Raw genomic sequence first — 56,571 nt, forward strand, 5'->3', positions numbered from 1 at the left:
CTGAATCGCCCCTGGTTTCGTAGACACCTCCAAGCCTCATAATGAGGCCCAAATAGGAGGTGTCATGAGTCGTCAGCGTTACCCCGAAGAATTCAAAATCGAAGCGGTCAAGCAAGTGACCGAGAAAGGCAAGACTGTCGCCGATGTTGCCCAGCGCCTGGGCATGTCTGTTCACAGCCTCTACGCCTGGATCAAGCTCTACAGCAAACCCCAAGAGCAGCGTCAGCAAGACGATGAGCAGCAAGCCGAACTGCGCAAGCTTCGCGCAGAACTCAAGCGCGTGACTGAAGAGCGAGACATCTTAAAAAAGGCCGCCGCGTACTTTGCCAAGGAGTGCAACTGAAGTACGCCTTCATCAAGAAGCACTCGACGGATCACCCGGTGCGGCGCCTATGCCAAACCCTAAAGGTGCATCCCAGCGGCTACTACGCCTGGCTGACCGAGCCTCAATCTGCCCGAGCAAAAGAAGATCATCGTCTGCTTGGCTTGATCAAACATGCTTGGCTCGAAAGCGGAGGTGTGTACGGCTACCGCAAAATTCATGATGACCTGCGTGAGCTGGGAGAGACATGCGGGCGCAATCGAGTCGGACGCTTGATGCAGGCAGAGGGGTTGCGTTCGCAAACGGGCTATCGGCGGCGTCCAGGGTTTTACGGTGGAAAGCCAACAGTGGCCTCTCCCAACCATCTCGCGCGGCAGTTCAAAGTCAGTGAGCCGAATAAGGTCTGGGTAACCGATATCACTTACATCCGCACCTATGAAGGATGGCTGTACCTAGCGGTAGTCCTGGATCTGTTTTCCCGCCAAGTGATTGGCTGGTCAATGAAGCCCCGCATGTGCAGCGACCTGGCGCTTGACGCGATGTTGATGGCCGTGTGGCGCCGCAAACCACGGCAGCAAGTGATGATCCATTCAGACCAAGGCAGTCAATTCAGTAGCTCAGACTGGCAAAGCTTCTTGAAGGCCAACAATATAATCAGCAGCATGAGTCGGCGGGGAAATTGCCACGACAATGCCGTAGCCGAAAGCTTTTTCCAGCTTTTGAAGCGGGAGCGAATCCGACGAAAAATCTACGCAACACGTGACGAAGCCCGAAGTGATATTTTCGATTACATTGAAATGTTTTATAACCCAAGGCGCAGACACAGCAGTGCTATGCAGCTGTCGCCAGTAGAGTATGAGAAACGCTATTTTCTGAGCTTGGAGAGTGTCTAGGAAACCAGGGGCGATTCACACAGAGCACATTGCCAAGCCATTCCAGCAAAAAAAAAGGCTGCCATTCGGCAGCCTTCTCGATGCTCAGCCCGGACGATCAGTCCCAGCTCAGTGCACCACCAGTCTGATACTCGATCACGCGCGTCTCAAAGAAGTTCTTCTCCTTCTTCAAGTCCATGATTTCGCTCATCCAAGGGAACGGGTTGGTAGTCCCTGGGTACTCTTCTTTCAAACCAATCTGAGTCAGACGGCGGTTGGCGATGAACTTGAGGTAATCCTCCATCATCGCCGCGTTCATGCCCAGCACGCCGCGTGGCATGGTGTCACGGGCGTATTCGATTTCCAGCTGGGTCCCTTGCAGGATCATCTGGGTCGCTTCTTCCTTCATCGCCGCGTCCCACAGGTGCGGGTTTTCGATCTTGATCTGGTTGATCACGTCGATACCGAAGTTCAGGTGCATCGACTCGTCACGCAGGATGTACTGGAACTGCTCGGCCACGCCGGTCATCTTGTTGCGGCGGCCCATGGACAGGATCTGGGTGAAGCCGCAGTAGAAGAAGATGCCTTCCAGCACGCAGTAGTAGGCGATCAGGTTGCGCAGCAGCTCTTTGTCGGTTTCGACGGTGCCGGTGTTGAATTCCGGGTCGGAGATGGCGCGGGTGTACTTCAGGCCCCAGGCGGCTTTTTTCGCGACCGACGGGATCTCGTGGTACATGTTGAAGATCTCGCCTTCATCCATGCCCAGCGATTCGATGCAGTACTGGTAGGCGTGGGTGTGGATCGCCTCTTCGAAGGCCTGGCGCAGGATGTACTGGCGGCACTCGGGGTTGGTGATCAGGCGGTACACCGCCAGGGCCAGGTTGTTGGCAACCAGCGAGTCGGCGGTGGAGAAGAAGCCCAGGTTGCGCATGACGATGCGGCGCTCGTCTTCGGTCAGGCCGTCCTGGCTCTTCCACAGGGCGATGTCGGCGGTCATGTTGACCTCTTGCGGCATCCAGTGGTTGGCGCAGCCGTCCAGGTACTTCTGCCAGGCCCAGTCGTACTTGAACGGTACCAGCTGGTTGAGGTCGGCGCGGCAGTTGATCATGCGTTTTTCGTCAACTGCAACACGGGCCGAGGAACCCTCCAGCTCGGCCAGGCCTTCGGCAACGTCGAGGGCATCCAGGGCAGCCTTGGCACGTTTGACGGCTTCGGAGTCAGAAGCGGTGGCCGCACGGGCTTCCAGGGCGGCGGCACCACCGGCGCTGTCGAGCTTGTCGAGAGTGGCGGCGGCAGCGGCCTGCGCAGGGGTATTGCCTTTGGCGGCTACTTCGCCGTCTTCTTTGTCGAATTCGTCCCAGCTCAGCATGGTTTGGCTCCTGCTTGAGGGTCGCCCTGGGGCAACCGGTTGGATTTTAAGAATGTGATGCCTGACGCAAGGCCGTAACGGCGAATGGACAGCTCGAGAGGCTGACTCTCGTTTACATCTGAATGTGTTCTGGCTTGTACCTGGCCAGGCCTCTGGGAGGGGCCAGGACAATTGAAAGGTGCTCTTTTCAGAGGGGGCGAAGTATATAGGATTTCGCCTTCGATCGGGGCGCGTCTCTTGCGGGCGAGCGTAACTATTTCGACCGGAATTGCGTGCGTCCGTTCACCTGGTTCGTGTCGTTTGCTACGGGGAGGGAGTGTAGCGGCAAAATGCGAATGACACTACATATTGTGCCATTTTATTTTTTTCACACATTATGTGGTGTTGGCGCGATCTTTGTAAGCTCGGCTTTGTGTCGCGATAGGGCCGCAAAGCGGCCCCGGTGATCATGCGGCGCTGCTGCAATCCTGGGGGCGCTTCACACCCCCATGCGACACGAGGCCGCTGCCACGGGTGTGCAGCGTTTCGACAATGTGTGTCTTGGGGTTGTTGCGTGCTTCTGCGACCGTGGTGAAACGCCCGGTTTCAGCATTGCGACCAATCTTGCGAGTTGTCTTTTTTTTCCGCGCCATGGGCTAATGTCCTGTTCGAGGGGTCTTGTTCTTTTACCGAGCCGCGCGAGCGGTGGGCAAAGGGCAAGATTTCTCTGATGCGCGGATACAAAAATGCCGCGCGGGGCACCCGTAGGCACCCCGCGCGGCATTCAGGCCTTACTGGCAGGCTTCGCAGTCAGGCTCGTCGATCGCGCAGGCCTTTGGCACTGGCGCAGGGCCGGCTGCCTGAACCGGGGCGCTGTCGCCACCGCTGGAAACGGCGTTGAGCTTGCCGGTGTTGATGGTCGACTTCTCGGTGCTGGTCGCGGCCAGGGCACGGAGGTAGTAGGTGGTTTTCAGACCACGGTACCAGGCCATGCGGTAGGTCACGTCCAGCTTCTTGCCCGAGGCGCCGGCGATGTACAGGTTCAGCGACTGAGCCTGGTCGATCCACTTCTGGCGACGGGAAGCTGCGTCGACAATCCACTTAGTCTCGACTTCGAACGCGGTGGCGTACAGGTCTTTCAGCTCTTGCGGGATACGTTCGATCTGCTGCACCGAGCCGTCGTAGTACTTCAGGTCGTTGATCATGACCGAGTCCCACAGGCCGCGGGCCTTCAGGTCGCGGACCAGGTACGGGTTGATCACGGTGAACTCGCCCGACAGGTTCGATTTCACGTACAGGTTCTGGTAGGTCGGCTCGATCGACTGCGACACGCCGGTGATGTTGGCGATGGTCGCGGTTGGCGCGATGGCCATGATGTTCGAGTTACGAATACCTTTCTGTACGCGGGCACGTACCGGCGCCCAGTCCAGGGTTTCGTTCAGGTCGACGTCGATGTACTTCTGGCCACGGGCTTCGATCAGGATCTGTTGCGAATCCAGCGGCAGGATGCCCTTGGACCACAGCGAACCCTGGAAGGTCTCGTAGGCGCCACGCTCGTCGGCCAGGTCGCAGGACGCCTGGATCGCGTAGTAGCTGACCGCTTCCATCGACTTGTCGGCGAACTCGACGGCAGCGTCGGAGCCGTAGGCGATGTGCTGCAGGTACAGTGCGTCCTGGAAGCCCATGATGCCCAGGCCGACCGGGCGGTGCTTGAGGTTCGAGTTACGCGCCTGCGGCACCGAGTAGTAGTTGATGTCGATCACGTTGTCGAGCATGCGCACAGCGGTGTTGACGGTGCGTTGCAGCTTGGCGGTGTCCAGCTTGCCATCGACGATGTGGTTCGGCAGGTTGATCGAGCCCAGGTTGCAGACCGCGATCTCATCCTTGTTGGTGTTCAAGGTGATCTCGGTGCACAGGTTGGAGCTGTGGACCACGCCCACATGCTGCTGCGGCGAACGCAGGTTGCACGGGTCCTTGAAGGTCAGCCATGGGTGGCCGGTCTCGAACAGCATCGACAGCATCTTGCGCCACAGGTCTTTGGCCTGGATGGTCTTGAACACCTTGATCTTGTTGTACTCGGTCAGGGCTTCGTAGTACTCGTAGCGCTCTTCGAAGGCCTTGCCGGTCAGGTCGTGCAGGTCTGGCACTTCCGAAGGCGAGAACAGGGTCCACTTGCCGTCATCGAAGACACGCTTCATGAACAGGTCGGGGATCCAGTTGGCGGTGTTCATGTCGTGGGTACGACGACGGTCATCACCGGTGTTCTTGCGCAGCTCGATGAACTCTTCGATGTCCAGGTGCCAGGTTTCCAGGTAGGCACACACGGCGCCCTTGCGCTTGCCACCCTGGTTGACGGCAACGGCGGTGTCGTTGACCACTTTCAGGAACGGTACGACGCCCTGGGATTTACCGTTGGTACCCTTGATGTAGGAGCCCAGTGCGCGCACAGGGGTCCAGTCGTTGCCCAGGCCACCGGCGAATTTCGACAGCATGGCGTTGTCGTGAATCGCGTGGTAGATGCCCGACAGATCGTCCGGCACGGTGGTCAGGTAGCAGCTGGACAGCTGCGGGCGCAGGGTGCCGGCGTTGAACAGGGTCGGGGTCGAGGCCATGTAGTCGAACGACGACAACAGGTTGTAGAACTCGATCGCACGGGCTTCCTTGTCTTTCTCCTCCAGCGCCAGGCCCATGGCCACACGCATGAAGAACACCTGCGGCAGCTCGAAGCGCACGCCATCCTTGTGGATGAAGTAGCGGTCGTACAGGGTCTGCAGGCCCAGGTAGGTGAACTGCTGGTCGCGTTCGTGGTTGATCGCCTTGCCCAGTTTTTCCAGGTCGAAGTCGGCCAGCGCCGGGTTCAGCAGTTCGAACTCGATACCTTTGGCGACGTAGGCTGGCAGGGCCTTGGCGTACAGGTCGGCCATTTCGTGGTGGGTAGCGCTGTCGGCTACGTTGAGGAAGCCCAGGCCTTCGGCGCGCAGGGTGTCCATCAGCAGGCGTGCGGTAACGAACGAGTAGTTGGGCTCGCGCTCTACCAGGGTACGGGCGGTCATCACCAGGGCGGTGTTGACGTCCTTGATGGCCACGCCGTCGTACAGGTTCTTCAGGGTTTCGCGCTGGATCAGGTCGCCATCGACTTCGGCCAGGCCTTCGCAGGCTTCGCTGATGATGGTGTTCAGGCGGGCCATATCGAGCGGAGCCAGGCTGCCGTCGGCCAGGGTGATGCGGATGCTTGGGTGCGGCTCGACCACGGCGTCGGTGTTGGCGCGGGTGGCACGCTCCTTGGCACGCTGGTCGCGGTAGATCACGTAGTCGCGGGCAACTTTCTGCTCGCCGGCGCGCATCAGGGCCAGTTCGACCTGGTCCTGGATTTCTTCGATGTGGATGGTGCCACCCGATGGCATGCGACGCTTGAACGTGGCGGTAACCTGCTCGGTCAGACGCGCGACGGTGTCGTGGATGCGCGACGAAGCGGCGGCGGTGCCGCCTTCAACTGCGAGGAACGCCTTGGTGATGGCCACGGTGATCTTGTCGTCGGTGTAAGGGACGACAGTGCCGTTACGCTTGATCACGCGCAGTTGGCCGGGGGCGGTGGCGGCCAGATCCTGGTTGGAATCGGCGGCCTGCGGCACCTTGGCCTGCGGGTTCTCGCGAGTTGTGTCGGTTTGCATGGGTGGGTGTCTCCACAGTTTCTATATTGTTCAGGCGCCTTTTGGGCGCCCACCGTTCCGTCCACTTGCTCGATGGCCTGGCGGGGATGCGCAATGCATGCGCATCCGCCCGCGCGGGCGTACCGACTTCGGGACAGACTCAGGAATAAGGGGCAATGGCTTGCCGCTCCCTGGCCGAAGTCAAAGGTTCTGGGCAGGGCCCAAAAACTGTTGCTGATGGATGCCAGGCCTGGCCTGCAACACCCATACCCGAACAAGGCCCTGGAAGGGCTTGCCTCGGTCGCCTCCGCAGGAGCGGTTCGGCTGCTGAAATCACCTGAAGTTCCACCCGGAAAATCGCTTGATCTTGCGGGTTGACTTTTGTGTGTGATTTTGCACGAACCCCTATATCTAGTGGTTCGCTGCGATCGGGATACAAGATAATGCGGTATTGGGGGCTTTGCAAGGCGAGCGCCTGTGGATAACGTGTGTGTACTTTGTGAGTGAATGGTGGGTATTCGCTGTAGGCCTTGTGCCAAGTGGTTTGCAGTATTTTTCTGCGCCTTGATGCCCCGGGGCAGTTTTTTTCGGGCGCGAACCCTATCACAAAAAACGGTTCAGTCGAGGGGCTGTGGGTGGGTTGGCAGTGCCGGGGGCGGGACGTAGTATCCGGCTGTGATATTGCTTTTAGGTTAAAGGGGCAGTGCGCAGGTTTCGAAAGCGGCGCGGTCCCTGTGGGAGCGGCTTTAGCTGCGAAACGGCCCGCACTGGCAACAGAAAAACAACAATTAAAGGCAGAGGCCATGGACCACCCCACCCCACGCATCCTCATTGTCGAAGACGACCAGCGTCTGGCCGACCTCACTGCCGAGTACCTGCAGGCCAACGGCTACGAGGTCAGTGTCGAGGGTGATGGGGCCCGCGCCGCGCGGCGCATCGTCGACAGCCAGCCCGACCTGGTCATTCTCGACCTCATGCTCCCCGGCGAGGACGGTCTGAGCATCTGCCGCCGTGTGCGTAGCCAGTACCTTGGCCCGATCTTGATGCTCACCGCCCGCAGCGACGAACTGGACCAGGTCCAGGGCCTGGACCTGGGGGCTGACGACTATGTCTGCAAACCGGTGCGCCCACGCCTGCTGCTGGCGCGCATTCAGGCCCTGCTGCGCCGTAGCGAGACCGTGGACAGCAAACGTCAAGACCTGGCTTTCGGTGCGCTGCACATCGACAACCGCTTGCGCGAGGCGCGCCTGGGCGAACAGTTGATCGAGCTGACCGGCGCCGAATTCGACCTGCTCTGGCTGCTGGCCAGCAATGCCGGCCGGGTGCTGACGCGCGAGCAGATTTTCACCGCGCTGCGGGGCGTGGGCTACGACGGCCAGGACCGCTCCATCGATATACGCATCTCTAAAATCCGCCCCAAGATCGGCGATGACCCACTGCAGCCACGGTTGATCAAGACCCTGCGCAGCAAGGGCTATCTGTTTGTCGGCGAGGCGCCATGAACAATTCGATCTTCCTGCGCGTCTACGGCGGCATGCTGGCCGTGTTGGTGCTGGTGGCCTTGCTTGGCGTGCTCAGCCTGCACCTGGTCAATGAAGTACGCGCCGCACAGCACCGCGAGGGCTTGGCCCAGGGAACCTTCAGCCTGATGGCTGACAACCTGGCGACGCAGAATGAAACCGAACGCAAGCGCTCGCTGCTGATCTGGGAGCGCCTGCTTGGTGTGCCTTTGACGTTGCAGCCAATGACCGCGCGCAGCCTTGACGGTGGCCAGCGGGCGCGCCTGTACCGTGGCCTGGTGGTAGTCGAGAAGACGGGGCCACATGCGGCGCAAGTACTGCGCAAGGTCGGCCAGGAAGACCTGATGCTGGTCGCGCAGATCAAACAGATCAGCGAGCAGCTGGCGCGCGCCACACTCTATCTATTGGCTGACGAACTGGTGCGCTACCCGGTAACCGAACAGCAGCAGCGCCTGGCCCAGATCAAGCTGGAAAAGGGCTTTGGCTTTGGTGTCGCCCTGCAGCGTATCGAGCGGGTCAGCCTGGACGATGACCAGCGGCGCCGGGTCGAGGAGGGCGACACGGTGATGGCGCTGGGCAAGGATGGCGACTCGATCCGTGTATTCGCCGGGCTGACGGGCTCTCCCTGGGTGCTGGAAATCGGCCCGTTGTATCAGCTCAACCCGTACCCGCCGCAGTTGCTGATCCTGATTGCCTTCCTAGGCCTGTGCTTGATCGGCCTGGTGGTATACCTGCTGGTGCGTCAGCTGGAGCGCCGGGTGTCAGGGCTGGAGATTGCGGCCACGCGCATTGCCCAAGGCAGCCTGGATACCCGCGTACCGGCTGGCGATGCCGACTCGGTAGGGCGCCTGGCCGCTGCCTTCAATGGCATGGCCGAACACCTGCAGCGCTCGCTGACCATGCAGCGCGAGTTGGTACGGGCGGTGTCCCATGAGCTGCGCACGCCAGTGGCACGCCTGCGCTTTGGCCTGGAAATGATCGAAAGTGCCACGACTGAGCAGGCCCGGGCCAAACACCTGGCCGGCATGGACGGCGACATTCAGGACCTCGACAAGCTGGTGGACGAGATGCTGACCTACGCCCGTCTGGAGCAGGGCGCGCCAGCCTTGAAGTTCCAGCGGGTCGACCTGGATGCCTTGCTCGATCGGGTGATCGGAGAGCTGGCGCCGTTGCGTGCCGAGGTGCGGGTGGTGCGCGGTGACTGCCAGGGCGCGGATGCCGAGGGCGCCTGGGTCGAAGCCGAGCCGCGTTACCTGCACCGGGCCCTGCAGAACCTGGTCGGCAATGCCATGCGCCATGCCGAGTCTGAAGTGCGTCTGAGCTACCAGTTGGGGCAGCAACGCTGCCGTATCGACGTGGAAGATGACGGCCCTGGGATCCCCGAGGGTGTCTGGGACCGCATCTTCACGCCATTTACCCGCCTTGATGACAGCCGTACCCGTGCCTCGGGCGGGCATGGCCTGGGCTTGTCGATCGTACGGCGGATCATCTACTGGCACGCGGGCAGGGCTTCGGTTGGGCGCAGTGCCGCGTTGGGTGGCGCCTGCTTCAGCCTCAACTGGCCCCGGCAGCAGGCACCGTTGTAAAGGTCAGACGCTGACCAGGCTCAGCAAGTGGCCGTCCTGCAGGCAGAACTGGCCCTGAAGCTCAGCGCCGTGCCGCCATTGCGGCGACAGGTCGGTGAGCAGGCGCAGGCGCGCCAGGCCTTCGGCGGACCAGTCGAGTACTTCGGCGTGCTCGAAGTAGAAGCGCTGGAGGGTCAGCGGGTAGAGGGTCTTGAACAGGCTTTCCTTCAACGAGAAGGTCAGGGTTACCGTCAGGCCGAGCTGGTGGCTGTCCAGGCGCTCCAGCTCGGCGGCGGTGAGAATTTCGCCCATCAGTCGCTCGGCACGCTCGTCATCGAGCAGGGCTTCCTGATCCAGCCCAAGGCCTTGGCAACTGCCTTCGGCGGCGACCACTGCGGCGGCCCAGCCCTGGCCATGGGTGATCGAACCGTGAATGCCGGCTGGCCAGATGGGCGAGCGGTCCTCATGGGTAGCCGGTACGTAGTCGCGGCCGTCCAGGCGCTGCAGCGCGGCGCGGGCACATACGCGACCGGCCAGGTACTCGGCCTGGCGCTTGGCCACCGAGCGTTGCAGGCTGGCACTTGGCACGATGCCGGCACGCTGGAAATCGTCGGGTGCCAGGCGGGTAGGGTCGAACGTGCAACTGACCAGCACCGCGCCGGGCAGCGGGCGGGGCAAGGGCCAGTGGTGCTGGAGTGGGGCGCAGCAGGCTGGGAGAGTGTTCATGGCGCTATTGTGCCAGCCGCAGCGGCGGTGTGGGAGGTGGGATTGCTGGGGCCGCAAGCGGCCCGCGACAATCTTTATTTGAATACCTTCTTGAAGAACGCCTGCATATCCGCCCAGGAGCTTTCGTCCGCCGCCTTGTTATAGCCAATGTCGGGCCCACCATGGTCGCCATGGCTCAGCCGGTCAGCATCGGGGTTGGTAAACCCGTGCTTGGCGCCTTCAATGCTGACGAACTGGTAGTTGGCCTTCGCAGCATCCATCTCGGCCTTGAACGCCTCAACCTGCTGCGGCGTGACCATGCTGTCCGCCGCACCATGCTCGACCAGGATATCGGCCCGCACCACGCCAGGTTTTGCCGGGGTCTGGGTGGCCAGGGCGCCATGAAAGCTCACCACACCGTCCAGTTTTTCGCCGCGCCGCGCGGCATCGAGGACCACCTTGCCACCGAAGCAATAGCCGACAGCACCCAGCTCATGCTTGTTGGTGTTCGGTTGCAGCTTCAAAAGCTCGAGGCCGGCGTCGAAGCGCCTGGCTGCCGCTGCCGGGTCTTTCATCGCTTCGGCCATGAACGCCTGGGCGTCCTGCGGGTGCTCGGTGTGTTTGCCGTCGCCATACATATCGATGGCCAGCGCGTTGTAGCCCAGTGCTGCCAGGTCGCGGGCACGGCGCTTGGCGTAGTCGTTCAGCCCCCACCACTCATGCACCACGACGATGCCGGGGCGCTTGCCCTCGACGGCATCATCGTAGGCGTAATAGCCGACCAGGCGGTTGCCGTCGGCATCCTGGTAGGGGATTTCGCGGGTTTGTACCGCCGCTTGGGCGAGGACGGCGCTGCACATCAGGGTCAAGGCCAGCAGGGCACGCATGGGTCACTACTCCTTGTTCTGCAATCGGTTCGTTCAGCCGGGGTTCAGCCAGGGTTCAGTCGCGGTTCAGGGTGCCCTGCTTACTCTAGCTTCCAGACCGAAACAGCGCACCCAACTGGAGTATCCGGCCATGAAAACCTTCAATACCCTGCTTGCCGCCATGGCCGTCTGCGCCGCTGGCATCACCTCCGCCCAGGCCGCAGACGATAACTTCGCCAGCCTGACCTACGGCCAGACCAGCGACAAAGTTCGCAAATCCGGCCTGCTGCAGCGCAACACCGACCACCTCAACGCCGACGGTATCATTGGCAAGGACAACACCTGGGGTGTGCGTGTGGGCAAGATCAACGACCAAGGCCGCTACTACATGACCTATGACAATGTCTCGGGCGACCACAGCGGCCTGAAATTGCGCCAGGAAAACCTGCTGGGCAGCTATGACCTGTTCCTGCCGGTGGGCGATACCACCAAACTGTTCGGCGGTGGCAGCCTGGGCATGACCAAGCTCAGCCAGGAGTCGCCAGGCGCCAGCCGCGATACCGACTACGGTTATGCCTACGGCCTGCAGGCCGGCGTGATTCAGGACATCACCGACAAGGCCTCGGTCGAACTGGGCTACCGTTACCTGCGCACCAATGCTGCAACCGAAGTGGGTGCGCATGGCGGGCCGAAGGACGGCACTCTGCGCCTGACCAGCAGCGCGCAGACCTATCTGGCAGCAAGCTACAAGTTCTGATCGGCGAGCCGCGTTATCCTGTACCGGCCCGTTCGCAGCACAAGGCTGCTCCTGCAGGGGTGATGTTTCTGCAGGAGCAGCCTTGTGCTGCGAAGAGGCCGGTATAGGCAATACACACAAGGAGCTGCACATGAAACTGCTGGTGGTCGAGGACGAAGCCCTGCTTCGCCATCACCTCTACACCCGCCTGGGCGAAAGTGGCCATGTGGTCGAAGCCGTTGCCGACGCCGAGGAGGCGCTGTACCAGGCTGGGCAATACCACTTCGACCTGGCCATCGTCGACCTGGGTCTGCCTGGTATCAGTGGACTGGAGCTGATCACGCGCCTGCGCAGCCAGGACAAGACCTTCCCCATTCTTATCCTTACCGCTCGAGGCAACTGGCAGGACAAGGTCGAAGGCCTGGCCGCCGGTGCCGACGACTACCTGGTCAAGCCGTTTCAGTTCGAAGAGCTCGAAGCGCGGCTCAATGCCCTGTTGCGCCGCTCCAGTGGCTTTACCCAGTCAACCATTGCCGCAGGCCCCTTGGTGCTCGACCTCAACCGCAAGCAGGCCACCCTCGACGAACTGCCTTTGGCACTGACCGCCTACGAATACCGCATTCTCGAATACCTCATGCGCCATCATCAGCAGGTGGTGGCCAAGGACCGACTGATGGAGCAGCTGTACCCTGGGGATGAGGAGCGCGACCCCAATGTCATAGAAGTGCTGGTTGGCCGCCTGCGCCGCAAGCTTGAAGGCGCGCACGGCTTCAAACCCATCGACACGGTGCGTGGCCTGGGCTATCTGTTCACCGAGCGCTGCCGATGATCCGCTCGCTGCGGGTGCGCCTGATGCTGGCTGCCGCAGTGTTGGCACTGCTGTTCATGCTGGCACTGCTGCCGGCCTTGCAAAAGGCCTTCAGCCTGGCCCTGCAGGAATCGATCGAGCAGCGCCTGGCTTCGGATGTGACCACGTTGATTTCCGCTGCGCGTATCGAACATGGGCAGTTGCAGATGCCTGCGTTGCTCCCGGACGAGCGCTATAACCTGCCGTACACCGGGCTGCTTGGCTATATTTTCGACCGTGATGGCAACCTGGTCTGGCAGTCGCGTGCCACCGCTGACCGGCACATCAACTACCGCCCGCGCTATGACGGGCGCGGCAACGAGTTCGCCCGCATTCACCAGTCCGACGGCGAAGAGTTCTTCGTGTACGACGTCGAGATCAAGCTGCTGGGTGGTCAGAGCGCCGCTTACAGCATTGTCGCCCTGCAACCGCTTAGTGAGTACAAGGCTACCCTCAATGGCCTGCGCGAAAAGCTCTACCTGGGGTTCGGCGCTGCATTGCTGGCGCTCATGGTGCTGCTGTGGGCTGGCTTGACCTGGGGCCTGCGCTCGTTGCGCCGGCTAAGCCATGAGCTGGACGAGGTGGAATCGGGCGTGCGCGAGGGCCTGAGCGGCGAGCACCCTCGCGAGCTGCTGCGCCTGACCCGCTCGCTCAACCGCCTGTTGCGCAGTGAGCGTGAGCAACGCACGCGCTACCGTGACTCGCTGGATGACCTGGCACACAGCCTGAAGACGCCGCTGGCAGTGCTGCAGGGCGTGGGTGAAAGCCTGCAGCAACGCAGCGGCGAGCGCGAGCAGGCGCGGGTGCTGCAAAGCCAGATCGAGCGCATGAGCCAGCAGATCGACTACCAACTGCAACGTGCCAGCCTGCGCAAGAGTGGCCTGGTACGCCACAGCGTGAGGTTGCGGCCGCTGCTCGACAGCCTGTGCAGCACCTTGGCCAAGGTTTACCGGGATAAACGGGTGAGTGTGGTGCTGGCGTTGCCCGATGCGGCACAGGTGCCGATGGAGCAGGGTGCGTTGCTGGAAATGCTCGGCAACCTGCTGGAAAACGCCTACCGGTTGAGTCTGGGCCAGGTGCGGGTGAGCCTGGAGCAGACGCCAGGGCAGTTGACCTTGTGCATCGAGGACGATGGGCCGGGGGTGCCCGCCGACCAGCGTGAGCGTATTCTCGAGCGCGGGGAGCGGCTGGACAGCCAGCACCCGGGGCAGGGCATCGGGTTGGCGGTGGTCAAGGATATCGTCGACAGCTATGACGCCGAGCTGAGCCTGGGGGATTCGCCTTTGGGCGGCGCGGCGTTCAGGATCACCTTCAATCTCGATTGATTTCGCTGGCCTCCCACCAAGGGCGGCCCAGCAAGGGCGGATTTCCGCCAGCCCCCCTGTACAAATCCCGCCATCGGGCGGAAATCCGCCAGCCTTCCTCCGCCAAATCGCCCTGTCGTTGGGCATTTATCCCTAGCAAATACGGCCCTTGCACCCTTCGTGGGCATTTTGGCACCACCCTTGCTATTGAACTTCGCAGAGGCCTGCCCAGGCAGCTCGAACACAACGACAAATCCCTCCAAGTGCAGGAGGGTTAGCGATTCAGGTGCCCCACCACCCTGGGAAGGGTGAACCGGCACACTTGAGGAAAATGAGCCATGACGACACGTCAGCCGCTGTACAAATCCCTGTATGTCCAGGTGATCATTGCCATCACCATCGGCATCCTGCTCGGCCACTACTACCCGGAAACGGGCGTCGCCCTCAAACCCCTGGGTGACGGCTTCGTCAAGTTGATCAAGATGGTCATCGCCCCGATCATCTTCTGTACCGTGGTCAGCGGCATCGCCGGCATGCAGAGTATGAAGTCGGTCGGCAAGACTGGCGGCTACGCGCTGCTGTATTTCGAAATCGTCTCCACCATCGCCCTGATCATCGGCCTCGTCGTCGTCAACGTGGTCAAGCCCGGCGCTGGCATGCACATCGACGTCAGCACCCTGAATGCCAGCAGCGTGGCTGCCTATGCCGCCGCCGGCGCGCAGCAGACCACCGTCGGCTTCCTGCTCAACGTCATCCCCAACACCGTGGTCGGCGCCTTCGCCAACGGCGACATCCTGCAAGTGCTGATGTTCTCGGTGCTGTTCGGCTTCGCCCTGCACCGCCTGGGCAGCTACGGCAAGCCGTTGCTGGACATGATCGACCGCTTCGCCCATGTCATGTTCAACATCATCAACATGATCATGAAGCTTGCCCCGATCGGCGCCTTCGGTGCCATGGCCTTCACCATCGGCCAGTACGGCGTTGGCTCGCTGGTGCAGCTGGGCTACCTGATGGCCTGCTTCTACATCACCTGCCTGCTGTTCGTGCTGGTGGTGCTGGGCGGTATCTGCCGTGCCCACGGTTTCAGCGTACTCAAGCTGATCCGCTACATCCGTGAAGAACTGCTGATCGTACTGGGTACTTCGTCCTCGGAGTCGGCCCTGCCACGCATGCTGGCCAAGATGGAGCGCCTGGGCGCGAAGAAGTCGGTGGTGGGCCTGGTCATCCCGACCGGTTACTCGTTCAACCTGGACGGTACCTCGATCTACCTGACCATGGCTGCGGTGTTCATCGCTCAGGCGACCGACACCACCATGGACATCACTCACCAGATCACCCTGCTGCTGGTGCTGTTGGTAGCTTCCAAAGGTGCTGCCGGCGTTACCGGTTCGGGCTTCATCGTCCTGGCCGCAACCCTGTCGGCCGTTGGCCACCTGCCGGTTGCCGGCCTGGCGCTGATCCTCGGCATCGACCGCTTCATGTCCGAAGCCCGCGCCCTGACCAACCTGGTGGGCAACGCCGTTGCTACCGTGGTAGTGGCCAAGTGGGTCAAGGAAATGGACAACGACAAGCTGGCTTCGGAACTGGCTTCCGGTGGTGCGCCGCTGGTCGATGCGCGTCCGACCGACGACCTGGGTGTGGCCGAAGGCCCGGCTCGCTGATCGCGCTGCGGTAAAACGAAAAAGGCGACCCCAGGGTCGCCTTTTTCATGCGCGGTCTTCGCGTCAGGCCAGCACAACCTCCAGCACCCGGATCGAGTCCGGCTGCGGGTAATGCCACCTCACCTGCACGTCCCAGAACCTCACCCCGTAAACCCGCTCGGCCGGCGGTACCTGATAAGCCGGCCGTGGGTCCTGCGCCAGGCATTGCTCGATCAGCTCCACCAGCGGCTCGCCCAGGCGCAAGGCATGCTCGCGGGCCTGGGGCAGGGCGTTGTCGGCCCACTGCACGGCAATTGCCACAGGCGCTGCATTGGCCATCTGGTTGCTGGCGCCAGCGATGCTGTCGGCGTAGGGCACATAGGGTTTGATGTCCAGCACCGGCGTGCCGTCGAGCAAGTCGATGCCTGACAGCAGCAGGCGCCCGGGCTCCACGCCCTCCAGGCGCACCACCGACTGGCCGATACCATTGGGCCGGTGGGTGGCGCGGGTAGCGAACACCCCCATGCTTTTGTTGCCGCCCAGGCGCGGTGGCCGCACCTTCAGGCGCGGCTTGTCCTCCAGGGCCTGGTGGAACAGAAACAGCAACCAGACATGGCTGACCTGCTCCAGGCCCTCGACCGCATCACCCTGGTCGAACGGTGGCAGCAGTTCGAGTACACCACGCGCGGCAGGCGCCAGCTGGGGTTGGCGCGGGATGGCGAACTTCTCCTTGAAACAGGAGCGGACGATGCCGACCGGGGCAACCGTATGCTGCATGGCCACTCAGCCGCGCACGCGCAGGGTCAGGCCCTTCAGGAAGTTGCGCAGCAACTGGTCGCCGCAAGGGCGGTAGTTATCGTGGCCAGCCTTGCGGAACAGTGCGCTGAGCTCAGGCTTGCTGACCGGGAAGTTGACCGACTTGAGGATCGCGTGCAGGTCGTCTTCCTTGAGCTCGAAGGCCACCCGCAGTTTTTTGAGGATCTGGTTATTGGTCACCGGCAGCTCGACCGGCTGCTGCGGGCGGCTGTCGTCCTTGCCACGGCGGTGTATTACCAGGCCGTCGAGAAAGTGCGCCATCACCCGTTCAGGGCAGCGCACGAAGCCTTCCTCTTCTTCTTTTTTCAGGTAGGTGGCCAGCACCAGCGGGTTCACTTCGAGGCCAGAGAGGTCGATGATCTCGGCCATCTTGGCGTCGTTCACCTTGAGCATGTAGCGCAGGCTGCGCAGGACGTCGTTGTGGTTCATTGCTGCAGAATCCTGTTCAGGTGCCGCGCGTTCCAGCGCGGCGCATTGCTTAGAAACGTTCGGTAGTGGCCAGGTAGCGCCATTGGCCCAAAGGCAGCTTGCCCATGGACACGCCACCCAGGCGAATGCGGCGCATGCTTATGAGCTCCAGGCGCAGGTAGGCGCAAAGCTCGGAAATCTGCCCTGGTTGTGGGTTTTTCAACACCATGCGCAGGTGGGTCTCGTTCTGCCAACTGGCCTTGGCCTTGGGCAGCTCGCGGTCATTGCGCGTGGCCCCGCGCGCCAGGCGCTCCAGCGCCTGAGGCGTGGTCTCGCCGCGCACTTCAACGATGAATTCCTGCTCCAGGCGACGCAGGTCCGCCTCGACTTTGCGGGTTACCCGCCAGTCCTGGGTGAACACCTGCAGGCCGCTGGCCCCACGCTCCAGCGGTGCCACGCAGTCCTGCCGGGCAAAATGCCCGTGCAGGGCGCGCACGCCTTCGCGGTGGGCTTCGCTGAGGCTAGCCATGTTCATGCTGGCACGAGCGGTTTCGCTGTCCACGCCGGCCGGCTGATTCAGCAGCAGGGTCACTGGCTCCAGGGTTTCGGCACGGGCGCCCGGCAGCAGCTCGACGCGCTGCTGTTCGACTTTGAACTGCGGCTGCTCGACCACCACGCCATCGACAGTAACCCAGCCTCCTTCAATGTACTGCTCGGCCTCGCGGCGGGAGCAGCCGAGCTGCTCGATGAGGCGTTTGGACAGGCGGACGGGTTCGGACATGGGGCAATTCGCAAGGCAGGGAAAGACCTCCATTGTACCTGCCCGTGCGCGATTGATGATGGGAATCTGTGTCAGATGCGCCATTTTGGATACTTGGCGCGGCACATTCAGGCGCCGCCACAAGGTGCGCTTCGCACCAACCTCATGTGCAGCAGAGGGTAGGGCTGGCCCAAGCCATCGGTTTGCGAACGGCCGATGACTTCAAATCCTTCATGCAGGTAGAAGCCCAGCGCTTGCGGGTTTTGTTCGTTGACGTCCAGGCACTCGGCATTCAGTTCGTTGATGGCATAGCGCAGCAGGCGCTTGCCAACACCTTGGCCACGGTGGGTAGGTGCGACGAACAGCATGTCCACCCGCCCGTTGGCGACCCCGGCGAAACCGCAGATCCGTTGGCGGTCCTTGCAGCAAATCAGCATCACTGCGTCGAGGTAGCGGCGCAGCACGTGTTCGCGCAGCAGCAGGATGTAGCCCTCTGGCAGGAAGTCGTGGGTGGCGCGTACCGAATCCTCCCATACCTGTACCAATTCGCTGTAGTCGCACAAGCGCGGGGTTTGCAGCGTCAGTAGCGCAGGCATGCCGGTATTCCTCCGTGACGGTAGGGAAAACATAGCAGGCCAACCACCGGTCGGCTGGTTCGCGCAGCGCTTGAAGCTCGGGGTATGGAGGTCTATTAATTAAACGTGGGAAAAAATCCCACGCAAAGAAAAGAAAAAACCGAAAGCAGAATTCCTGACTGATTTGGCGTTCTCGTGGCGAAGACCTGGAGACGGACTATGCAAATCCACCTGCTGTTCAAGAAGGCTTTACTCGCGGCTGCCGTAGCGGGCGTGCTGTCGACATCCATTGTCTTGATCCCTGATTCGATTACTCATGGCTCCAGTGCCTACGCCAAAGACGGCGGTGGTGGCGGTGGTGGCCACGGCGGTGGCGGTGGCCATGGAGGTGGCGGCGGAAGCGGCGGTGGCGGTGGCCATGGAGGTGGCGGCGGAAGCGGCGGTGGCGGTGGCCATGGAGGTGGCGGCGGAAGCGGCGGTGGCGGTGGCCATGGAGGTGGCGGCGGAAGCGGCGGTGGCGGTGGCCATGGAGGTGGCGGCGGAAGCGGCGGCGGTGGCCACGGTGGTGGCGGTGGAAGTGGCAGTGGCGGCGGCCACGGCAGTGGAGGCGACGGCGGCGGCCATGCCGGCAACGGCAACAGTGGCAGCGGCCATGATGGCCAGGGCCACGACGGCAACTCGAACTCTGGGCGCAGCAGCAGTCATGCTGAAGCAGGTGACGATCATGGCAATCACGTGGGTGGTGAGCCCGGTGATGATCACGGCAACCACGTTGGCGGTGAGCCCGGTGACGATCATGGCAACCATGTTGGCGGTGAGCCCGGGGATGATCATGGCAATCATGTCGGCGGCGAGCCTGGCGATGATCACGGCAATCATGTTGGTGGTGAACCTGGCGATGATCACGGCAACCATGTGGGTGGCGAACCGGGTGATGACAACAGCAGAAGCTGATTGGCGCTGATTCGAAGCGGCCCGTACAAAACCCAGCGGACGGGTTTTGTATGAGCAGGATTCATATGTCAAGGAATGCGCTCAATGCAATCGCCCGCCTTACCCCCCTCGATGTTAAGCGCGCTGCGGCGTGTCATGCGCCCTTTGGTGCGTTTGATGCTACGCAAGGGGGTGACCTACACGATGTTCGCCGACCTGCTCAAGGAAGTGTTCGTCGAGGTTGCGCATCGCGAGTTTCGTCTGAACGACACCGCACCAAGTGACAGCCGCATCAGCCTGCTTACAGGCGTACATCGTAAAGATGTTCGACGGCTGCGCAGCGAGGGCGATACGGTGCTTGCGGCCCTGCCCGCGAATATCACGCTAGGCGCACAGTTGGTCAGCGTCTGGACTACCACTGCGCCATTCTGTTCCGTACCTGGTCAGGCACTGGCGCTGCCGAGGCTGGCCAGCGTGGGGGGGGATTGCTCATTTGATGCCCTGGTGGCCAAGGTCAGCACCGATATCCGCGGCCGGGTGGTGCTGGATGAATGGTTGCGCCTGGGTGTGGTGCGGCTCGACGAGCAGGATTGCGTTCACCTGCAAGCTCAGGCATTCGTGCCGCAAAAGGGCTTTGATGAAAAAGCCGCCTACTTCGGTCACAACCTGCATGACCATGCCTGCGCAGCAGTACACAACCTCAGCGACGACGGCCAACCATTTTTTGAACGTAGCGTGCACTACGACGCCCTGAGCCTGGCAAGTGTCGAGCATGTGCGTGAGGTGGTCGCCAAGGATGGCATGCAGACGCTGCTTGCCTTCAGCCACCTTGCAGCCGAGCTGGAAAGCGTCGATGAGCCCAGTGCCGAGCAACGCCAGCGCATCACTGTCGGGCTTTATTTCTACACTGAAGCTACCGATCCCGATTCGTCGAAGACACCCGGCCCATGACTCTTCTTGCGCGCTGCCTCAGTGCTGTCACGTTCGCCCTGGTTTTCGGGTTGAACCTGATAGCGCCTGCCGAGGTAGTTGCGGCGCCGGTGTGTGTCAGCCGGGACGAGGTGGGTATGGCCGGTGCTGCAGGTATGCAATTTCCCGGCGGCGTGGGCGGTACCGGGGCCAGGGCGGGTGGTGTCGGTGGTACCGGCGCGCCACTTCAGCAACGCCCCGGTGGCACGGGTGGTACTGGGGCGGTGGCGGAAGGTGTGGACGGTACCTACTTCGATCACAGCCACGGTGGGGTAGGCGGTACCGGTGCGCCGATCCAGCGCCCGGGCGGTACGGGCGGCACAGGTATTGTCGGCACTATCACCGGGTTCGCCTCGATCTGCGTCAATGGCATGGAGGTGCACTATGGCAAGGACGTACCCGTGAGTGAAAACGGGGCGCCTGCCAGCAGTGGTCACTTGGCGATCGGGCAAGTGGTGGCGGTGGAGGCGTTCGCCACCCAGCGTGGTCTGCAAGCAGGGCGCATTTCGATCCTCAACGTCTTCGAAGGGCCGCTAACGGCGCTGCCCAATGCCTCGGCCCCCCTGCGAGTCATGGGCCAACCTGTGCGGCTTGCCGCTGGCGCGCGGGTGGCTGAAGGGCTGCGCCCGGGCGAGCCCGTGAGGGTCAGCGGCCTGCGTGATGCCCGGGGCGAAGTGGTGGCGACACGTATCGAACGGGCGCCGGGGTTGAGGGAGGCCAGCGCCATCGGTGCGGTAGATCGTGCTGGCAACCTTCAGGGGTTGAAGCTGGGTACCCGTGTGGCCCCTGCACGGGAAGTGCTGGTGCGCGGCCAGTGGACCGGGCGCCAGCTGGAAGTGGCGCAAACCCGCCCCGACCCGAGCCTGCCTTTTGCTGGCCGAGTCCAGCAGGCAGTGGTCGAAGGGTTGGTGCAGCGCACTCAGGCACGGCAACTGGTGGTTGCAGGCATCAATGTGACGTTGGGGCAAGGCACTGTAATTGTTGGCAGGCAGCCTGCGACGTTGGCGCTTGATCAACGTGTGCGGGTAAGCGGGGTACTCAGTGGTACTCACGAGTTGCGGGCAACCCGTGTGGAGTTCCAGGGAGACCGTATCGACAATCCGGACAGAAGCCATTCGGGGCACGATGGCGAGCAGGAAAGGAGCAGCTCCGGCGGCTCCAGCAACAGTGATCATGGCGCAAGCGATGCGACCAGCGTGCGCAATGAAGCCAGTGATGATCACCGTGGGCGCAGTGCCGTTGACGACTCCAGTGGCCATGGCAGCGGGGGTGGCGTGGAAAAATCTGGAAAGTCGGAACACCTCGACGCTGTGGAGCAGGCCGAGCGGAGTAACAGCGGAAGTTCTGATCGGGTGGAAAAGGTCGAAGTCGAAAAGGTCGAGAAGGTCGATAAGGGCGAAAAGGTCGAAAAGCCTGAGAAGGTAGAGAAGGTAGAGAAGGTAGAGAAGGTAGAGAAGGTAGAGAAGGTAGAGAAGGTAGAGAAGGTAGAGAAGGTAGAGAAAGTAGAGAAAGTAGAGAAAGTAGAGAAAGTAGAGAAAGTAGAGAAAGTAGAAAAGGTAGAGAAAGTAGAAAAGGTAGAGAAAGTCGAAAAGCCTGAAAAAGTTGAGAAGGTTGAGAAAGTAGAAAGAGTCGAAAAGGTAGAGAAAGTTGAGCTGCCGGAGAAAGTAGAAAAAATCGAGAAAGTCGAAAAGCCGGAAAAGGTCGAGACTGCCGAAAAAGTCGAGCATCCAGAGCGATCCGGGCGTTAGCCAACTAGGCTGGGTAAGTCCGACCACACTTCCCAAAAGGGTACTGAGGTGCAGATGAGACCAGCGCTCCCTCTTTTCGCTTGCTTGCTGTCATGCACCAGTGCCTCGGCCTTGGCCGATACCTTCAGCGCCGCCATCGGCATGGACTATTCAAGTGGCGACTATGGCACCGGCACCACGTCGGAAATATGGTACATGCCGGTGGTCGGCAAGTACGAGACCGGCCCTATGACCTACAAGGTAACTGTGCCCTGGTTGCGCATCACCAACCCCGAAGTCGGCCCCAGTGGTGACCCCTTGCCTGGCGGTTGCCGGGACGTGGAAAGCGGGCTGGGCGACACGGTTGCCAGCGCCGGCTATGCGCTGCTCGATGGCAGTGACGGTGGCCTGATGCTGGACCTGATCGGCAAGGTCAAATTCCCCACCGCCGATGAAGACCAGTGCCTGGGCACCGGTGAGTACGACTACACCGCCCAGGTCGACATCACCAAGGGCTTTGGCCTGGTCACCGGGTTCGCCACGCTGGGCTGGAAGAAGTTCGGTGACCCACCCGACAGCAACTTCGACGACCCGGTATTTGCCAGCCTCGGCTTTGCGCTACCCGTGGCTGCGGGCACTTCGGCAGGTGCTTCCTATGATTGGCGGCAAAAAGTGGTCTCGACCGGATCGCAGATCCAGGAACTGACGCTGTTCCTCACCCACAAGCTCAACCAGCAGTGGAAAGTACAACTCTACGCGGTCAAAGGCTTCTCGGATGCCAGCCCGGATGCCGAGGGCGGCCTGATGCTATTTCACACGTTCTGACAAAAAAGCCCCTGCGCCGGTAGTTCCTGGTGGGGAGTGCCGGGGCAGGGGCTTTTCATGTTTCAGCCGTTTTAGATAGGCTCTGCCCACATGTCGTATTCGTCGGCATCCACGACACGGCAACGCACTTTGTCGCCTGGCTTGAAACCATGGTCACCGTCGATGAACACGCTGCCGTCGATTTCCGGGGCATCGAAGAAGCTGCGGCCAACCGAACCCTGCTCCTCGACTTCGTCGATCAGCACCTCGATTTCCTTACCGATGCGCAGTTGCAGGCGGGCGGTGCTGATGGCTTGTTGGTGGGCCATGAAGCGGTCCCAGCGCTCTTGTTTGATGTCGTCCGGCACTTCTTCCAGGCCCAGGTCGTTGGCCGGGGCGCCTTCCACCGGCGAGTACTGGAAGCAGCCAACGCGGTCGAGCTGGGCCTCGGTCAGCCAGTCCAGCAGGTACTGGAAGTCTTCCTCGGTCTCGCCCGGGAAGCCGACGATGAAGGTAGAGCGGATCACCAACTCAGGGCACTGTTCGCGCCAGTTCTTGATGCGCGCCAGGGTGCGGTCTTCGAAGGCCGGGCGCTTCATCGACTTGAGCACTTTCGGGCTGGCGTGCTGGAACGGGATGTCCAGGTACGGCAGGATCTTGCCGGCGGCCATCAGCGGGATCACGTCGTCCACGTTCGGGTATGGGTACACGTAGTGCAGACGGACCCAGGCGCCCAGGCTGCTCAGCGCTTCGCACAGCTCAAGCATGCGGGTCTTGACCGGGCGGCCATTCCAGAAGTCGGTCTTGTACTTGACGTCGACGCCGTAGGCGCTGGTGTCCTGGGAAATGACCAGGATCTCCTTCACGCCAGCCTTCACCAGGCGCTCGGCCTCGCTCAGCACTTCGCCCACCGGGCGGCTGACCAGCTTGCCGCGCATCGACGGGATGATGCAGAAACTGCAGCTGTGGTTGCAGCCTTCGGAAATTTTCAGGTACGCATAGTGGCGCGGGGTCAGCTTGACACCCTGTGGCGGCACCAGGTCGATCAGTGGGTTGTGGTCCTGACGCGGCGGCACCACTTCGTGCACGGCGTTGACTACCTGCTCGTACTGCTGCGGGCCGGTGACCGACAGCACGCTCGGGTGCACGTCGCGGATGCTGCCTTCTTCTACGCCCATGCAGCCGGTAACGATGACCTTGCCGTTTTCCTTGATCGCTTCGCCGATCACTTCCAGCGACTCGGCCTTGGCGCTGTCGATGAAGCCGCAGGTGTTGACCACCACAACGTCGGCGTCCTCGTAGGTGGGCACGACTTCATAGCCTTCCATGCGCAGCTGGGTCAGGATGCGCTCGGAATCGACCAGGGCTTTTGGGCAACCCAGGCTTACGAAACCTACCTTGGGGGTGGCGGGCGTGGTGGACATGACTAACCTCGGTATTGAATGCAGGTCGCCCGGCCGGAATCGCGGGCGATCTTGACGGGCGCTTTGGGCGCCTCTGATCAAAAAGTGCGCAATTCTAGCGAGCGCAAGAGCGCTTGACCAGCAGAAATACGACGAACGCTGCGCTATGCTTCGCGCCGTTGCGCCAGCGTACCTTCATGGGCCTGGTAGCAGAGTGATTACCAAGGGCCGTGATGGCCGTGTGCGGGAGTGGTCGATGGTTCAGGCAAGCAGTCACGCTGAGGGCGGGCACGAGGGCAAGCAGGGGGCAGCGCGGTCGCTGGGCCTGCTCGTGGCGGCGGTCGGGGTGGTTTATGGCGATATCGGCACCAGCCCGTTGTATACCCTCAAGGAAGTTTTTACCGGCGGTTATGGGGTGCCGGTCAACCATGATGGTGTGCTGGGGATCCTGTCGCTGATCCTGTGGTCGCTGCTGTGGGTGGTTTCGTTCAAGTACGTGATGTTCATCCTGCGCGCCGACAACCAGGGCGAGGGCGGCACCATGGCCCTGACCGCGCTGGCGCGACGGGCCACGGCGGCCTATCCGCGGCTGCGCACGCTGATGGTGATTTGCGGGTTGATCGGCGCTTCGTTGTTTTATGGCGACAGCATGATCACCCCGGCAGTATCGGTGCTGTCGGCAGTGGAGGGCATGGGCCTGGCGTTTGACGGTATCGACCATTGGGTAGTGCCGATTTCGCTGGTGGTACTGGTGGCACTGTTCCTGGTGCAGAAGCACGGTACCGAGACGATCGGCAAACTGTTCGGCCCGATCATGGTCACCTGGTTCGTGGTGCTGGGCGCGCTCGGTGTGCATGGCATCTCGCAGAGCCCGGAAGTGCTCAAGGCCTTCAACCCAGGCTGGGCGGTGAACTTCTTCGTGGTGCACCCCGGCATGGGCGTGGCCATTCTCGGCGCGGTGGTGCTGGCGCTGACCGGTGCCGAGGCGCTGTACGCCGACATGGGGCATTTTGGCCGCAAGCCGATCGCCCGGGCCTGGTTCATCCTGGTGCTACCCGCGCTGGTGCTCAACTATTTCGGCCAGGGTGCACTGCTGCTGCAAAACCCGGAGGCAGCACGTAACCCCTTCTACCTGCTGGCACCGAGCTGGGCGCTGTTGCCGTTGGTCGGGTTGGCCACGATGGCCACGGTGATTGCCTCGCAGGCGGTCATTTCCGGGGCGTTTTCCCTGACTCGCCAGGCCATTCAGCTGGGTTACATCCCGCGCATGCAGATCCAGCACACCTCCAGCGACGAACAGGGGCAGATCTACATCGGCGCGGTGAACTGGACGCTGATGGTGGGTGTTGTGTTGCTGGTGATCGGCTTCGAGTCGTCAGGCGCTCTGGCTGCGGCCTACGGGGTGGCGGTGACCGGTACCATGCTGATGACCACCATCCTGGTGTCGGCGGTGATGCTGCTGCTGTGGAAGTGGCCGCCGGTGCTCGCCGTGCCGCTTCTGATGGGCTTCCTGTTCGTCGACGGGCTGTTCTTCGCCGCCAACGTGCCGAAAATCGTCCAGGGCGGTGCCTTCCCGGTGTTGGCTGGCGGTGTACTGTTCCTGCTGATGAGCACCTGGAAGCGCGGCAAGCAGATTCTGGTGGAGCGCATCGACGAAGGCGCACTGCCGTTACCGCTGTTCATCAGCAGTATCCGCATTCAGCCGCCGCACCGGGTTGAAGGTACGGCGGTATTCCTGACCGCACGTTCCGATGCCGTGCCGCATGCACTGTTGCACAACATGCTGCACAACCAGGTGCTGCACAGCCAGGTGGTGCTGTTGACCGTGGTCAGCGAAGACCAGCCACGGGTACCAGAGCATGAGCGTTTCGAGGTAGAGGCCTACGGCGACGGATTCTTCCGTGTGTTGCTGCACTTCGGTTTCATGGATGAGCCGGACGTGCCGGCGGCGTTGAAGCTGTGTCATCTGGATGACCTGGACTTCACGCCGATGCGCACCACCTACTTCCTCAGCCGCGAGACGGTGATCGCGTCGCGGCTGGAAGGGATGTCGCGCTGGCGAGGCAACCTGTTTGCGTTCCTGTTGAAGAATGCCAATGGCAACCTGCGCTTCTTCAACCTGCCACTCAACCGAGTGATCGAGCTGGGAACTCAGGTCGAGATCTGAATGCCAAGGGGCCGCAAAGCGGCCCCAATCATTGTCAGTTCTGCTCAGCCACGCTCGATTTGCCCTGGCGGGTCTCGATCTCGCCAATCAGGCGTTTGGCCAGCGCCGGGTAATTTTCGTCGAAGTGGTGCCCCCCTGGCAGTTTCAGGCGTTCACCTACTGCGGTCTTCTCCGTGCAGCCACTCTCGTCGGTTTCCTCGACGCCATACGCACACACCACCTTGGATGCTGGCAACTTGGCCATTTCCGGCCCGGTTGGCGCTTCCTGGCCTTCCTTGCCCAGCCAGCCCTCGACCTCGATCTCGAAGCTGCCACTGCGGGCAAACGCCAGCAACATCACGGCATCGATGCGCTGTTGGTCTTCTGGTGGCAGGCGGTTGTAGATGGCTGGCAACACGTCAGCACCGAACGAATAACCCGTCAGCACGAAGCGCTTGGTACCCCATTTCTGCCGGTAGTGCTGCATCAGTTCGGACAGGTCGGCGGCGCTTTGCTCCGGAGTCTTGTGCTGCCAGTAGTAGCGCAGCGTGTCGATGCCCACCACCGGGTAGCCCAGCTTGGCCATTTCCCCGGCCACGTCGCGGTCGAGGTCGCGCCAGCCGCCATCACCGGAGAGGAACAGGGTGACCGTGTCGGTGGTCTGCCCAGCCGGTACCTCGACCACCGGGATGGCCAGGGCATTGCCGTCGTGGCCGACCAGGGCTTGGGTCAGTTGCGCCTTGAGCACTTGTGGCAGGTGGATGTCGTAGTCGCTGATGCTGGTTTCGGCATTGGCCTGGTCGCGCACGAAGGCGGCGCTGGCGTCATCCGGGTTGTCGTTCCAGGCGACACTCCAGTGGCCATGGGCAGCCGATTTAGGCAGCGGTGCCTGGCAGCCGGGTTGTTCGACGGTGAAGTCCACGGAAATTGCCCGGGCCTTGTCATCGTTCTGGCTGGCCAGCCAGCGCCAGGCCTGGGCGGCGCCAGGGCCGATACCGGCTACCAGCGTCGGTTTTTCTGGTAGCGCGGCAAGGGCCTGATCCATGACCTGTTGCTGCTTGCTGCAGTCGTTAGGCGGCAAGATCACCTGCACCAGCTGGGCTTCGCCGGCTTGGCTCAGGTCCAGCAGTTGCTTGTCTGTCAGTGCCTGATCCTGTGGCACGCCGATGGCCACCCGGGCCTTGGGGTGCACGCCTGGGGTAGCCCGGGTGATGCTGGTGTCATTGATGCTCAATTGCTCAAGGCGCGCCTCGGGGGCCGGGCGCGTCCACAGCCAGAACGCCAGCGCACCACCCAGGGCGGCCAGCAGCAAGGGAACCAGCAGGTACAGCCAAAAGCGTCGGGTCATCAACGTTTCACCAATCCAGTCAGGCCGCCTGCGATCAGGGCGGCGGTGTCGGCCAGTGCCACCAGCGGGTCGAGCCCGGCCGGCACGGCCATGTAGCGGGGTTCCCAATCCGGTTGGAATTTGTCCTTGAAGCGGCGAAGCCCCTGGAAGTTGTAAAGCTGCTCGCCACGGCGGAACACCATTGAGCCCAAACGCTGGGTCAAAGGCGCGCCACGCCGTGGTTGCAGGCCGGACAGCGGTACCATGCCCAGGCTGAAACGCCCGTAGTCATGGCTTTTGTAATGCAGGATCAAGCCAATCATCATGAATTCCATGGTCAGCTTTGGCGCCTCGGGGTGCGCACGCATCAGGTCGAGGCTGGCCAGTTCGTTGCCATGGGTTTCCAGCAGGTTGGCGAAAGCCACCGGGCGCCCCTGGAAGCGGATCAGTGCTATGCGGAAATGCTGCAGGTAGTCCGGGCTGAAGCGCCCCAGCGAGAAGCCTTTCTCGCGCACGTTCTTGCCGCCGAGCCAGGCATCGGAAATTTCCTTCAACTCAGCCAGCGGGGCGTGGCCGGGTTCATGGATTTCGAGGGTCAAGCCATCGCGCCCGCCGCGGTTCCAGGTGTAGCGCAGGTCTTTCATCTCCTTGCCCTTGGCTTCAAGGTCGAAGCGGCGCAAGTCGACCCGGGCTTCCTCGCCCAACTTCAGGGCGGTCAGGCCGATGTCCATGTAGAACGGCAGGTTTTCCGCACGTACCTGGTAGAACACCGGCCGGGCGTGGTGCAGGTCGCACAGGTCGCGGAACTGCCAGATCATCTCGGCGCGTTCCTGAGCCGGGCCGATCGGGTCGTACAGCGCCACCAGGCTGCGGCCGCGCCGGGCGTACATGAGGAATGCATTGTCACGCGGGTGGAACAGCAATGCCTTGTCGCCGGTCAGTGCCAGGCCGCCGTCGGGCTGATCGGAGGCCAGCAGGATACGGTTGGCGCGTTGCAGCTCTTCTTCATCGGGCAGGTGGATCACTGGCGGCGCGGTGCGCAGCAGCCAAGTCAGCGCCACGGCAGCCAGCAGCAATGCACTGCCCATGGCGGCGCGCAGGCCCCGCGGGGCGTCGGCATCGAGGGTGAACTGCCACCACAGCTGATGGCTGTAGGGCACATCCTGGTAGGCGAACAGCAGCAGCCACACCGATGCACCTACCGCACAGGCGCTGGCCACCAGGAACACCGGCGAGAAGGGGAGTTCCAGCAGACGGCTGGGGCGGTAGAACGAGCGACGGAACAGGGCGAGCAGGGTGGCGGTGAAGGTCAGCAGGCTGGCCTCTTCCCAATCAAAGCCCTTCAGCAGTGACAGCAGGGCGCCGACCAGCAACAGCACGGTGGTCAGCAGCCAGGCGGCGGACAGGCGCCTGCGCAAGCCCTGTGCCAGCAGCAGGCACAGCACGCCGATCAGGCTGGCGCCGAAATGCGAGGCATCGATCAGCCGGTGCGGGACCAAAAAGCCCATGTGCTCCAGGCGCGTGTCGATCTCGGGTGTGGCACCCGAAAACAGCAGCACCACGCCAGACAGGAACACCAGGATCGACAGGATCGGCGCGGCCAGCCCCGAGGCGGCCTTGATGGCCTGTTGCGCGAACAGCAGGCGTCGGGCTTCATTGGCCAACAGCAGCACACAGGCCAGCAGCAGTGGCAGGACCACATAGATCAGCCGGTACAGCAGCAGGGCAGCCGCCAGCGGTGCGGCACCGAGCTGGTCGGCAAAGGCCGCCAACAAAATCGCTTCGAACACCCCGACGCCACCCGGTACGTGGCTGAGCACACCCGCAGCCAGGGCCAGCAGGTACACCAGCACGAATGCGCCGAAAGGGGGCGCTTCGGGCAGCAGCAGGTACAGCACGGTGGCGGCCGCCGCCACATCCAGCGCGGTGATCAGCAGTTGCAGGGCGGCCAGGCGAGCATCAGGCAGGCGAAGTGTACGCCGGCCCAGTTGAACGAGCAGGTTGTTGGCCAGCGGTTGCTCGGCCAGCCGTCGACGGTATAAGCCAATGACCAGCAAGACGGACGCTATCAGCACCGCGCTGGCGATACCTGCCAGCAGCCCGGGCGCCAACCCCAGTGCAGTCGAAGCCGCCGGCAGGTTGCTCAAGGTCGCCAAAGCGGCCAAGGGCGGCAGCGCGCAGCCCAGTGACAGGCTGGCAAACACGGTCATGCGGGCGACTTCGCCAGCACCAAGCCCCTGGCGTGCATACAGGCGGTAGCGAACCGAGCCGCCGGATAACATCGACAGGCCGATGGCGTTACCGATGGCAAAGGCGCTGAAACCGCCCAGTACCAGGCTGCGTGCTGGCAGCTTCACGCCGGCATAGCGGCTGGCCGACCACTCGTAGCCCAGCAGAATCACGAAGCCGACAACCGTTGCCAGCAAGGCACCCAGCAAAGACTGGGTTGGCACGCTGAGCATGGCATCGTGCAAGGCATAGATGTCCAGCTCGCTGAGCAAGTGGCGGCAGGCGATCAAGGCCATGGTGAACAGCAACAGGGTCACGACCAGGCCAATGGGCTGGCGGTAGCGACTCAGGCGCTCAAGCAAAGGCAGACGCTGCACGGCACCGGGCAGCGCCGAGGCGAGCGGCACCGGAGGTTCGGGATTGTGCGAAGTCATGAACAACCCCGGGCGAGTTGCGCGAGGTAAAGGAAAGGTGCGGCCAAGTGGAAGTCCCTTAGGAAAACGTATCCAATGTTACTCCGGCCTCATGCGCTTTCAGCGGCCTGGCAGGGTTAAAGATAGTTCATCCTGGGCACAACGCATCAAGCCTGCGGGTTGGCTTGAAGGGAGGGGGAAACGAGGCGACGAATAACAGGGAGGCATAAAGCAACAAACCCCGCGCTGCTGTTACACAGGCGGGGTTTGTTCTGACGAATATGGTTGCGGGAGCCGGATTTGAACCGACGACCTTCGGGTTATGAGCCCGACGAGCTACCAGGCTGCTCCATCCCGCGTCAGAGGTGCGCATTCTACAGCTTGCTGGTTGGGTGTCAAGCGCCAAGCGTTGATTTTACGAAGTTTTTCGCAAACACTTTTTCGCGGACAAAGAAAAAGGCCACTGTGTAAACAGTGGCCTTTTCTTGAATCTGGTTGCGGGAGCCGGATTTGAACCGACGACCTTCGGGTTATGAGCCCGACGAGCTACCAGGCTGCTCCATCCCGCGTCAGTGGGGCGGATTCTACAGCTTGTGGGGGGTATGTCAAGCGCTAAGCTTTGATTTCTCGAGATTTTTTCGAAAACGCTTTTCAGCGGGCAAAGAAAAAGGCCACTGCGTTAACAGTGGCCTTTTCTCGAATCTGGTTGCGGGAGCCGGATTTGAACCGACGACCTTCGGGTTATGAGCCCGACGAGCTACCAGGCTGCTCCATCCCGCGCCTGTGAGATCGAATTCTACGGATTTACTTCCTGGTGTCAAGCAATTGTTTTGGAAAAAGCTTTTTTGTTCAAACCCTTAGCGCTTGAGAACAGTATTCGGCACAGGCGCGGCGGGGCTTTCAGGCCGATTATCGTGTGGCGATGCGGGTGAGCTGTTTCAGTGCAGGGTGCATGCGATACTATCTGTATGAATTTACAGTGCTGACGGTCGTCCATGTCCTTGCGCAAGATCATCCACGTCGACTGCGATTGCTTCTACGCCGCGATCGAAATGCGTGACGACCCGCGCCTGGCCGGGCGGCCCATGGCGGTGGGGGGCTCGCCCGATCATCGTGGGGTAATTGCCACCTGCAATTATGAAGCGCGTGCCTATGGGGTACGCTCGGCCATGTCGTCGCGGCATGCGCTGAAGCTGTGCCCCGATCTGTTGATCGTAAAGCCGCGCTTTGAAGCCTACCGTGAGGCCTCGCGGGAAATTCACAGCATTTTTCGCGACTACACAGAGCTGATCGAGCCTTTGTCGTTGGACGAAGCCTACCTGGATGTGAGCGACAGCCAGTGGTATTCGGGCAGTGCCACGCGCATCGCCGAGGATATTCGCCGGCGTGTTGCCCGCACCCTGCATATCACCGTGTCGGCGGGGGTGGCGCCGAACAAGTTTCTGGCCAAGATCGCCAGTGACTGGCGTAAGCCCAATGGGCTGTTCGTGATTACCCCGGCTGAAGTGGAGGCGTTCGTTGCAGCCTTGCCGGTGGCCAGGTTGCATGGGGTGGGCAAGGTGACGGCCGACAAGCTGACGCGACTGGGTATCGAAACCTGTCTGGAGTTGCGTGAGTGGTCACGGCTGGCGCTGGTGCGCGAGTTTGGCAGTTTTGGTGAGCGATTGTGGGGGCTGGCGCGGGGTATCGATGAGCGTGCGGTACACAACGACAGCCGACGCCAGTCGGTCAGCGTGGAAAACACCTACGACACCGACCTTCCAGACCTGGCCAGTTGTCTGGCGCGGCTGCCAGAGCTGCTGGATAGCCTGAACGAACGTATTGCCCGCATGGACAACAGTTACCGGCCGGACAAACCGTTCGTTAAGGTCAAGTTTCATGACTTCAGCCAGACCACCATGGAACAGGCGGGGGCGGGCCGGGACCTGGAGAGTTATCGGCAGTTGCTGGGGCAGGCGTTCGCCCGGGGTAGCAAGCCGGTGCGCTTGCTAGGGGTAGGGGTGAGGTTGCGCGACTTGCGCGGGGCGCATGAACAGCTGGAGCTGTTCCCGCCTAAATGAATGGGGCTGCAACGCAGCCCCATTTGTTATTGCACGCCTGGATCAGCCACCAACCGGCCGGTGGCCTTGGTCAGCGACTGCAGAAACTCCTGCTGTAGCTCTGGATCGTTGCGGGTCAGCTCGATCAGGCTCTGCTCCATTTCGCTGGCCTCCTCTTCAAGGCCCAGCTCGGACAGGCGCTTGACCCGATGTACCCACTGACCGACATCGTCATCTTCGAGGTCATCGAAGATCAGCTCATGAGCCTCGAGCAGCTTGTTGCGCAGGGTGGCACTGACCAGCAGGCTGGCATCACCTCGCACAGCATTGTCTTCGTCGAGTACCTGAAGGTGCAGGGTGCCGACGTGGTTGAGGTTCTGCTCGGAAAACGGGCTGTCGAGCAGGTTCAGGCGCAGTACGCCATTTCTGTCGGTGGTCAGCTCGTGGGTCATCTTGCCGGCCTTGACCTCGACCAGGCGTTCGCTCCAGGGCACGCTGGTAGATTCCTCGCGCTGGCTTTTCTGCACTTCGCTGATCCCCGCCAGGTTCTGCTGCGCACGGCCGTTGGAAGGCACGTTCATGAACGGGTTGAGCCCATCCACGCCGTAGCTGAGCCAGTCGTGGGTGATGCTTTGCGGCAGATTGCCCAAGGTGAAGACATTGATCACGTTGGCGCCGACACCTGCCACCACGGCCACTGCACCCAGCGGGATCTCGTAGATCTCCCGCCAGGGCTGGTAAGGCGTATAGCGGTCATAGCGACGGGTGACTTCGAACTCGGTGACCTCGAAGCGCTTCTGCTCATGCACGCGCACACGTCGCTGCGGGAGCTCCATCACCTTCGGCTCGCCGACATCGATCTGCAGGGTGTGCTCGAGCAGTTTGCGCTCGACGCGCTCCTCATGGTCGCTGCGCTGGGACATCTGATTGGCGCAACCGCTGACGAGCAGGGCGCCGCACAGTGCGGCGCCCCCCAGGGTAAAGGTACTTCGCTTGAACATGATCACTCGTGCATTGGTTATCAGCGGCGAACGCGGGCCTGCAGGAAGGTCAGCACTTCATTGAGCGGCAGCGCCTGGGCGTCCTGCTCGGTGCGGTGCTTGTACTCCAGGTTGCCGTCGGCCAGGCCGCGATCGCTGACGACGATGCGGTGCGGGATGCCGATCAGCTCCATGTCGGCAAACTTGATGCCTGGGCTGGTCTTCTTGTCGCGGTCGTCCAGCAGCACTTCGAAGCCTGCGGCGGTCAGTTCGGCGTAAAGCTTGTCGGTTGCCTCGCGGACCACGTCGGTTTCATAACGCAGGGGTACCAGGGCAATCTGGAATGGCGCCAGGGCGTCGTTCCAGATGATGCCCTTGTCGTCATAGCTCTGCTCGATGGCAGCTGCGACTACACGGGACACACCGATGCCGTAGCAACCCATCGACAGAACGACCGGTTTGCCGTTCTCGCCCAGTACCTGGCACTTCAGTGCTTCGCTGTACTTGGTGCCGAGCTGGAAGATGTGGCCCACTTCGATACCGCGCTTGATCACCAGGGTACCCTGGCCGTCCGGGCTCGGGTCGCCTTCAACCACGTTACGCAGGTCGGCGACCTGTGGAACCGGCAGGTCGCGCTCCCAGTTCACGCCGAAGTAGTGTTTGTCGTCGATGTTGGCGCCAATGCCGAAGTCGCTCATCAGTGCAACCGAACGGTCGATCACCACTTCCAGCGGCAGGTTCAGCGGGCCGAGCGAGCCGGCGCCGGCACCGATGGCGTCGCGCAGTTCGGCGTCGGTGGCCATGACCAGCGGGTCGGCAACCTGTTCCAGTTTGGCGGCCTTGATTTCGTTCAGCTCGTGGTCGCCACGTACCACCAGGGCCACCAGCTTGCCTTCCTCGGCGCCGCGTACGATCAAGGTCTTGACGGTTTTCTCGATCGCCAGGCCGTGGTTTTCCACCAGTTGGGCGATGGTCTTGGCGTCTGGAGTGTCGACCAGGCGCAGTTCCTCGGTAGGGGCTGGGCGCACGGTTTCACGTGGGATGGCCTCGGCCTTTTCGATGTTGGCGGCGTAATCGGAGCTGTCGCTGAAGATCACGTCGTCTTCGCCAGACTCGGCCAGCACGTGGAACTCGTGCGAGTAGCTGCCGCCGATCGAGCCGGTGTCGGCCTGTACAGGCCGGAAGTCCAGGCCCAGGCGGGTGAACACGTTGCTGTACGCCTGGTGCATGCGGTCGTAGGTTTCCTGCAGGGAAGCCTGGTCGGCATGGAACGAGTAGGCGTCCTTCATGATGAATTCACGGCCACGCATCAAACCGAAGCGTGGGCGGATCTCGTCACGGAACTTGGTCTGGATCTGGTACATGTTGAGCGGCAGCTGTTTATAGCTGGACAGCTCGTTACGGGCCAGGTCGGTGATCACTTCTTCGTGGGTAGGGCCGACGCAGAAGTCGCGCTGGTGGCGATCCTTCAGGCGCAGCAGCTCAGGGCCATACTGCTCCCAGCGACCGGATTCCTGCCACAGTTCGGCGGGCTGGATGCTCGGCATCAGCACTTCCAGGGCGCCGGCGGCGTTCATTTCCTCACGCACCACGGCCTCGACCTTGCGCATTACCCGCAGGCCCATCGGCAGCCAGGTGTACAGGCCGGAGGCCAGTTTGCGGATCATGCCGGCACGCAGCATGAGCTGATGGCTGATGACCACTGCGTCGGCAGGGGTTTCTTTCTGGGTGGCGAGCAAATATTGACTGGTGCGCATGGTTAGCCGTGTCGATTGCCTAAGACGTTGAAATAGCCCCGCATTGTACGGGGGCGAAACGAAGGCGTACAGGATGCCCCAGGGCGTGGCACTTGTCAGCCAAGAAAAAGCCCGGCGTGATCGCCGGGCTTTTCAAGTGCGGGGCACTGCAAGCCAGGCTTACAGGATGCTCAGCGGGTACTCCACGATCAGACGCAGTTCGTCGATCGATGGGGAGCCGTAGTACACGCCATCGCCCGAACGGTAGGTGGCCTGACGTACGCGGAAGCTCAGGTCCTTGGCCGGGCCGCTTTGCATCACGTACTTGACGTCGATGTCGCGTTCCCATTCCTTACCGTCGTCGGTGGTGCGGGTGGAGGCACCGGTACCGCGCACGTAACGGGTCATGAAGGTCAGGCCTGGTACGCCGAACTCGGCGAAGTTCAGGTCATAGCGCGCTTGCCAGGATTTTTCGTCTTCGGCGTTGAAGTCGGAGCGGGCAACCGAGTTGGCCAGGAAGATCGTGCCGCCACCGTCCACGCCGTAGGCATAGTCACCGTCGCCGCTGACTTTCTGGTAGGCCAGGGTGAAGGTGTGTGCGCCAATGTTGTAGGCGGCCGAGAGGCTGGCTGCAATGTTGTCCAGTTCGTTGCTGCCGTCGGACTTGCTGACGAATGCGCCGGTCAGGTTGTCGCCGATCGACTTGGTGTCGTAAATGTTGAAGTCGAACACCAGGCCTTGCTTGTCGCTGATCGGCAGCGCCCAGTTGATGTTGCCGTACCACTTGCGGAAGTGGTCTTCGACACGCGAGTAGTAAACGCTGGTGCTGAGGTTTTCGGTGATGGCGTAGGTGCCACCAAAGACGTTGGCCTCGGTCAGGTTCAGGCTGTCGTGGTAAGTCTGAGCCTGTGCGTTCAGCGCGGTGAAGTGACCGGCGTGCAGGGTCAGGCCATCGATTTCGTTGCTGGTGATCAGGCCGCCTTCGGCAACTTCCGGCAGCAGTCGGCTGTCGTCGGTAGCCAGTACTGGCAGTGCGGTGAACTGGTCGCCGAACTTCAGCACGGTGTTGGAAATGCGCATTTTCACTGCGCCGCCGCCTTCGGAGTAGTCATCCTGCGAGCGACCGTCGGAGCCTTCCGGGAACAGGCCGGTGCCGGCACGGCCTTTGCCGCTGTCCAGCTTGATGCCGAGCATGCCGATGGCGTCGACGCCGAAGCCGACGGTACCTTGGGTGAAGCCCGACTCGAAGGTGCCGAGGAAGCCGAGGCCGGTTTCTTCAACGCGGCTCTGGGAGCCAGACGGGACGTTGCGGAAGTCTCGGCTGAAGTACAGCATGCGGGTTTTGACGTTCAGCTTGCTGTCTTCAATGAAACCTTTGGACTCGTCTTGTGCCGAGGCCATTGCCAACTGCGAGGTCCCTGCCGCAACGGCCAGGGCGATCATGCTCCACTTCATCACGCGCATCGTGATTTGCTCCTTTGGTTTTTAGGAAGAGTACCGCTGCGTCCATGTGTTTTAGTTATATGGGGCAGCTCTTTCTTTTTATGTCGGCGAAAATGTATAGCACGCTGACTGTTGTTGGCGATATGGCTATAAGCACTCTTTGCGGAACTTTTTCGCCATGTCGCTTTTAGATATTTCCATGTCGCAAATCACGCCCCGGTTTAAGGGCCGTACAACGCCAGCGCTGTTCCTGTCACCGTAACAAATCGGTAACTACCGATTCTGGTTAAGGAAACTCCCTGGTAACCAATGCCGCTGTTGTTATTTGTCGCGTACACCTGCCGTTGCAGATGTCGTGCCGACTTGGCGTGAAGTGAATGCAACAAGCGTGCTCAAAATTCACAACACTTCATGAAATTTTCACAAAACCTGCTACCGAGGGTCGGAAAGTGCCGTAAATACGGGCCGAAGGCGGGTTGATGAGATATTGGAGTCGAGAATCATTAAAATTTAAAAAGCTGCCATGAAAGTCAATGTGTTACCGCAACTTGTTCATCCAGAGTCGTTTGTGGGGTGGCAAGTGTGGGAAGGGCGGACAGGTGGCCTCATTTTGGTGCGAAAAGTAGCGCTGTGTTACCGGGAATGTGCAAGGTATCCTTGCAGGCCTGTTTTCCGCTCGATGCGGGATGGTTTTGCCTGAAGGAGATATGCCGTGTTCGTCCTCGATTCACGTTTGCAGCAGGATTCCCTGGTGCTGGGGGAGTTTGCGCTGTGCCAGTTGCTGCTGAGCAAGGATGCCAATTACCCATGGTTCATCCTGGTGCCCAAGCGCGCCGGCATCAGCGAACTGTTCGAGCTGGATGCGGCAGAGCAGCAACAGTTGTGGCAGGAAACCACCGTGTTGGCCGAAGCGCTGAAGACCAGCTACGGCGCTGACAAGATGAACGTGGCAACGTTGGGCAATGTGGTCAGCCAGCTGCATATGCATGTGATCGTGCGCCGGCGCGACGATGCTGCCTGGCCGGCCCCGGTTTGGGGCAAGTGCCCGTCGGTGGCGTACACCGATGATCAGCTGCAAGCCGTTCGCCAGCGCCTGCGCGGGCTGCAATTGGCTGGTTACCAGGAGGCCTGAAATGACACTGGAAATGCGTATGGTGGAACTGGAAACCCGTCAGGCGTTTCAGGATGACACTATTCAGGCGCTGAATGACGTGGTCGTCGAGCAAGGGCGGGTGATTGACCGGCTGCAATTGCAGATGGCCGAGCTGATCAAGCGTCATGAAGAGATGGTTGGCCAGTACGGCAGCGAAGGGGAAGAGGCGCCGCCGCCGCATTACTGACTACTGCTTGGGCATGCTCTCCGTGAGAGCGGGCAAGCCCGTGCTCACGGAGAAGGCGGCGTCAGCGTCGGGTTACTGCAACCACGTCTTCGGCCTGCAGGCCCTTGTCGCGGTGCATCACCGAAAACTCCACGCGCTGGCCTTCGACCAGGATGCGGTGGCCCTCACCGCGAATGGCGCGAAAGTGCACGAAGATGTCATCACCCGAATCGCGGGAGATGAAACCGAAGCCTTTCGACGTGTTGAACCACTTGACGGTGCCGGTATCACGGCTGCCGACATCTTGTGCCGCGTGTTGGCTGCTGCGCGCTTTACGCGGGGTGCGGGCAAAGCCCACGGCCAGGTGCAGGGCTACGGCCAGCACCGCGCAGACCAGGGCAGCCAGGTTGCCCATTTCCGGGCGAGCCAGCAACGTCAGGGTCTGCAGTACCACGGCTACCACCAGCAGGGCGCAGGCTAGATGCTGCAGCTGTTGTCGCGCGCCGCGGTAATACAGTGGCACGACCGGGGCCAGTACCAGGTTGAGCAGGCCGAGCAGCGCCAGGTAGACCGCGTCGGGTTGCTGCAGGAAGGGTGTCGCATCGGTTTTCAGGCTGGGTATGAGCGATAGCAGCAAAGCTGCCACGCCCGTCACCAGATGGACGATCTTGAACATGGGGTTGGCTCACAGTTGATAAGGCCGATCACAGGAAGAGCTGGTAGCACGGTGCGCATGAGGTGTAGAGCGCGAACACGTGACAGGCCAGCCTATGCACCCGGCAATGACAGTCCGCACGGGTGGCACGGTGCCTATTTAACAGTAAAGCCGCAGCCTACTCAAACCGCAGGCCGCCCGGCGGGCGATGTGTTGCGCCATGTCACATGCGGCATGCGCCAAGTGTTGCTACAGTGGTCGGCGCCCGCTTGAGTCTCAAGCCTTATGGAAAGGGGAACTTCATGGCAATCGATATCGGTATCAGTGAAGAAGATCGCAAGTCCATCGTCGATGGGCTGTCCCGTCTGTTGTCGGATACCTATGTGCTGTATCTGAAAACCCATAACTTTCACTGGAACGTCACCGGTCCGTCGTTCCGCACCCTGCATTTGATGTTCGAAGAGCAGTACAACGAACTGGCGCTGGCAGTCGATTCGATCGCCGAGCGCATCCGTGCCCTGGGCTTCCCGGCGCCGGGGTCGTATGCATTCTACGCGCGGCACTCGTCGATCAAGGAGGAGGAAGGCGTGCCCCCTGCGGACGAAATGATCCGTCAGCTGGTGCAGGGTCAGGAGGCCGTGGTGCGTACTGCGCGCAGTATTTTCCCGGTGGTGGACAAAGTCAGTGACGAGCCGACCGCCGACTTGCTGACCCAGCGCATGCAAGTGCACGAGAAAACCGCCTGGATGCTGCGGGTGCTGCTCGACGGCAAGTAACGGCCATCGTGCAAAAGCCCTGGTCGGCATGCCCGGCCGGGGTCTAGAGGTTGTGCAGGAAGATTTTGCCGCTGCTTTAAGCTCGCGCATCAGCGCTTCATAGGTCGCCTGGTACCTGTGACGAGGAAGTGTGGCGCATGATGCAAGCGAGCAAACGTAGTATTGGCCAGGGGAGTTGGCCCGCAAAACAATGCATCGATCCGTTCAAGGCGGATTTCGACATGTTGCAGGCCCAACCGGTGTCGCGCTCGGTGCGGCTCAACGGCTTTTCCACGTGTCTGCGCCTGGAGGCCGTCTACTGGGGTATCCTGGAGCGCATCGCCGCTGCCAACCGCTGCTCGGTCAGTGCCGTGTTGTCCTACGTGGACCGCGAAGTGCACCTGCGCCAGGGTGGGGTGCGCAACTTCAGCGGGCTGATCCGGGTCATCTGCGTGGCGTGGCTTCAGAACCCGCCAAGTGCGCGCTGATCGCCTGGCGGGCTGCGCAGTGCTTGCTAACCATATATAATCCCGCTTTTTGCTGCCCCGGCAGCCAGCGTTGTGGTTGACGAGAGACACCCATGCCCCTTTATGACTATCAATGTGCGTCCTGCGAGCACCGCATGGAAGTGCTGCAGAAGATCAGCGCCGCGCCGCTGGTCGATTGCCCGGCCTGCCAGGCGCCGGCACTGAAAAAGCTGCTGTCGGTGCCAGGCTTCCGCCTGAGCGGTAATGGTTGGTACGAAACCGACTTCAAGACCGGGGCGAAAAAGAATCTGGCAGGCGGCGACAAGGCCGACTGAGTTGAATGCTGTGACCGGGTCTTGCAGTATTAGCCCTCCGGGCGGCCAAGGCCTCCACCGAATACACGAATCACGAGAAGCGAAACCACCATCATGATGCGCAGCCATTATTGCGGCCAACTGAACGAGAGCCTGGACGGCCAGGAAGTCACCCTTTGCGGCTGGGTCCATCGTCGCCGCGACCACGGCGGGGTGATCTTCCTCGACATCCGTGACCGCGAAGGCATGGCCCAGGTCGTGTTCGACCCGGATCGCGCCGAAACCTTCGCCGCTGCCGACCGTGTGCGCAGCGAATACGTCGTGCAGATCACCGGCAAGGTCCGCAAGCGCCCTGACGGTGCGGTGAATGCCAACATGGCGTCCGGTGCAATCGAGATCCTCGGCTACCAGCTGAACGTGCTCAACGAAGCAGAAACCCCGCCGTTCCCGCTGAACGAATACTCCGACGTCGGCGAGGAAACCCGCCTGCGTTACCGCTTCATCGATCTGCGTCGCCCGGAAATGGCTGACAAGCTGCGCCTGCGCTCGCGCATCACCAGCAGCATTCGTCGCTTCCTCGACGAAAATGGTTTCCTCGACGTCGAAACCCCGATCCTCACCCGTGCTACCCCGGAAGGTGCGCGTGACTACCTGGTGCCAAGCCGTACCCACGCCGGTAGCTTCTTCGCTCTGCCGCAGTCGCCACAGCTGTTCAAGCAGCTGCTGATGGTCGCCGGTTTCGACCGCTACTACCAGATCGCCAAGTGCTTCCGTGACGAAGACCTGCGGGCCGACCGCCAGCCGGAATTCACCCAGATCGACATCGAGACCAGCTTCCTCGATGAAAGCGAGATCATGGGCTTGACCGAAAGCATGATCCGCAAGCTGTTCAAGGAAGTGCTGGACCTGGAGTTCGGCGAATTCCCGCACATGACCTTCGAAGAGGCCATGCGCCGCTATGGCTCCGACAAGCCAGACCTGCGTAACCCGCTGGAACTGGTCGACGTTGCCGACCAGTTGAAGGATGTCGACTTCAAAGTATTCGCCGGCCCGGCCAACGATCCGAAGTGCCGCGTTACCGCCCTGCGTCTGCCAGGCGGTGCGAGCATGCCGCGCAGCAAGATCGACGAGTACACCAAGTTCGTCGGCATTTACGGTGCCAAGGGCCTGGCCTACATCAAGGTCAACGAGCGTGCCAAGGGCGTCGAAGGCCTGCAGTCGCCGATCGTCAAGAACATCCCTGAAGCCAACCTCAACAACATCCTCGACCGCGTGGGTGCTGTAGATGGCGACATCGTGTTCTTCGGCGCCGACAAGTTCAAGGTGGTCAGCGAAGCCCTGGGCGCGCTGCGTATCCGCCTGGGTCACGACTTCGAGCTGCTGACCTGCGAGTGGGCACCGATGTGGGTCGTCGACTTCCCGATGTTCGAAGAGAACGAAGACGGCAGCTTCACCGCGCTGCACCACCCGTTCACCGCGCCCAAGTGCACCCCGGAAGAGCTGGAGGCCAACCCGGCCACGGCCCTGTCCCGTGCCTACGACATGGTCCTGAACGGCACCGAGCTGGGTGGCGGCTCGATCCGTATTCACCGTAAAGAGATGCAACAGGCGGTATTCCGCCTGCTGGGTATCGAGGCAGAAGAACAGGAAGAGAAGTTCGGCTTCCTGCTCGACGCCCTGAAATTCGGCGCACCGCCCCACGGCGGCCTGGCCTTCGGCCTGGACCGCCTGGTCATGCTGATGACCGGCGCCCAGTCGATCCGTGAAGTGATCGCGTTCCCGAAAACCCAGAGCGCTGCATGCGTCATGACCCAGGCCCCTGGCCTGGTCGACGCCAAGGCCCTGCGCGAGCTGCACATCCGACTGCGCGAACAGACCAAGGTCGAGTAAGCAGTCCCCGGGCGCATCCATATGGATGCGCCTTTGCGTTTCGGCGCAAGTATTCTCCCGTCCCGCCCCGTCATGGGGCGGGGCTGTTTGTGATTCAAAGGATTCGGAGTCGTTATGGCTGGTCATTCCAAGTGGGCGAACATCAAGCACCGCAAAGAGCGCCAGGATGCCAAGAGAGGCAAGGTCTTCACCAAGTGGATCCGTGAGCTGACGGTAGCTGCCAAGCAAGGCGGCCCTGACCCGGCATCCAACCCGCGCTTGCGCCTGGCGCTGGACAAGGCGCTGGGCGCCAACATGAGTCGCGACATCATCGACCGCGCCGTGGCCCGTGGCGCTGGCACCAATGAAAGCGACAACGTCGAAGAGCTCAGCTACGAAGGTTATGGCCCCGGTGGCGTGGCGATCATGGTCGAAGCCATGACCGACAACCGCAACCGTACTGCCGCCGCCGTGCGCCATGCCTTTACCAAGTGCGGTGGCAACCTGGGCACCGACGGTTCGGTGGCCTACCTGTTCGAGCGCAAGGGGCAGATCAGCTTTGCCCCGGGCGTTGAAGAAGACGCGTTGATGGAAGCGGCAATGGAGGCCGATGCCGACGACGTGGTGGCCAACGATGACGGCTCGTTCGAGGTGTTCACTTCGTTCAATAGCTTCTATGCCGTGCGTAACGCGCTGGAAGAGGCTGGCTTCAAGGCCGCTGACGCGGAAATCGTCATGCAGCCGACCACTAGCGCCGAACTTGACCGGGACGGTGCGGAAAAGGTGCTCAAGCTGATCGACATGCTCGAAGACCTGGACGACGTGCAGAACGTCTACTCCAACGCCCAGATTTCCGATGAGATCATGGAAAACCTCGGCTAAGGTTGTTTCGTTCGCCTTGAGGGTTTATTCGCGGGCAAGCCCGCTCCTACAGGGACTGCGAGGTCTTTGTAGGGGCGGGCTTGCCCGCGAATAGACCGGTGAAATTGGTAAAACTCCGCAGGTGTTATGACTCTGATTCTTGGTATCGACCCCGGTTCGCGCATCACCGGTTACGGTGTGGTCCGTCAGACCGCCCGTGGTTGCGAGTACGTGGCATCGGGTTGTATCCGCACCGGCAGCGGCGAGCTGCACGAGCGGCTGCAGATTGTTTTTCGGGGTGTCAGTGAAATCATCGCCCAGCACGGCCCGGTGACCATGGGTATCGAGCGGGTGTTCATGGCCCGCAACGCCGATTCGGCGCTAAAGCTCGGCCAGGCCCGTGGCGCGGCCATCGTCGCCGCCGCCGAGGCCGGCCTGGAAATCGCCGAATACAGCGCCACCCAGGTCAAGCAGGCCGTGGCCGGCACGGGTGGGGCCAACAAGGAGCAGGTGATGATGATGGTCATGCACCTGCTGAAATTGACGCAAAAGCCACAGATCGATGCCTCCGATGCCCTGGCCATCGCCCTGTGCCACGCTCACACCCGTTCCAGCTTGGTACCACATGGCCTGGCCACGGCACGGCGACGCGGCGGGCGCTTGCGTCTGTAGGCGCTTCATGCGCTGATACATATTTTGTTCGGGTGATGCGTTCACCCGCTGCATTTGCTGATAGGGTTGAGCGGTCTTTGACCGGCTCCCCGAGAGGAAGGATCGGAACGTGATTGGACGTTTGCGCGGCACCCTGGCGGAAAAACAGCCGCCGCACCTGATTATCGACGTCAACGGCGTGGGATACGAACTGGAAGTTCCCATGACCACGCTGTACCGTCTGCCCAAGGTGGGCGAAGCCGTCACCGTGCATACCCACCTGGTCGTGCGCGAAGACGCCCACTTGCTCTATGGCTTTGCCGAAAAGCGCGAGCGCGAGTTGTTCCGCGAGCTGATCCGCCTGAACGGCGTGGGGCCGAAGCTGGCCCTGGCGCTGATGTCCGGGCTGGAAGTGGACGAACTGGTGCGCTGCGTGCAAGCCCAGGACACGTCGGCCCTGGTGCGCGTGCCCGGTGTTGGCAAAAAAACCGCCGAACGCTTGCTGGTCGAGCTCAAGGACCGCTTCAAAGCCTGGGAGACGTCACCGGCCATGTTCACCCTGGTGTCCGACGGGCCGTTGCCGGTCGCCAGCGAGTCCAGCGCCGAGGCCGATGCGGTCAGTGCCCTGGTCTCGCTCGGCTACAAGCCGCAGGAAGCCAGCAAGGCAATCGCTGCGATCAAGGACAAGGCCGGCTTGAGCAGTGAAGAACTGATCCGCCGCAGCCTGAAAGGGATGATAACCAAGTGATCGAAGCCGACCGCCTGATCGCCGCCAGTGGCCGCGACCGCGAAGAGGTCCAGGACCGTGCGATTCGCCCGCTGAGCCTGGACGATTATATCGGCCAGCCGGTGGTGCGCGAGCAGATGGCGCTGTTCATCCAGGCGGCGCGTGGCCGCAGCGAGTCGCTCGATCACACGCTGATCTTTGGCCCGCCAGGCCTGGGCAAGACCACCCTGGCCAACATCATCGCCCATGAAATGGGCGTGTCGGTGAAGAGCACCTCGGGGCCTATTCTGGAACGCCCTGGCGACCTGGCAGCCATGCTGACCAACCTCGAGCCGCACGATGTGCTGTTCATCGACGAAATCCATCGGCTGTCGCCGGTCGTCGAAGAGGTGTTGTACCCGGCCATGGAGGATTTCCAGCTCGACATCATGATTGGCGAAGGCCCGGCGGCGCGTTCGATCAAGCTGGACCTGCCACCGTTCACCCTGGTAGGCGCTACCACCCGTGCCGGCATGCTCACCAACCCGTTGCGTGACCGCTTCGGTATCGTCCAGCGCCTGGAGTTCTACAGCGACAAGGACCTGGCCACTATCGTCAGCCGTTCGGCCAACATCCTTGGCCTGGCCATCGAAGACCTCGGCGCCTACGAGATCGCTCGCCGCGCTCGGGGTACGCCGCGTATCGCCAACCGCCTGCTGCGCCGGGTGCGCGACTACGCCGAAGTACGCGGCAAGGGCCAGATCACCAAGGCCGTGGCCGACATGGCGCTGAACCTGCTGGACGTCGACGAGCGTGGTTTCGATCATTCCGACCGCCGCCTGCTGCTGACCATGATCGAAAAATTCGATGGCGGCCCGGTGGGCGTGGACAACCTGGCCGCGGCCATCAGCGAAGAGCGTCATACCATCGAGGATGTGCTTGAGCCGTACCTGATCCAGCAGGGCTACATCATGCGTACGCCGCGTGGCCGCGTGGTCACCCGGCATGCCTACCTGCACTTTGGCCTGAATATTCCCGGGCGCTTGGGGGAGGGTGGTGATTTTTCCGAGCCAGGCGATGAATGACAGATCGAAAGCGACTTTTCGTGGTCCTACCGCTGGCATGCCCAAAGTGCGCTGGCAATAAGACATCAATGAAGAAAAAACAGTTGCCACAGCGGATTGGCAAGCTGAGGAGTAAGCACTAGAGTATGCGCGCGCAAAATCAGCTCGAACCGTTCGCACACCGTTGTCGCGTCTATTACGAAGATACCGATGCGGGCGGCGTGGTGTATTACGTCAACTACCTGAAATTCATGGAGCGCGCGCGCACCGAACGCCTGCGGCACCTGGGCTTTTCCCAGTCGCAACTGGCCGAAGACAACCTGCTGTTCGTGGTTCATTCCAGCGAAGCGCGGTATCACGCGCCGGCGCGGCTTGATGACGAACTGCGGGTGACCGCGCAAGTACTTGAACTCAATCGCGCCAGCTTGCGCTTCGTGCAGCAGGTCTGGCGGGAAAAGGATGACACGCTGCTTTGCGAAGGGCAGTTCCTGGTGGCCGCCGTGCGCGCCGACACTTTCAAACCCCGAGCCATACCCCCCCAGCTGCGCGAAGCCTTTATGGCGGACGGCTCGGGTAATCAATCGAATGCAGGAGAATAAGCGTGGAAGCTAACGTCGTCGACCATACCTCCATGTGGAGTCTGGTCAGCAATGCCAGCGTGGTGGTACAGCTGGTAATGCTGACCCTGGTGGCCGCCTCGGTCACCTCATGGATCATGATCTTCCAGCGCAGCACCATGCTGCGCGCCGGTCGTCGTGCGCTGGATGCCTTCGAGGAGCGCTTCTGGTCGGGCATCGACCTGTCCAAGCTGTACCGCCAGGCAGGCAGCAACCCAGACCCGGACTCTGGCGTGGAGCAGGTGTTCCGTGCCGGCTTCAAGGAGTTCTCGCGCCTGCGCCAGCAACCGGGCGTTGACCCGGACGCGGTGATGGAAGGCGTTGGCCGTGCCATGCGCGTGGCCATTTCTCGCGAGGAAGAAAAACTCGAACAGAGCCTGCCGTTCCTGGCCACCGTTGGTTCCACCAGCCCGTACATCGGCCTGTTCGGTACCGTATGGGGCATCATGAACTCCTTCCGCGGCCTGGCCAGCGCCCAGCAAGCCACCCTGGCCACTGTCGCCCCAGGTATCGCCGAAGCGCTGATCGCCACCGCCATCGGCCTGTTCGCAGCGATCCCGGCGGTCATCGCCTACAACCGTTTCGCCGCGCGCAGTGAAGTGCTGATCGGTCGTTACTACACCTTCGCCGACGAGTTCCAGGCGATCCTGCACCGCAAAGTGCACACCAGCGAAGAGTAATCAGGTAGAAGCCCATGGCCCGAGTTCGCCACAAACGCAAGCCCGTCGCCGAGATGAACGTGGTGCCCTACATCGACGTGATGCTGGTGCTGCTGGTCATCTTCATGGTGACGGCGCCCATGCTCAACCAGGGCGTGAAGGTCGACCTGCCCAAGGTTTCCAGCGAAGCCTTGCCGCAGGACAACAACGTCCAGATCCTCACCATCTCCATCAAGGCCGATAAAACCTACTACTGGAACCTTGGCAGCGAAGTCGATACCGACAAGCAGATGGACAAGGCCATGACCTTGCCTGACATGACCAATGCAGTGACCAAGATCATTGCTGCCGGCCGTGACCAGGGCAAGCAAACCCAGGTGTTCATTCGTGGCGACAAGGCTGTCGACTATGGCGCGGTCATGGGTGCCATGGGCGGGTTGCAGAAGGCCGGTGTCGGTAACGTTGGCCTGATTACCGAGGCGCCCTGATGCAACAGCGAGAGCCATCCGCCTCGGAAAGCTACTTCTGGCCCAGTGTCTGGGCCATCGGCCTGCATGTGCTGGTGTTCGCCCTGCTGTTCGTCAGTTTTGCCATGACGCCTGAGCTGCCGCCTTCCAAGCCGATCGTTCAGGCTACCCTGTACCAGCTCAAGTCCAAGAGCCAGGCGACCACCCAGACCAATCAGAAGATTGCCGGGGAAGCGAAGAAAACCGCTTCGCGCCAGACCGAAGTCGAGCAGTTGGAGCAGAAGAAGGTCGAGCAGGAAGCAGTGAAGGCTGCGGAACAAAAGAAAGCCGACGCTGCTCAAAAGGCCGAGGAGGCCCGCGAAGCCGCCGAGGCGAAAAAAGCCGAAGACGCTGCCAAGGCCGCAGAAGCCGCCAAGGCTGCCGAAGCCAAGAAAGCTGCCGAAGCCAAGAAGGCCGACGAGGCGAAGAAGGCTGCCGAGAAGCAGCAGGCCGACATCGCCAAGAAGAAGGCCGAGGACGAAGCCAAGAAAAAAGCCGAAGAAGAGGCCAAGAAAGAGGCCGCTGAAGAGGCGAAGAAACAAGCCGCCGAGGACGCCAAGAAAAAGGCAGCCGAGGAGGCCAAGAAGAAAGCAGCCGAGGACGCCAAGAAGAAGGCGGCGGCCGAGGACGCTAAGAAGAAGGCAGCTGAAGAGGCCAAGAAAAAGGCCGCTGCAGACGCCCAGGAGAAGAAGGCACAGGAAGCGGCCCGCAAGGCGGCAGAAGACAAGAAAGCCCAGGCCCTGGCCGAGCTGTTGTCCGACACCACCGAGCGGCAGCAGGCGCTGGCCGACGAGCAGGGTGACCAGGTGGCCGGCGACTTCGACGACCTGATCCGCATGCGCGCGGCCGAGGGCTGGGCGCGTCCGCCTTCCGCGCGCAAGGGCATGACGGTGGTCCTGCAGATCAACATGTTGCCGGACGGTACCATCACCAGTGTCAGCGTGGCCCGTTCCAGTGGTGACGGCCCGTATGACAGTTCGGCGGTGGCTGCGGTGAAGAACATTGGTCGTTTGACCGAGATGCAGGGTATGAAGCCGAGCGATTTCAACCAATATCGTTCGTTCAAGATGACATTTACACCTGAGGATCTAGCGTTGTGATTAAACGTCTGAGAGGACTGCTGGTCATGCTGTGCTGCGTGGCAGGCATGGCGGTGGCAGAGGAAAAGAACATCCTGGTCACCAGTGGCAGTGACCGGGCTACACCCATCGCGGTAGTGCCGTTCGGCCTGCAGGGCGGCAGCGTGCTGCCCGAAGACATCGCCGACATCATCGGCAACGACCTGCGCAACTCTGGTTACTACTCGCCGATTCCGCGGCAGAACATGATCAGCCAGCCGTCGCAGGCCAGCGAAGTGATCTTCCGTGACTGGAAAGCGCTGGGTGCCCAGTACGTGATGGTCGGCAGCATCGTGCCGTCGGGCGGTCGCCTGCAGGTGCAGTACGCGCTGTTCAACGTCGCCACCGAGCAGCAAGTGCTGACCGGTAGCGTGGCGGGCAGCACCGACCAGCTGCGCGACATGGCGCACTACATTGCCGACCAGTCGTTCGAGAAGCTCACCGGCATCAAGGGGGCGTTCTCTACCCGCATGCTGTACGTGACGGCCGAGCGCTTCTCCACCAACAACACCCGTTACACCCTGCAGCGTTCGGACTACGACGGTGCGCGTGCGGTAACCCTGCTGCAGTCGCGCGAACCGATCCTGTCGCCGCGCTTTGCGCCGGATGGCAAGCGTATCGCCTACGTTTCGTTCGAGCAGAAGCGCCCGCGTATCTTCATTCAGAACATCGATACCGGTCGCCGCGAGCAGGTGACCAACTTCGAAGGCCTGAACGGCGCGCCAGCCTGGTCGCCGGACGGTTCGCGCCTGGCGTTCGTGCTGTCCAAGGACGGCAACCCGGACATCTACGTGATGAATGTGGCTTCGCGCCAGATCAGCCGTGTCACTGCCGGCCCAGGTATCAATACCGAGCCGTTCTGGGGTAAGGATGGCAACACCCTTTACTTCACTTCCGACCGTGGCGGCAAACCGCAGATCTATAAACAGTCGGTCAGTGGTGGCGGTGCCGAGCGTGTAACGTTCGTGGGTAACTACAACGCCAACCCGAAACTTTCGGCAGACGAAAAGACCCTGGTGATGATCCATCGCCAACAGGGCTTTACCAACTTCAAAGTGGCGGCACAGGACTTGCAGCGCGGAAGTGTAAAGATTCTGTCTGAAACAAGTCTTGATGAGTCTCCCACTGTCGCGCCAAACGGCACCATGCTAATCTACGCCACCCGCCAGCAGGGCCGGGGAGTCTTGATGCTCGTGTCGCTTAATGGCCGCGTGAGGCTCCCACTTCCTACCGCTCAAGGCGAAGTCAGAGAACCGTCCTGGTCCCCTTACCTGAACTGATTGCGGCGTAATACGTTTTGCTTAACACACTGGGGTTTCATTAGGAGTTTCACGATGGAAATGCTGAAGTTTGGTAAATTTGCTGCGCTGGCTCTGGCCATGGCTGTAGCTGTAGGTTGCTCCTCGAAGGGCGGTGATAACGCAGGCGAAGGCGCTGCTGTAGATCCTAACGCTGGCTACGGTGCCAACACTGGCGCTGTTGACGGTTCCCTGAGCGAAGAAGCCGCCCTGCGCGCAATCACCACCTTCTACTTCGAATACGACAGCTCGGACCTGAAGCCAGAAGCCATGCGCGCTCTGGACGTTCACGCCAAGGACCTGAAGTCCAACGGCAACCGCGTTGTTCTGGAAGGCAACACCGACGAGCGCGGCACCCGCGAGTACAACATGGCTCTGGGTGAGCGTCGTGCGAAAGCCGTTCAGCGCTACCTGGTTCTGCAGGGCGTTTCCCCTGCTCAGCTGGAACTGGTTTCCTACGGCGAAGAGCGTCCAGTTGCCACCGGCAACGACGAGCAGTCCTGGGCTCAGAACCGTCGCGTAGAACTGCGTAAGTAAGTTCTTATGCGTATGTGCCGCCGTGTAGTAACCGTCCTCGCACTCAGCCTGCCGCTCGCGGCCTGGGCTGAGGTCCCTGTAGTAGATGACAACGCAGGCAGCTATCCGCCTGCGGGTTATGGCACGAGCGGCGCCTATGCCGGGTCAGGGGCTTCGGCCCCTGCCTCTGCACAGGGCCAGCTGTTCATGCAGCTGCAACAGATGCAGGATCAGCTTTCCCGCCAGCAAGGCATCATCGAAGAGCTGCAAAACGATGTGTCGCGCATGAAGCAGGAAAACCTGGAGCGTTACCAGGACCTGGACCGTCGCATCAACAGTGGCGCTGCGCCTGCCGCAACCCCTGACAATTCCACCGGTGGTGGTGCGTCCAATGCCGCCCCGGATGCAGCAGCAGGTGCTGCTGCGCAACAACCGGCCGCCAGTAGCGAGCCCGGTGATCCGGCGAAAGAAAAGCTTTACTACGATGCTGCTTTCGACCTGATCAAACAGAAAGACTTCGACAAGGCCAGCCAGGCGTTCAACGCATTCCTGCGCAAGTACCCAAACAGCCAGTACGCCGGCAACGCGCAGTACTGGTTGGGTGAAGTGAACCTGGCCAAGGGTGACCTGCCAGGCGCAAGCCAGGCCTTCGCTCAAGTAAGTCAGAAGTATCCGAAGCACAGCAAGGTGCCCGATTCACTGTACAAACTGGCCGATGTCGAGCGCCGTATGGGGCATACCGACAAGGTCAAGGGCATCCTGCAGCAGGTTATTACCCAGTACCCCGGCACCTCGGCCGCGCAACTGGCTCAGCGTGACCTGCAGAAGCTCTGAGTGTCGTAGTTGCACCGCTCGAAAGAAACCCGCGCCAGTCGCGGGTTTTTTCGTTAGAATCACTGCCCTTTTTTCGTAAACACGCTGCTGCGGATAACGCTATGTCGAGTCCGCAACAGTGCCTGAGGAGGCGGGCAGCCTGTTTAGCTGTCACGCCCGTGGCGAGCATGCAAGACACATTACGCATCACCGAAGTCTTTTACTCTTTGCAGGGTGAAACGCGAACGGCTGGGTTGCCCACCGTATTCGTGCGCCTCACAGGTTGCCCCCTGCGCTGCCAGTACTGCGACAGTGCCTATGCCTTCAGTGGCGGTACCCTTCGCACCCTCGATTCGATCCTTGAGCAGGTGGCCGGTTTCAAACCGCGCTACGTCTGTGTCACCGGTGGTGAGCCATTGGCCCAGCCCAACGCCCTGCCGTTACTGCAGCGGCTGTGTGATGCCGGGTACGAAGTGTCGCTGGAAACCAGCGGTGCGTTGGACATTACCGGTACCGACACCCGCGTCAGCCGTGTGGTCGACCTGAAAACCCCAGGTTCCGAAGAATCGCACCGTAACCGCTACGAGAACATCGAGCAGCTGACCCGTAACGACCAGGTCAAGTTCGTCATCTGTTCCCGCGAGGACTACGACTGGGCAGTTTCCAAGCTGATCCAGTACAACCTTTCCGAGCGTGCGGGTGAGGTGTTGTTCTCGCCGAGCCACCACCAGGTGAAAGCCAGCGACCTGGCGGACTGGATCGTTGCCGACAACCTGCCCGTACGCTTCCAGCTGCAGCTGCACAAGCTGCTGTGGAACGACGAACCCGGACGTTGATTGAGGAGCACCTACACATGACCGATAAACGCGCAGTAATCCTGTTGTCCGGGGGCCTGGACTCGGCCACCGTAGTTGCCATGGCCAAGGCCGAAGGCTACAGCTGCTACACCATGAGCTTCGATTACGGCCAGCGCCATCGTGCCGAGTTGAATGCCGCTGCCCGCGTGGCCCGTGACCTGGGAGTGGTGGAGCACAAGGTGATCGGGCTGAACCTTGACGGCATTGGCGGTTCGGCGTTGACCGACAGCAACATCGATGTGCCGGAAGCCCCAAGTGAGGGCATCCCGGTCACTTATGTGCCAGCGCGCAACACCGTGTTCCTTTCGCTTGCCCTGGGCTGGGCCGAAGTGTTGGAGGCGCGTGATATTTTCATTGGCGTCAATGCCGTGGATTACTCCGGCTACCCGGATTGCCGCCCCGAGTTCGTCGAAGCCTTCGAGCGCATGGCAAACCTGGCGACCAAAGCCGGTGTAGAGGGGCAGGGTTTCCGCATCCAGGCGCCGCTGCAGAACATGAGCAAGGCGCAGATCGTGCAGGCCGGTATGGCCCGCGGTGTGGATTACAGCCTGACCGTTTCCTGCTACCAGGCCGATGATGACGGCCGTGCCTGTGGCAAATGCGACAGCTGCCGCCTGCGCGCCGACGGCTTCAAGGCCGCCGGTGTCGAAGACCCAACGCGGTATTTTTCAAAGGTTTTTTGATTGGGTGTTGATTTCTCGTTAGAAATCAGTATTATACGCGCCATCAAATGGGTCGTTAGCTCAGTTGGTAGAGCAGTTGGCTTTTAACCAATTGGTCGTAGGTTCGAATCCTACACGACCCACCACACGCAATACGTCAAAGCCCGCTACCAGTAATGGTCGCGGGCTTTTTCGTTTTCACAGGCCTTGTTCAGCTGGCTTACTCAGCCCATTCCGGGTCCCCGGTAAACACCACCGTAATCCAACGGTCAGGCCCTTCGCCACCTACCGCATCGCCAATCTCGTTGCGCCACGCATCCCATTCTTCGATGGTCTTCGCAGCCATGCCTTTTGGCACGATGAAATACAGCTCGATTTCCCGCGAGCGCCCGACCTTGGCGACATAGGCGCGGTAAGACTGCAGCCCGTGGCGGGCGACGAAGGCCTTGGCCACTTCATCTACATGCAGCTTGAGGTCGCCGGGGGTGACCAGAAAAATTTCCGATAGCGCCTGGCGCACCACCGACAAGGGCAGCGGTACGATCACCAGGCACACCAGCGCCAGCACCGCCGGGTCGATGTACGGCGACACCCATTCCAGCGAGGTGCCCTGCACCGCGTAGCCAAAGCAGAAGGCGATCAGCAGGGCGGCGGTGATGCTGGCCGACATCACCCAGCCCTTGACGTCCATGCGCACGAAGTCCGATTGCAGCTTGCGGTTGGCGCGCGCCTCGACGACGGCGATGGTCACGCAGGTGATCACCGTCAACACCGCGTAGACCATGGCAATGCCGAACTCCAGGTGACGGCCGCCTTGCAGCAGGCTGCTGACGGCGTTGATCAGTGCGTAGATGGCTACGCCGCTGAGCAGGATGCCGTTGAGTGCCAGCACCATCGGTTCCAGGTGCCAGAAGCCCATGGTGAAGCGCTCGCGCAGCTTGCGCGACATTTGCACGCTGGTGGTGTGCGAGGTGATCAGCTTGACCACCACCAGCGACAGACCACTCATGCTGGCGTCGACCAGCGAGTACACGCCGTCGAACACGATGGAGAACGAGCCGGAGGCCAGGCCGAAAGCGATGCCGATGGTGGCGATGAACAGGGTGACGGCAATCGAGGTGCGTAACAGGCCCTGTTCGCTGGTGATGTCAAAAAAGGTGGATCTGGTTGCGGTTTGCATGAGTTGTGCTCAGTAAAAACGATAGTGCTGTGGCGCCTGTAAGGGCTTGCTGGCGGGCAAACCCGCCAAGAAACCCTACAGGCTAGACGCGAAATTGCTCCATCAGCGCCTGCTGCTGATTGGCAAGCCGGTTCAGCGCCTGGCTGATGCGCGCCGATTCGTCAGCCTGGCCAGCCAGTGATTCTGTCACATCACGGATGCCGGCCACGTTGCGGTTCACTTCCTCGGCCACCGCGCTCTGCTCCTCAGCCGCCGAGGCAATTTGCAAGTTCATGTCGCTGATGACCGCCACCGCCTCGCCAATTCGCTGCAGTGCCGGCAGCGCCTGCTCCATGCGCGCGGCGCTGTCCTGTGCCTGGCGCTGGCCTTCATGCATGGCACCGACGACATCCTGCGTGCCTTGCTGCAGGCCTTCGATGACCTGGCGAATTTCCTCCACCGACACCTGCGTGCGTTGAGCCAGGCCGCGCACCTCGTCGGCGACCACGGCGAAGCCACGCCCGGCTTCGCCGGCACGAGCCGCTTCGATGGCGGCATTCAGTGCCAGCAGGTTGGTCTGCTCGGCAATGGTACGGATCACCTCCAGCACCGAGCCGATCTGCCCGCTGCGGCCTTCCAGCGCACGCGCTTCGTCCATGGCTGTGTTCATGCCGGCGGCCAGTCGATCGATGCCTTGACGCGTGCTGTCGATCAGTTGCAGGCCTTCCTGGCTGGCCTGGTCGGCGGCGCGTGCGGCCTGGGCCGCCTGCGAGGCGTTATGGGCGACATCCAGGGCAGTGGCGCTCATTTCGTTGGCCGCCGTGGCCACCTGTTCGATTTCGCGATGCTGTTGCTGCATGCCGTTGCTGGTCTGGCTGGCGATGGCGGCCGACTGGTCGGCGGTGCCGCGGGCCTCCTGCAGTGAGCCTTTGACTTGGGCGATGACTGGCTGCAGCTTGTCGAGGAAGCGGTTGAACCAGCCGGTGAGCTGGCCCAGTTCGTCCTGGCGGGCGTAGTCCAGGCGACGGGTCAGGTCGCCTTCGCCGCTGGCGATGTCTTCCAGGCGTGCGGCCACGGCCAGGATTGGCCGAGTAACGCCGCGTGCGGTCAGCCACACCAGCAGCAAGCCGACCACGGCTGCGCCCAGGCCGATCAGCAGGCTGGTGAGGTTGGCGCGTTGGTTGTGCGCGTCCAGGCGCTGGTTGAGTGCGGCGGCAGGGGCCTGCAGCACGCTTTCCGGCAGCTCCAGCAACACTTGCCATGGGGCTGCGTCAGGTATTGGTGTGAAAGGGTGGGCCACGCGCAGCAGGCCATCGGCTACTGCGTTGTCCATGGGTTTGCCGAGCGTCGTGTCGTCGCGGCTGTTACCGGCCAGCAGGCCGGCGGCGCTGGCGATACTCACTTGGCCCTGGCCATCGAACAGCTCGCGGCGGCCGTCCACGCTCAGTTGCTGCAGGTTGGCCAGGCCGATGTCCAGGCCGACCACGCCGACCACCTTGCCGTGCTCCAGCAGCGGCAAGGCGATGCTGGTCATCAGTACTTGGCGGCCGTTGACCTCGTCGAGGTACGGTTCGAGCATGCAGGTTCTGCCGGTGTCCTGCGGGCAGGTCAGCCAGCGGTTTTTCGCTGCGCCGTTGCTGCCGATACTGGTATCGCCAAGCATCGTTTCCGGCATGGCTTCCAGTTCCAGGGTGCCGGGGGTTGGTTGCGACCAGTAAAGCGAAAAGCGTCCGCGCTCATTGCTGCCCATGGCGTCCTGGCCGAGGTACTGGCTGTCTTGCTGGTCCAGGGCATCGGGCTGGAATACCAGGTACAGGCCGATCACATCCGGGTTGCCGGCCAGGCTGGCACGCGCCTGGCGGGTCAGTTCGGCGCGCAGGTCGCTGCCGCCACGGGCCTTCAGTACCTGTACCAGGCGGGCAAAGCCATTGCCGTATTGGTAGGCGTCCATGAAGTAGCGCTGTATTCGCAGGGCCTGGGTTTGCGCATGGGCCTGCAGGCGCAGGCGGGCGCTGCTGTCGAGCATGGCGGTGTTGGCCTGGTTGACCAAGGCCGCGCTGCGTTGCGCCTGGGTCAGCGAGGTGGCCACCAGCAAGGCGACGATGGCCAGCAGACACAGGCCGGCAAGCAAGGTGATCTTCCATTGGATGGAGAGGCGACGCAGCGGCATGAGGGCTTTCCTTTTCGATCAAGTACAACGCCCGCGATCAGGCGCGGGCGTTGTCAGCAGCATGGTTCATTCGGCGATGTAGTTGGGCGGTGCCGCGCGGAAGGCTTTGGTCAGCCAGCCAAGGTAGATCAGGCCAAGCGCGGCCCAGATGCCGCCAAACATCAGTGAGTGCGCATTCAGGTCCAGCCACAGCGAGACGATGATGCAGAAGCCGATGGTGGGCAGCACCAGGTACTTCAGCTGGTTGGCCAGCCCCTTGCGGTTGCCTTCGCGCAGGTAGCAGTGGTTGATCACCGACAGGTTGACGAAGCTGAACGCGACCAGGGCGCCGAAGTTGATGATCGAGGTGGCGGTCACCAGGTCGAAGAAGATCGCCGACAGGGAAATGATCCCCACTACGGCAATGTTCAGCACTGGCGTCTTGTAGCGTGAATGCAGGCGGGCGAAGACGCTGGCCGGGATGACGTTGTCGCGGCCCATCACGTACAGCAGGCGCGACACGCTGGTTTGCGAGGCCAGGCCCGAGGCGATGGTGTTGATCACGGTGCAGGCGATGAAAATCGACTGGAACAGCTTGCCGCCGACGTACAGGGCGATTTCCGGCAGGGCCGCTTCCTGGTCGTGGAAGCGAGCCATGGTCGGGAAGTAGGCCTGGATGAAGTAAGAAACGGTGATGAACACCACGCCGCCGATCAGTGCGGTGAGGAAGATCGCACGGGGGATGGTCTTGGCCGGGTCGCGGGTTTCTTCGGAAAGGCAGGTGACCGCGTCAAAGCCCAGGAACGAGAAGCACAGGATGGTCGCACCGGCGGCCAAGGCGCTGAATTGGGTCTGGCTGTCGGCGAACGGCATCAGGCTCCAGGCGGTACCCAGCCCTTCACCGTGGTCCAGGCCGCGTACGCACAGGTAGATGAATACGGCAATGATCGCCACCTGCACGCCCACGAACAGCAGGTTGAAGTGCGCCACCAGGTTGACGCTGCGCATGTTGATCAGGCTGATCAGGGTGACGAAGCCTGCTACCCACATCCACTCCGGCACTTCCGGGAACATCGCTGAAAGGTACAGTTTGGCCAGCAGCGCGTTGACCATCGGCAACAGCAGGTAGTCCAGCAACGACGACCAGCCGACCAGGAAGCCCACGTGCGGGTTGATCGCCTTTTGGGTGTAGGTGTAGGCCGAGCCCGACTGCGGGAAGCGCTTGACCAGGGTGCCGTAGCTCACGGCGGTGAACAGGATCCCGGCCAGTGCCAGAATGTAGGCGCTGGGTACGTGGCCGGCAGTAATCCCGCTGACGATGCCGAAGGTGTCGAACACGGTCATCGGGGTCAGGTAGGCCAGGCCGATGATGATCACGTGCCAGAGGCGCAGGGTTTTGCGGAGTTGGCCGTTGCCGGTAGCGCGGTGGTCAGGCTGCATGCTGGCATGGCTCCTGGTGCTGGGCGTAAACGG

General features: G+C 61.7%; 51 protein-coding genes and 4 tRNA genes. 33 read left to right on the plus strand and 22 right to left on the minus strand.

Annotated elements, in window-relative coordinates; genetic code table 11:
* Window positions 1-64 precede the first annotated feature (64 nt).
* Window positions 65-1,215, plus strand: a protein-coding gene (locus DM807_RS12825; RefSeq protein ID WP_085985440.1) for an IS3-like element ISPpu22 family transposase whose coding sequence is annotated in 2 segments (ribosomal slippage) — window positions 65-299 and window positions 299-1,215 — 1,152 coding nt in all. Because the reading frame shifts where the segments join, the coding sequence is not laid out codon by codon here.
* A 97-nt stretch (window positions 1,216-1,312) separates the two neighbouring features.
* Here the strand turns inward: DM807_RS12825 and DM807_RS12830 are convergent.
* The 3 genes from DM807_RS12830 to DM807_RS12840 all read right to left on the minus strand — a co-directional run bounded on the left by DM807_RS12830 (window position 1,313) and on the right by DM807_RS12840 (window position 6,213).
* Entirely contained in the window at window positions 1,313-2,563 is a 1,251-nt protein-coding gene (locus DM807_RS12830; RefSeq protein ID WP_003254823.1) for a ribonucleotide-diphosphate reductase subunit beta, read from the minus strand.
* Between the two features lie 446 nt (window positions 2,564-3,009).
* Complete coding sequence (locus DM807_RS12835; protein ID WP_012273802.1) at window positions 3,010-3,195, minus strand: hypothetical protein; 186 nt, start codon at window positions 3,193-3,195, stop codon at window positions 3,010-3,012.
* A gap of 138 nt (window positions 3,196-3,333) precedes the next feature.
* Window positions 3,334-6,213, minus strand: a complete 2,880-nt coding sequence (locus DM807_RS12840; RefSeq protein ID WP_012273801.1) for a ribonucleoside-diphosphate reductase subunit alpha — start codon at window positions 6,211-6,213, stop codon at window positions 3,334-3,336.
* A 782-nt stretch (window positions 6,214-6,995) separates the two neighbouring features.
* Between DM807_RS12840 and DM807_RS12845 the strand changes: the two genes are divergently transcribed.
* Entirely contained in the window at window positions 6,996-7,694 is a 699-nt protein-coding gene (locus tag DM807_RS12845) for a response regulator (RefSeq protein ID WP_012273800.1), read from the plus strand.
* Window positions 7,691-9,298 (plus strand): ATP-binding protein, encoded by a 1,608-nt coding sequence (locus DM807_RS12850; protein WP_012273799.1) that lies wholly within the window; start codon window positions 7,691-7,693, stop codon window positions 9,296-9,298. The genes DM807_RS12845 and DM807_RS12850 overlap by 4 nt, the downstream gene beginning before the upstream one ends.
* Before the next feature lie 3 nt (window positions 9,299-9,301).
* Here DM807_RS12850 and DM807_RS12855 read toward each other — a convergent pair whose 3' ends face one another.
* Both DM807_RS12855 and DM807_RS12860 read right to left on the minus strand, forming a co-directional pair.
* Window positions 9,302-10,003 (minus strand): 4'-phosphopantetheinyl transferase family protein, encoded by a 702-nt coding sequence (locus tag DM807_RS12855; protein ID WP_069942838.1) that lies wholly within the window; start codon window positions 10,001-10,003, stop codon window positions 9,302-9,304.
* Between the two features lie 74 nt (window positions 10,004-10,077).
* Window positions 10,078-10,869, minus strand: coding sequence for a dienelactone hydrolase family protein (locus DM807_RS12860; protein ID WP_060492644.1), 792 nt, complete (start codon window positions 10,867-10,869; stop codon window positions 10,078-10,080).
* A 130-nt stretch (window positions 10,870-10,999) separates the two neighbouring features.
* Between DM807_RS12860 and DM807_RS12865 the strand changes: the two genes are divergently transcribed.
* From DM807_RS12865 to DM807_RS12880, 4 genes are all read left to right on the plus strand, one after another.
* Window positions 11,000-11,605: an outer membrane protein gene (locus DM807_RS12865; protein ID WP_012273796.1), complete on the plus strand. Its 606-nt coding sequence runs from the start codon at window positions 11,000-11,002 to the stop codon at window positions 11,603-11,605.
* A 130-nt stretch (window positions 11,606-11,735) separates the two neighbouring features.
* Window positions 11,736-12,413, plus strand: coding sequence for a response regulator (locus DM807_RS12870; RefSeq protein WP_041166575.1), 678 nt, complete (start codon window positions 11,736-11,738; stop codon window positions 12,411-12,413).
* Window positions 12,410-13,756 (plus strand): ATP-binding protein, encoded by a 1,347-nt coding sequence (locus DM807_RS12875; RefSeq protein ID WP_012273794.1) that lies wholly within the window; start codon window positions 12,410-12,412, stop codon window positions 13,754-13,756. The genes DM807_RS12870 and DM807_RS12875 overlap by 4 nt, the downstream gene beginning before the upstream one ends.
* 317 nt (window positions 13,757-14,073) lie before the next feature.
* Entirely contained in the window at window positions 14,074-15,396 is a 1,323-nt protein-coding gene (locus DM807_RS12880) for a dicarboxylate/amino acid:cation symporter (RefSeq protein WP_012273793.1), read from the plus strand.
* Between the two features lie 63 nt (window positions 15,397-15,459).
* On the opposite strand, the gene tsaA is transcribed toward DM807_RS12880, so the two are convergent.
* From tsaA to DM807_RS12900, 4 genes are all read right to left on the minus strand, one after another.
* Window positions 15,460-16,152, minus strand: a complete 693-nt coding sequence (gene tsaA / locus DM807_RS12885) for a tRNA (N6-threonylcarbamoyladenosine(37)-N6)-methyltransferase TrmO (protein WP_012273792.1) — start codon at window positions 16,150-16,152, stop codon at window positions 15,460-15,462.
* Window positions 16,153-16,158: 6 nt separating this feature from the next.
* A complete protein-coding gene (locus DM807_RS12890; protein ID WP_069942839.1) occupies window positions 16,159-16,620 on the minus strand; it encodes a YehS family protein in 462 nt (153 codons plus the stop codon).
* A gap of 49 nt (window positions 16,621-16,669) precedes the next feature.
* Complete coding sequence (locus tag DM807_RS12895) at window positions 16,670-17,380, minus strand: rRNA pseudouridine synthase (RefSeq protein WP_012273790.1); 711 nt, start codon at window positions 17,378-17,380, stop codon at window positions 16,670-16,672.
* A gap of 107 nt (window positions 17,381-17,487) precedes the next feature.
* Window positions 17,488-17,955, minus strand: a complete 468-nt coding sequence (locus DM807_RS12900; protein ID WP_069942840.1) for a GNAT family N-acetyltransferase — start codon at window positions 17,953-17,955, stop codon at window positions 17,488-17,490.
* 198 nt (window positions 17,956-18,153) lie between these two features.
* Here DM807_RS12900 and DM807_RS27885 point away from each other — a divergent pair, with 198 nt between their 5' ends.
* From DM807_RS27885 to DM807_RS12920, 4 genes are all read left to right on the plus strand, one after another.
* Complete coding sequence (locus tag DM807_RS27885; RefSeq protein WP_081336967.1) at window positions 18,154-18,888, plus strand: hypothetical protein; 735 nt, start codon at window positions 18,154-18,156, stop codon at window positions 18,886-18,888.
* Between the two features lie 84 nt (window positions 18,889-18,972).
* Window positions 18,973-19,818: a DUF6502 family protein gene (locus tag DM807_RS12910; protein ID WP_012273787.1), complete on the plus strand. Its 846-nt coding sequence runs from the start codon at window positions 18,973-18,975 to the stop codon at window positions 19,816-19,818.
* The gene (locus DM807_RS12915) at window positions 19,815-21,584 is read left to right on the plus strand and encodes a DUF5666 domain-containing protein (RefSeq protein WP_082425793.1); all 1,770 of its coding nucleotides are present in this window, start codon (window positions 19,815-19,817) and stop codon (window positions 21,582-21,584) included. Before DM807_RS12910 ends, DM807_RS12915 begins: the two co-directional genes overlap by 4 nt.
* Window positions 21,585-21,638: 54 nt before the next feature.
* Window positions 21,639-22,388, plus strand: a complete 750-nt coding sequence (locus DM807_RS12920) for a transporter family protein (protein ID WP_012273785.1) — start codon at window positions 21,639-21,641, stop codon at window positions 22,386-22,388.
* Between the two features lie 71 nt (window positions 22,389-22,459).
* Here the strand turns inward: DM807_RS12920 and rimO are convergent, their stop codons facing one another.
* A complete protein-coding gene (rimO, locus tag DM807_RS12925; protein WP_060492650.1) occupies window positions 22,460-23,791 on the minus strand; it encodes a 30S ribosomal protein S12 methylthiotransferase RimO in 1,332 nt (443 codons plus the stop codon).
* Between the two features lie 235 nt (window positions 23,792-24,026).
* Here rimO and DM807_RS12930 point away from each other — a divergent pair, with 235 nt between their 5' ends.
* Window positions 24,027-25,937 carry a potassium transporter Kup gene (locus DM807_RS12930; protein WP_012273783.1) on the plus strand — a complete coding sequence of 637 codons (1,911 nt, stop codon included), beginning with the start codon at window positions 24,027-24,029 and terminating at the stop codon, window positions 25,935-25,937.
* A gap of 34 nt (window positions 25,938-25,971) precedes the next feature.
* Here DM807_RS12930 and DM807_RS12935 read toward each other — a convergent pair whose 3' ends face one another.
* The 5 genes from DM807_RS12935 to DM807_RS12955 all read right to left on the minus strand — a co-directional run bounded on the left by DM807_RS12935 (window position 25,972) and on the right by DM807_RS12955 (window position 30,665).
* A complete protein-coding gene (locus DM807_RS12935; RefSeq protein WP_179027442.1) occupies window positions 25,972-27,264 on the minus strand; it encodes a virulence factor family protein in 1,293 nt (430 codons plus the stop codon).
* A complete protein-coding gene (gene mprF / locus DM807_RS12940) occupies window positions 27,264-29,906 on the minus strand; it encodes a bifunctional lysylphosphatidylglycerol flippase/synthetase MprF (RefSeq protein WP_012273781.1) in 2,643 nt (880 codons plus the stop codon). The genes DM807_RS12935 and mprF overlap by 1 nt, the downstream gene beginning before the upstream one ends.
* Window positions 29,907-30,167: 261 nt before the next feature.
* A tRNA-Met gene (locus DM807_RS12945) sits at window positions 30,168-30,244 on the minus strand.
* Between the two features lie 133 nt (window positions 30,245-30,377).
* Window positions 30,378-30,454: transfer RNA gene (locus DM807_RS12950), tRNA-Met, on the minus strand.
* A gap of 134 nt (window positions 30,455-30,588) precedes the next feature.
* Window positions 30,589-30,665: transfer RNA gene (locus DM807_RS12955), tRNA-Met, on the minus strand.
* A gap of 221 nt (window positions 30,666-30,886) precedes the next feature.
* On the opposite strand from DM807_RS12955, the gene dinB reads away from it, so the two are divergent.
* Window positions 30,887-31,945, plus strand: coding sequence for a DNA polymerase IV (dinB, locus tag DM807_RS12960; protein ID WP_176729456.1), 1,059 nt, complete (start codon window positions 30,887-30,889; stop codon window positions 31,943-31,945).
* A gap of 26 nt (window positions 31,946-31,971) precedes the next feature.
* Here the strand turns inward: dinB and DM807_RS12965 are convergent, their stop codons facing one another.
* From DM807_RS12965 to DM807_RS12975, 3 genes are all read right to left on the minus strand, one after another.
* A complete protein-coding gene (locus DM807_RS12965; protein WP_012273779.1) occupies window positions 31,972-32,925 on the minus strand; it encodes a hypothetical protein in 954 nt (317 codons plus the stop codon).
* 20 nt (window positions 32,926-32,945) lie between these two features.
* Window positions 32,946-34,661 (minus strand): proline--tRNA ligase, encoded by a 1,716-nt coding sequence (locus DM807_RS12970; protein ID WP_060492654.1) that lies wholly within the window; start codon window positions 34,659-34,661, stop codon window positions 32,946-32,948.
* Between the two features lie 159 nt (window positions 34,662-34,820).
* Entirely contained in the window at window positions 34,821-36,104 is a 1,284-nt protein-coding gene (locus DM807_RS12975) for an OprD family porin (RefSeq protein ID WP_012273777.1), read from the minus strand.
* 691 nt (window positions 36,105-36,795) lie between these two features.
* Here DM807_RS12975 and DM807_RS12980 point away from each other — a divergent pair.
* Window positions 36,796-37,215 (plus strand): HIT family protein, encoded by a 420-nt coding sequence (locus DM807_RS12980; protein ID WP_060492655.1) that lies wholly within the window; start codon window positions 36,796-36,798, stop codon window positions 37,213-37,215.
* Between the two features lies 1 nt (window position 37,216).
* Window positions 37,217-37,423, plus strand: coding sequence for a SlyX family protein (locus DM807_RS12985; protein WP_012273775.1), 207 nt, complete (start codon window positions 37,217-37,219; stop codon window positions 37,421-37,423).
* A gap of 61 nt (window positions 37,424-37,484) precedes the next feature.
* Here DM807_RS12985 and DM807_RS27890 read toward each other — a convergent pair whose 3' ends face one another.
* Window positions 37,485-38,078, minus strand: coding sequence for a cold-shock protein (locus DM807_RS27890; protein ID WP_012273774.1), 594 nt, complete (start codon window positions 38,076-38,078; stop codon window positions 37,485-37,487).
* A 281-nt stretch (window positions 38,079-38,359) separates the two neighbouring features.
* On the opposite strand from DM807_RS27890, the gene DM807_RS12995 reads away from it, so the two are divergent.
* The 18 genes from DM807_RS12995 (at window position 38,360) to DM807_RS13080 (ending at window position 51,936) form a co-directional block, all read left to right on the plus strand.
* On the plus strand, window positions 38,360-38,833 hold the full coding sequence (locus tag DM807_RS12995; RefSeq protein ID WP_003254783.1) for a Dps family protein: 474 nt from the start codon (window positions 38,360-38,362) through the stop codon (window positions 38,831-38,833).
* Window positions 38,834-38,970: 137 nt separating this feature from the next.
* A complete protein-coding gene (locus DM807_RS13000; RefSeq protein WP_012273773.1) occupies window positions 38,971-39,300 on the plus strand; it encodes a ribbon-helix-helix domain-containing protein in 330 nt (109 codons plus the stop codon).
* A 92-nt stretch (window positions 39,301-39,392) separates the two neighbouring features.
* On the plus strand, window positions 39,393-39,614 hold the full coding sequence (locus DM807_RS13005; protein WP_012273772.1) for an FmdB family zinc ribbon protein: 222 nt from the start codon (window positions 39,393-39,395) through the stop codon (window positions 39,612-39,614).
* A 93-nt stretch (window positions 39,615-39,707) separates the two neighbouring features.
* Window positions 39,708-41,483 (plus strand): aspartate--tRNA ligase, encoded by a 1,776-nt coding sequence (gene aspS, locus DM807_RS13010; RefSeq protein ID WP_012273771.1) that lies wholly within the window; start codon window positions 39,708-39,710, stop codon window positions 41,481-41,483.
* 114 nt (window positions 41,484-41,597) lie between these two features.
* Window positions 41,598-42,344, plus strand: coding sequence for a YebC/PmpR family DNA-binding transcriptional regulator (locus DM807_RS13015; RefSeq protein WP_179027443.1), 747 nt, complete (start codon window positions 41,598-41,600; stop codon window positions 42,342-42,344).
* Between the two features lie 126 nt (window positions 42,345-42,470).
* The gene (ruvC, locus tag DM807_RS13020) at window positions 42,471-42,995 is read left to right on the plus strand and encodes a crossover junction endodeoxyribonuclease RuvC (protein ID WP_012273769.1); all 525 of its coding nucleotides are present in this window, start codon (window positions 42,471-42,473) and stop codon (window positions 42,993-42,995) included.
* Between the two features lie 109 nt (window positions 42,996-43,104).
* Window positions 43,105-43,722 carry a Holliday junction branch migration protein RuvA gene (ruvA, locus tag DM807_RS13025; protein WP_012273768.1) on the plus strand — a complete coding sequence of 206 codons (618 nt, stop codon included), beginning with the start codon at window positions 43,105-43,107 and terminating at the stop codon, window positions 43,720-43,722.
* Window positions 43,719-44,765: a Holliday junction branch migration DNA helicase RuvB gene (gene ruvB / locus DM807_RS13030; RefSeq protein ID WP_012273767.1), complete on the plus strand. Its 1,047-nt coding sequence runs from the start codon at window positions 43,719-43,721 to the stop codon at window positions 44,763-44,765. The genes ruvA and ruvB overlap by 4 nt, the downstream gene beginning before the upstream one ends.
* 125 nt (window positions 44,766-44,890) lie before the next feature.
* Window positions 44,891-45,343: a tol-pal system-associated acyl-CoA thioesterase gene (gene ybgC / locus DM807_RS13035; protein WP_012273766.1), complete on the plus strand. Its 453-nt coding sequence runs from the start codon at window positions 44,891-44,893 to the stop codon at window positions 45,341-45,343.
* Window positions 45,344-45,345: 2 nt separating this feature from the next.
* Window positions 45,346-46,041, plus strand: a complete 696-nt coding sequence (tolQ, locus tag DM807_RS13040) for a protein TolQ (RefSeq protein WP_010952367.1) — start codon at window positions 45,346-45,348, stop codon at window positions 46,039-46,041.
* A gap of 14 nt (window positions 46,042-46,055) precedes the next feature.
* Complete coding sequence (gene tolR / locus DM807_RS13045) at window positions 46,056-46,508, plus strand: protein TolR (protein ID WP_012273765.1); 453 nt, start codon at window positions 46,056-46,058, stop codon at window positions 46,506-46,508.
* Window positions 46,508-47,626, plus strand: coding sequence for a cell envelope integrity protein TolA (gene tolA, locus DM807_RS13050; RefSeq protein ID WP_179027444.1), 1,119 nt, complete (start codon window positions 46,508-46,510; stop codon window positions 47,624-47,626). The genes tolR and tolA overlap by 1 nt, the downstream gene beginning before the upstream one ends.
* A gap of 26 nt (window positions 47,627-47,652) precedes the next feature.
* Window positions 47,653-48,924 (plus strand): Tol-Pal system beta propeller repeat protein TolB, encoded by a 1,272-nt coding sequence (gene tolB / locus DM807_RS13055; RefSeq protein ID WP_012273763.1) that lies wholly within the window; start codon window positions 47,653-47,655, stop codon window positions 48,922-48,924.
* 54 nt (window positions 48,925-48,978) lie between these two features.
* Window positions 48,979-49,479, plus strand: a complete 501-nt coding sequence (gene pal, locus DM807_RS13060) for a peptidoglycan-associated lipoprotein Pal (protein ID WP_012273762.1) — start codon at window positions 48,979-48,981, stop codon at window positions 49,477-49,479.
* 6 nt (window positions 49,480-49,485) lie between these two features.
* Window positions 49,486-50,292: a tol-pal system protein YbgF gene (gene ybgF / locus DM807_RS13065; protein ID WP_012273761.1), complete on the plus strand. Its 807-nt coding sequence runs from the start codon at window positions 49,486-49,488 to the stop codon at window positions 50,290-50,292.
* A gap of 167 nt (window positions 50,293-50,459) precedes the next feature.
* Window positions 50,460-51,107 (plus strand): 7-carboxy-7-deazaguanine synthase QueE, encoded by a 648-nt coding sequence (gene queE, locus DM807_RS13070; RefSeq protein ID WP_012273760.1) that lies wholly within the window; start codon window positions 50,460-50,462, stop codon window positions 51,105-51,107.
* A complete protein-coding gene (queC, locus tag DM807_RS13075; RefSeq protein ID WP_071984792.1) occupies window positions 51,107-51,811 on the plus strand; it encodes a 7-cyano-7-deazaguanine synthase QueC in 705 nt (234 codons plus the stop codon). Before queE ends, queC begins: the two co-directional genes overlap by 1 nt.
* Before the next feature lie 49 nt (window positions 51,812-51,860).
* Window positions 51,861-51,936: transfer RNA gene (locus DM807_RS13080), tRNA-Lys, on the plus strand.
* A 74-nt stretch (window positions 51,937-52,010) separates the two neighbouring features.
* On the opposite strand, the gene DM807_RS13085 is transcribed toward DM807_RS13080, so the two are convergent.
* The 3 genes from DM807_RS13085 to DM807_RS13095 form a co-directional block, all read right to left on the minus strand.
* Window positions 52,011-52,970, minus strand: a complete 960-nt coding sequence (locus DM807_RS13085) for a cation diffusion facilitator family transporter (protein WP_012273758.1) — start codon at window positions 52,968-52,970, stop codon at window positions 52,011-52,013.
* Between the two features lie 82 nt (window positions 52,971-53,052).
* Entirely contained in the window at window positions 53,053-55,119 is a 2,067-nt protein-coding gene (gene mcpU, locus DM807_RS28255) for a methyl-accepting chemotaxis protein McpU (protein ID WP_012273757.1), read from the minus strand.
* A gap of 66 nt (window positions 55,120-55,185) precedes the next feature.
* Window positions 55,186-56,538, minus strand: coding sequence for an APC family permease (locus tag DM807_RS13095; RefSeq protein WP_012273756.1), 1,353 nt, complete (start codon window positions 56,536-56,538; stop codon window positions 55,186-55,188).
* Window positions 56,539-56,571: the final 33 nt, after the last annotated feature.

The organism is Pseudomonas hunanensis (genome assembly GCF_013393325.1).
In the GTDB taxonomy this organism is placed as follows: domain Bacteria; phylum Pseudomonadota; class Gammaproteobacteria; order Pseudomonadales; family Pseudomonadaceae; genus Aquipseudomonas; species Aquipseudomonas putida_P.

What these genes read in the sequence shown, in the direction of transcription:
- DM807_RS12830 (WP_003254823.1), bottom strand. Translation starts at nt 2,563, where the DNA reads ATGCTGAGCTGGGACGAATTCGACAAAGAAGACGGCGAAGTAGCCGCC.
- DM807_RS12835 (WP_012273802.1), bottom strand. Translation starts at nt 3,195, where the DNA reads ATGGCGCGGAAAAAAAAGACAACTCGCAAGATTGGTCGCAATGCTGAA.
- DM807_RS12840 (WP_012273801.1), bottom strand. Translation starts at nt 6,213, where the DNA reads ATGCAAACCGACACAACTCGCGAGAACCCGCAGGCCAAGGTGCCGCAG.
- DM807_RS12845 (WP_012273800.1), top strand. Translation starts at nt 6,996, where the DNA reads ATGGACCACCCCACCCCACGCATCCTCATTGTCGAAGACGACCAGCGT.
- DM807_RS12850 (WP_012273799.1), top strand. Translation starts at nt 7,691, where the DNA reads ATGAACAATTCGATCTTCCTGCGCGTCTACGGCGGCATGCTGGCCGTG.
- DM807_RS12855 (WP_069942838.1), bottom strand. Translation starts at nt 10,003, where the DNA reads ATGAACACTCTCCCAGCCTGCTGCGCCCCACTCCAGCACCACTGGCCC.
- DM807_RS12860 (WP_060492644.1), bottom strand. Translation starts at nt 10,869, where the DNA reads ATGCGTGCCCTGCTGGCCTTGACCCTGATGTGCAGCGCCGTCCTCGCC.
- DM807_RS12865 (WP_012273796.1), top strand. Translation starts at nt 11,000, where the DNA reads ATGAAAACCTTCAATACCCTGCTTGCCGCCATGGCCGTCTGCGCCGCT.
- DM807_RS12870 (WP_041166575.1), top strand. Translation starts at nt 11,736, where the DNA reads ATGAAACTGCTGGTGGTCGAGGACGAAGCCCTGCTTCGCCATCACCTC.
- DM807_RS12875 (WP_012273794.1), top strand. Translation starts at nt 12,410, where the DNA reads ATGATCCGCTCGCTGCGGGTGCGCCTGATGCTGGCTGCCGCAGTGTTG.
- DM807_RS12880 (WP_012273793.1), top strand. Translation starts at nt 14,074, where the DNA reads ATGACGACACGTCAGCCGCTGTACAAATCCCTGTATGTCCAGGTGATC.
- tsaA (WP_012273792.1), bottom strand. Translation starts at nt 16,152, where the DNA reads ATGCAGCATACGGTTGCCCCGGTCGGCATCGTCCGCTCCTGTTTCAAG.
- DM807_RS12890 (WP_069942839.1), bottom strand. Translation starts at nt 16,620, where the DNA reads ATGAACCACAACGACGTCCTGCGCAGCCTGCGCTACATGCTCAAGGTG.
- DM807_RS12895 (WP_012273790.1), bottom strand. Translation starts at nt 17,380, where the DNA reads ATGTCCGAACCCGTCCGCCTGTCCAAACGCCTCATCGAGCAGCTCGGC.
- DM807_RS12900 (WP_069942840.1), bottom strand. Translation starts at nt 17,955, where the DNA reads ATGCCTGCGCTACTGACGCTGCAAACCCCGCGCTTGTGCGACTACAGC.
- DM807_RS27885 (WP_081336967.1), top strand. Translation starts at nt 18,154, where the DNA reads ATGCAAATCCACCTGCTGTTCAAGAAGGCTTTACTCGCGGCTGCCGTA.
- DM807_RS12910 (WP_012273787.1), top strand. Translation starts at nt 18,973, where the DNA reads ATGCAATCGCCCGCCTTACCCCCCTCGATGTTAAGCGCGCTGCGGCGT.
- DM807_RS12915 (WP_082425793.1), top strand. Translation starts at nt 19,815, where the DNA reads ATGACTCTTCTTGCGCGCTGCCTCAGTGCTGTCACGTTCGCCCTGGTT.
- DM807_RS12920 (WP_012273785.1), top strand. Translation starts at nt 21,639, where the DNA reads ATGAGACCAGCGCTCCCTCTTTTCGCTTGCTTGCTGTCATGCACCAGT.
- rimO (WP_060492650.1), bottom strand. Translation starts at nt 23,791, where the DNA reads ATGTCCACCACGCCCGCCACCCCCAAGGTAGGTTTCGTAAGCCTGGGT.
- DM807_RS12930 (WP_012273783.1), top strand. Translation starts at nt 24,027, where the DNA reads ATGGTTCAGGCAAGCAGTCACGCTGAGGGCGGGCACGAGGGCAAGCAG.
- DM807_RS12935 (WP_179027442.1), bottom strand. Translation starts at nt 27,264, where the DNA reads ATGACCCGACGCTTTTGGCTGTACCTGCTGGTTCCCTTGCTGCTGGCC.
- mprF (WP_012273781.1), bottom strand. Translation starts at nt 29,906, where the DNA reads ATGACTTCGCACAATCCCGAACCTCCGGTGCCGCTCGCCTCGGCGCTG.
- DM807_RS12965 (WP_012273779.1), bottom strand. Translation starts at nt 32,925, where the DNA reads ATGTTCAAGCGAAGTACCTTTACCCTGGGGGGCGCCGCACTGTGCGGC.
- DM807_RS12970 (WP_060492654.1), bottom strand. Translation starts at nt 34,661, where the DNA reads ATGCGCACCAGTCAATATTTGCTCGCCACCCAGAAAGAAACCCCTGCC.
- DM807_RS12975 (WP_012273777.1), bottom strand. Translation starts at nt 36,104, where the DNA reads ATGCGCGTGATGAAGTGGAGCATGATCGCCCTGGCCGTTGCGGCAGGG.
- DM807_RS12985 (WP_012273775.1), top strand. Translation starts at nt 37,217, where the DNA reads ATGACACTGGAAATGCGTATGGTGGAACTGGAAACCCGTCAGGCGTTT.
- DM807_RS27890 (WP_012273774.1), bottom strand. Translation starts at nt 38,078, where the DNA reads ATGTTCAAGATCGTCCATCTGGTGACGGGCGTGGCAGCTTTGCTGCTA.
- DM807_RS12995 (WP_003254783.1), top strand. Translation starts at nt 38,360, where the DNA reads ATGGCAATCGATATCGGTATCAGTGAAGAAGATCGCAAGTCCATCGTC.
- DM807_RS13000 (WP_012273773.1), top strand. Translation starts at nt 38,971, where the DNA reads ATGATGCAAGCGAGCAAACGTAGTATTGGCCAGGGGAGTTGGCCCGCA.
- DM807_RS13005 (WP_012273772.1), top strand. Translation starts at nt 39,393, where the DNA reads ATGCCCCTTTATGACTATCAATGTGCGTCCTGCGAGCACCGCATGGAA.
- aspS (WP_012273771.1), top strand. Translation starts at nt 39,708, where the DNA reads ATGATGCGCAGCCATTATTGCGGCCAACTGAACGAGAGCCTGGACGGC.
- DM807_RS13015 (WP_179027443.1), top strand. Translation starts at nt 41,598, where the DNA reads ATGGCTGGTCATTCCAAGTGGGCGAACATCAAGCACCGCAAAGAGCGC.
- ruvC (WP_012273769.1), top strand. Translation starts at nt 42,471, where the DNA reads ATGACTCTGATTCTTGGTATCGACCCCGGTTCGCGCATCACCGGTTAC.
- ybgC (WP_012273766.1), top strand. Translation starts at nt 44,891, where the DNA reads ATGCGCGCGCAAAATCAGCTCGAACCGTTCGCACACCGTTGTCGCGTC.
- tolR (WP_012273765.1), top strand. Translation starts at nt 46,056, where the DNA reads ATGGCCCGAGTTCGCCACAAACGCAAGCCCGTCGCCGAGATGAACGTG.
- tolA (WP_179027444.1), top strand. Translation starts at nt 46,508, where the DNA reads ATGCAACAGCGAGAGCCATCCGCCTCGGAAAGCTACTTCTGGCCCAGT.
- tolB (WP_012273763.1), top strand. Translation starts at nt 47,653, where the DNA reads ATGCTGTGCTGCGTGGCAGGCATGGCGGTGGCAGAGGAAAAGAACATC.
- pal (WP_012273762.1), top strand. Translation starts at nt 48,979, where the DNA reads ATGGAAATGCTGAAGTTTGGTAAATTTGCTGCGCTGGCTCTGGCCATG.
- ybgF (WP_012273761.1), top strand. Translation starts at nt 49,486, where the DNA reads ATGCGTATGTGCCGCCGTGTAGTAACCGTCCTCGCACTCAGCCTGCCG.
- queE (WP_012273760.1), top strand. Translation starts at nt 50,460, where the DNA reads ATGCAAGACACATTACGCATCACCGAAGTCTTTTACTCTTTGCAGGGT.
- DM807_RS13085 (WP_012273758.1), bottom strand. Translation starts at nt 52,970, where the DNA reads ATGCAAACCGCAACCAGATCCACCTTTTTTGACATCACCAGCGAACAG.
- mcpU (WP_012273757.1), bottom strand. Translation starts at nt 55,119, where the DNA reads ATGCCGCTGCGTCGCCTCTCCATCCAATGGAAGATCACCTTGCTTGCC.
- DM807_RS13095 (WP_012273756.1), bottom strand. Translation starts at nt 56,538, where the DNA reads ATGCAGCCTGACCACCGCGCTACCGGCAACGGCCAACTCCGCAAAACC.